Genomic DNA, 56291 nt, shown 5'->3' on the forward strand with positions numbered 1-56291 from the left:
GTCACCCGTCGCGGCTCCGGCGCAGGACGCCGAGCTGAAACGCGCAAAAATTCAGCTGGCCATGCGCCGCGCCGAACTGAAGAAAGCCCAGGCCAGCGCAGCACCCGCCGAACAAATCGAAGCCCTTGAGCGGGCCCTGAGCGAAGCCGAACGCCAGGTGGATGCCCATGCCGCCCCTTGAACCGGTCGACGAGCGCCTGCAACAGACGATGAAACTGGTTCTGCTGGCGACGTTGCCAGGGATGCTGGCGTTATTCTGGTTCTACGGCTGGGGGGTGTTGCTCAACCTGATACTGGCAGGCGTCAGTGCGCTGGCCGCGGAAGCGGCGGTGCTGCGATTGCGCAAGCGAGCACTCAAGCCGACCTTGAGCGACGGCAGCGCCCTGGTCAGTGCCACGCTACTGGCCCTGGCCTTGCCGCCCTACTGTCCCTGGTGGCTGACGGTCAGTGCTGCCGCGCTGGCCATGGTGTTCGGCAAGCACCTGTATGGCGGGGTCGGCAGCAATCCGTTCAATCCGGCGATGCTCGGTTTCGCCTTGGTGATGGTGACGTTTCCGCAACAGATGACCCAATGGCCTGCCTCCCAGGGCATGGACCTGTGGGGTGGTGTGCAGCAAGTATTCGGTGTCGGCCAAAGCCCGGACGCCTGGGTCCGGGCCACGGCACTGGACAGCCTGCGGATCAACAAGAGCCTGACCATGGACGAACTCTTCTCGGCCAATCCGGCCTTTGGGCGTTTCGGCGGTCGCGGTGTGGAATGGGTAAGCCTGGCCTACCTCGCCGGTGGCGCGTTTTTGCTGCAACGCCGAGTGTTCAGCTGGCACGCGCCGGTCGGCATGCTCGCCAGCCTGTTCGTCATCAGCCTGTTGTGCTGGAACGGTTCGGGCTCAGACTCCCATGGTTCGCCGCTGTTTCATCTGCTCACCGGCGCCAGCATGCTGGGCGCATTCTTCATCGTCACTGAACCGGTATCCGGCGCCAAAAGCCCCGGGGCGCGACTGCTGTTTGGTGCAGGGGTCGGGTTGCTGACCTATCTGATTCGCACCTGGGGCGGTTACCCGGACGGCGTGGCCTTTGCCGTGCTGTTGATGAACCTCTGCGTACCGGCGCTGGAGCGGCTGGTCGCAGCCAGGCAGGAGCGGATCGCACCATGAGCCGAGCGTCGAGCGCCGCCATCCTCGCGTTACTCACCGCCCTCGGAGCGGGCCTGACCTATCTCGCGCAACACAGCAGCGCGCCACGGATTGCGGCTGAGCAGCGCCTGATCGACAGTCGTTACCTGCTCGACCTGCTACCGCCTGACAGCTACGACAACCAGCCGCTGGACCAACCGCTCACGCTCGACAACACCGCGCTGGGCAACAGCACGCTGCTGACGGGTTATCGGGCGACCAAGGCCGGCCGAGCCTATGCCGTGCTTTTACGCAGCCAGACCCTGGGCTACGCGAGCACCATCGATTTGCTGATCGCCATCGATCTCGACGGCAGACTGCTGGGGGTCAAAACCCTCAAGCAAACGGAAACCCCGGGGCTCGGCGCACGAATCGCCGACTGGCCCAATACCTGGCTTGCAGCCTTTTCCGGCAGGTCGCGAACCGATCCGGGCGACAATGGTTGGGCCTTGAAAAAGGACCAGGGGCAGTTCGACCAGATTGCGGGAGCGACCATCACCTCAAGAGCGGTGGTCAATGCCACCCATGACGCCTTGCGTTATTTCGATGAGCACCGGCCCTCACTGCTTGGGAGCCCCTCCGATGAGTAATCCATTGCGGTTGCAGAACACCTTGATGCTCGTGCCGCTGATTGGCGCCACCGACTCACTGGTGAATGCCCTGGGCCTGTGGTTGCTGTTCATTGTCGTGATCAGTGGGTTCGGCCTGTGCATGAACGCCTTGCGATCGCGCCTGCTCCCGGCGACCCACTTGTCGGCCAGCGTGCTGCTTGCCGCAACGCTGACCAGTTGCGCAGAACTCGGCGCGCAGGTCTGGTCGCTGCAATGGCACCAGCATGCCGGGATCTATACCGGCTTGATCGCCTTGCAATGTGTCGTACTGGAGCGCTCCGATTTCTTCCAGAGCCCCTGGCGAGAGCGCTGGCGTCTGTGCGGCCTGTTCGGCGCATCGATGGCGGCCATGGGCCTGCTGCGTGAACTCATCGGTTACGGGACACTGGGCAACCACCTACCCTGGCTGGCTGCTGTAACGCACGCGGATTGGCCGGGCTGGGTACTGGCCGCTGACGGTGGCCTGCGCCTGGCCACCCTGGCCCCCGGAGGTTTCATACTGCTGGGATTGCTGATCGCCGCCTGGCAAGCCTGGCACCGCCCGACACGCTCAAACTGACTGCCTTCGAGGAAACGCTTCGCCCATGAATGCCGCAAAACGTCTGGAAATTTTCCGCAGGCTGCATGAAGACAACCCAGAACCGAAGACCGAACTGGCCTATTCCTCACCCTTTGAATTGCTGATTGCGGTGATTCTTTCCGCGCAATCGACCGATGTCGGCGTGAACAAGGCCACGGCAAAACTGTTTCCGGTTGCCAATACTCCGGCGACGATTCATGCCTTGGGGGTCGAAGGATTGTCGGAATACATCAAGACCATCGGCCTGTACAACAGCAAGGCAAAAAACGTGATCGAGACCTGCCGCCTGCTGGTTGAGCGTCATGCAGGCGAAGTGCCGCAAACCCGTGAGGAACTCGAGGCGTTGCCTGGCGTTGGCCGCAAGACCGCCAACGTGGTGCTCAATACTGCATTCCGCCAGTTGACGATGGCCGTGGACACTCACATTTTTCGGGTCAGCAACCGCACCGGCATTGCGCCCGGCAAGAATGTGGTTGAGGTCGAGCATAAATTGATGAAATTTGTGCCAAAGCAGTACCTGCTCGACTCCCATCACTGGCTGATCCTTCACGGACGTTATGTTTGCCTGGCCCGCAAACCTCGCTGCGGCAGCTGCCGGATCGAAGACTTGTGCGAATACAAGCACAAGACCTCGGACGATTGAGCCGCTATTGGGTTTATCAATATATCGATTGAAAAAATCTTTTTTACCCGTCGCAGGATTGTCGATATAAGGAGCCCCAAAGGCCTTCTTCGCCTGGAGTAACTAAATGAGCACTGGCAAAGAGCAATTGGATGTAGATGACGACTTCACCCCCGTAGAGGCTGATGATGCCGAGCCGGTGGTTGAAGTAGCGAAAACCAACCTGAGCAAGCGCCGGACCATCGACAATCTGCTGGAGGAGCGCCGACTGCAAAAGCAATTGGCCGATTACGATTTTGACTTGTAAAACCTAAAAGCCTCCCGAAACGGAGGCTTTTTACCAAGTGCCGAACCGCGATCAACGCTCGCCTGGTGTACTCCGTCAGAGGCAGGCTCATCATGCCAGACCATTACGCTGGGCCAGTTCAATCAGATCGACCAGGGAGCGCGCATTGAGCTTTAACAGTAGTCGGGTCTTGTAGGTACTGACGGTCTTGTTGCTGAGAAACATCCCATCAGCAATCTCTTTGTTAGTCTTGCCCCGGGCCAACTGCTGTAGCACCATCATTTCCCGCCCTGAAAGACGATCCACCATATCGGCTTCACTGGCGTTGCCAAGACTGGCACGCACAGTGTGCAAGGCCTGATTTGGAAAGTAACTGTAGCCTGACAATACCGCCTTTATTGCACTGAGCAACTCCGTGAGGTCCTGTTGTTTACAAACATATCCGGCGGCTCCCGACTGCATGCAGCGCATGGAAAAATGCCCAGGTGACTGGGACGTCAATATCAGCACTTTCATCGGCATCGCAGCCGAGGTCAGTCGTGCAATGACTTCCAGTCCATCGAGCTTAGGTATTCCAATATCCAGGATAACAATGTCCGGCATGTATTCACGGGCTAGTTGTAATGCATCCACACCATTATCTGTTTCTGCAATGACTTCGTAGCCATGACGCTCCATCAGCATTCGTACCGCAAGACGAATGACGGGGTGATCATCCACAATCAGCACTTTATTCATGGGCAAGTCCAATTTCGCTGTTCGAATTTTTAGAGCCCGCACAATAGCCTAGTCGTTTCCCCCCTGGCATGTCGCCTCCCCCAACCACTTGCACCGAGAGACATTCCCTACAAAATTCACAGATTTTTCCTACAAAAAATCGAGTAAATCGTTAGGCAGAAAACTTTTTTTGAAGTCTTGACTTTCCAATTGCGATTACTTTTTTGTATCGACCTGCAACGAAAAAATGAGCGGAGTTTTATTTTCAGACAGCGATCAGACATGTGCCGCCCTACCCAACCGCGCAAAGGTAATTGGGATAATCCAATATCCACACTGACTCCAGAAATATCACACACAACTTATCCACTCGTTCTTACAGCAAAAATCACCCCATCATCGATTATAAGAAAACCGTAAACAAGAAAACGCCTACCCGACATCAAATAAATCAAAAAACAGAAACCATGGATGCCCAACATGCGTTAGATGGATTAAATTCAAACCAATCAAGCAATAGCTATCGAGGAATTGAAAATGGACAGGATTAAAAAAAGAATAAACAACCCCATGACAGTGATTGCCATATTCGCAACACTGTCTGAAACATCAGCTGCGATTTCACTGCCCTTTCTTGATGATGATGATAGAGACATCTACGTCTGGTTCCTGATCAGCTTTCCTTTTTATCTGCTGTTGCTATTCTTTGTCACTCTCAACTTCAACTATCGATCGCTTTACGCCCCCTCCGACTTTGAGAAGGGAAAACATTTCATAAAAGTCATGGACGGTCTCGAGCAATCCGAGAACAAGAAGACTCGAAAGTCCCCGACCAGGGCATCGGGCACTGGCGACCAATCCACTCGCCGCCCATCGAAAGCACAAGACCCACCTTCAGCAACAGTTTCTGCCAACGCCCTTTCGGCGCATCACCACGTACGTCTACCCGAACGATTGAAGGACCTGTATGTGATTGATGCACGCAAGATGACAGACCAGGCCGAGTTCAGCCATTTGTTGGAGAGCATCCAGATCGAACCGGGAAAAGCTGCACGTGCAGTGGTGTTCCTCACCTGTACCGAGTCGGATTCAAAACTGAGGGAAAGCGCAGCCGCTCCTTCAAAACACGTGAAGAAACATTGCCGCACAACGTTCTGTGCTGCCTACAATTTAAATTCACAGGGTTTGACGGTCATTGACCAACATTTGCCCATCGACGCACGGCAACCCGAAGCGTTTGACGATCGATCAGAAGGGAATGATGAGAGGAGTCATAGCAAGGCGGGAAAGAACACTGATACGGGCAGGTAGCAACTCCCCCCCTTTTAAATGTGCGGCCCTGTCGACGACCGGGCCACACATTCCATTACGTCAAAGGTTTCAGAAAAGCTTGCGACCTTTGTTCGCCGCGATGCGCATGCGCAAGGCGTTGAGCTTGATGAAGCCCGCTGCGTCGGCCTGGTTGTAGGCGCCGCCATCTTCTTCGAAAGTCGCAATGTTGGCGTCGAACAACGACTCGTCTGACTTGCGACCGGTGACGATCACGTTGCCCTTGTACAGCTTCAGGCGCACAACGCCATTCACGTGAGCCTGGGACGCATCGATCATCTGTTGCAGCATCAGACGCTCAGGGCTCCACCAGTAACCGGTGTAGATCAGGCTGGCGTACTTGGGCATCAACTCGTCTTTAAGGTGAGCCACTTCGCGGTCCAGGGTGATCGATTCGATCGCACGGTGGGCGCGCAGCATGATGGTACCGCCAGGAGTTTCGTAGCAGCCACGGGACTTCATGCCCACGTAACGGTTCTCGACGATGTCCAGACGGCCGATACCGTGTTCGCCACCGATACGGTTCAGAGTCGCCAGCACGGTGGCCGGGGTCATTTCGACGCCGTCCAGCGCGACGATGTCGCCATTGCGGTAGGTCAGTTCCAGGTACTGCGGCTTGTCGGGAGCCTTCTCCGGGGAGACGGTCCAGCGCCACATGTCTTCTTCGTGCTCGGTCCAGGTGTCTTCCAGCACGCCACCTTCATAGGAGATGTGCAGCAGGTTGGCATCCATCGAGTACGGGGATTTCTTCTTTCCGTGACGCTCGATCGGGATCGCGTGCTTTTCAGCGTAATCCATCAGCTTTTCACGGGACAGCAGGTCCCATTCGCGCCACGGAGCGATCACTTTCACACCTGGCTTCAAGGCGTAGGCGCCCAGTTCGAAACGAACCTGGTCGTTACCCTTGCCGGTGGCGCCGTGGGAAATGGCGTCAGCACCGGTTTCGTTGGCGATTTCGATCAGGCGTTTGGCGATCAACGGGCGAGCGATGGAAGTACCCAGCAGGTACTCGCCTTCGTAAACGGTGTTGGCGCGGAACATCGGGAAAACGAAATCGCGCACGAACTCTTCGCGCAAGTCGTCGATGTAGATCTCTTTCACGCCCATGGCTTGAGCCTTGGCACGTGCAGGTTCGACCTCTTCGCCCTGACCCAGGTCAGCGGTGAAGGTCACCACTTCACAGTTATAAGTATCCTGCAGCCACTTGAGGATCACCGAAGTGTCCAGGCCGCCGGAATACGCCAGAACGACCTTGTTTACGTCCGCCATGCCATCACTCCACGGGGTTCTACGGAAAGCCGTCAAGTCTACCGCCCGCGCAAGATAATTTACAGTGGCGCGACAGCTTATGACGACGAAGCGACAGATTATGTCGAGAGCGCGACGATGACCAAGGGGTCAGGAAGTTGCTGAAGCGGCCGGCTTCGTCGCTTGGGGTGCCACCTGCTCCGCGGGGGCTCCGCGCTCCAGGCGTATCGCTACCCGGCGGTTTTTCGCGCGGTTGGCGTTGCTGATGTTGGGGGCCAGGGGATAACGCTCGCCATGGAAACGCAGGGTGATTTGCGATTCCTGGACGCCATTGGCCTTGAAGAAGTCCATCACCGCCAGCGCCCGACGCCGTGACAGGTCACGGTTGGTCAGGCGGTTGCCGCTGTTATCGGAGTGGCCGTCAAGCTCGATGCGATTGACCGTCGGATCGGCTTTCATGTACTCCAGCATGACTTGCAGCCTGGCCTTGGCGGCCGCATCCAGATCGATACCGCCACCGGGAAAGCCAATCTGGGATTGCTTGACCTGATCGAAGTTCTGCGGCAGCAACTTGGCCACGCAGCCCTGATACTCGGCAAATGCCTTGGTGAACCGGACCGGCAACAAGCGCACCTCCGACACCCGGCCATCGCCCGAGGCGTGGCGGACCACAGGACTGCGTCCGTCGATCAGGCCGCTGATCAAGCGTGCGGCCTGGGCCTGGGAGCTGTTGAAGAGGATGTTGCCGCTGCCGATTCTTACCGTGCCCAGGTTGATATCACCGCGTCCCGGCTGCCAGGGTGCAGCGGCCGCCAGCAAGGTGGCAGAACCACCGCCCATCATTGCGTTGTAGGCATTCAAACGAAACGTCGCCTGTTCCCCGGCGCGCCGCACGAATTCACCCGAGCCGAAATCGGTGATCGGCTGAGTCAGCCGGCATTCGAATTTGTCGCCTTCGACCGTCCACTCGATGCTCTCCAGGCGAGTCTGGAAAGTGAGTGCCATCGCGGGAAGGCTGGCAAACACGCTGAGCAAGGCTAAATAACGCTGGCGCACGGGAGGCTCCACTGGCTTCTACGACAAAAAGACCGACACACAGATGTTCACGGCATACCTGTTGGATATCGGAAGCTTCCCGTAAAACTTGATAGCGAGTGCCTGCAAGAGTCTTTTCCGGTAGCATTCCCTTCAGTTTGACCCGCCTGGAATCCCCTCATGTCCGACCGCCTGACCCTGCTGCGTCCCGACGACTGGCATATTCATCTTCGCGATGGTGCCGTGCTGACCAATACCGTCGCGGATGTCGCGCGCACCTTTGGCCGCGCCATCATCATGCCCAACCTGGTACCACCAGTGCGCAATGCGGCTGAAGCCGACGGCTATCGCCAGCGGATTCTCGCTGCTCGCCCGGCCGGCAGCCCGTTTGAACCGCTGATGGTGCTGTACCTCACCGACCGCACCCAGCCTGAAGAAATTCGCGAGGCCAAGGCCAGCGGTTTCGTTCACGCCGCCAAGCTGTATCCGGCCGGCGCGACCACCAACTCGGACTCGGGCGTCACCAGCATCGACAAGATCTTCCCGGCCCTGGAGGCCATGGCCGAAGTCGGGATGCCTTTGTTGATCCACGGTGAAGTCACCCGCGGCGATGTCGACGTGTTCGACCGCGAAAAAATCTTCATCGATGAGCACATGCGCCGTGTGGTCGAGCGTTTCCCGACCCTCAAGGTGGTGTTCGAACACATCACCACCGCTGACGCCGTGCAGTTCGTCAACTCGGCTTCGGCCAACGTTGGCGCGACCATCACCGCGCATCACTTGCTGTACAACCGCAACCACATGCTGGTGGGCGGGATTCGGCCGCACTTCTACTGCCTGCCGATCCTCAAGCGAAATACCCACCAGGAAGCGCTGCTCGACGCCGCCACCAGCGGCAGCGAAAAGTTCTTCCTCGGCACCGACTCGGCGCCCCACGCCCAGCACGCCAAGGAATCCGCCTGCGGCTGCGCCGGTTGCTACACCGCTTATGCGGCGATCGAGATGTACGCCGAAGCCTTCGAACAGCGCAACGCGCTGGACAAACTCGAAGCCTTCGCCAGCCTCAACGGCCCGCGTTTCTATGGCCTGCCGGCCAACACCGATCGCATTACCCTGGTCCGCGAAGAATGGACCGCCCCGACCAGCCTGCCGTTTGGCGAGCTGACCGTTATCCCGCTGCGCGCCGGTGAAAAACTGCGCTGGCGCCTGCTGGAGGAACACGCGTGAGTGAAGACCATTTCGACGACGAACAGGAAGGTCAAGGCGGTGGCGGCGGTTCCCGTCACCCAATGGCCGCCAGGTTCCGTGGCTACCTGCCGGTTGTCGTCGACGTAGAAACCGGTGGTTTCAACTCGGCCACCGACGCCTTGCTGGAAATCGCCGCGACCACCATCGCCATGGATGAAAAGGGTTTTGTGTACCCGGATCACACCTACTTCTTCCGGGTCGAGCCGTTTGAAGGTGCGAACATCGAAGCGGCCGCCCTGGAGTTCACCGGGATCAAGCTCGATCACCCGCTGCGCATGGCCGTGAGCGAAGAGTCGGCGCTGAACGATATCTTCCGCGGCGTGCGCAAGGCGCTCAAGGCCAACGGTTGCAAACGCGCGATCCTGGTTGGGCACAACAGCAGTTTCGACCTGGGCTTCCTCAATGCCGCGGTCGCGCGCCTGGACATGAAACGCAACCCGTTCCATCCATTCTCCAGTTTCGATACCGCGACGCTCGCCGGCCTGGCCTATGGTCAAACCGTGCTGGCCAAGGCCTGCCAGGCTGCCGATATCGACTTCGACGGGCGCGAGGCGCACTCGGCCCGCTACGACACCGAGAAGACTGCCGAGCTGTTCTGCGGCATCGTCAATCGCTGGAAACAAATGGGCGGCTGGGAAGACTTCGGCGACTGATTCGTTTGTAGGAGCTGGCTTGTCGGGTCGCAGCGATGGCGGCATAACGGCTACCATCGCATCGCCAGCAAGCCGGCTCCTACAGGGTTCCAGACGTTTTTCGCGCATAAAAAAAACCGGCCCTGAGGCCGGTTTTTTTGTACCTGGTGCCTTACAACGCAGCAGCGTGCTCGGTCAGGTAAGCCGCAACGCCTTCTGGCGAAGCGTTCATGCCTTTGTCGCCTTTTTTCCAGTTGGCAGGGCAAACTTCGCCGTGCTCTTCGTGGAATTGCAGGGCGTCGACCAGACGCAGCAGCTCTTCCATGTTACGGCCCAGCGGCAGGTCGTTGATGATCTGCGAACGGACAACGCCTTTGTCGTCGATCAGGAACGCGCCACGGAAAGCAACGCCGTCAGCGGACTGAACGTCGTAGGCCTTCATGATTTCCTGCTTGATGTCGGCAGCCATGGTGTAACGCACTGCGCCGATACCACCATCGTTTACCGGGGTGTTGCGCCATGCGTTGTGGGTGAAGTGCGAGTCGATCGACACAGCGACCACTTCAACGTTGCGTGCCTTGAATTCGGACATGCGGTTGTCCAGAGCGATCAGCTCCGACGGGCAAACGAAGGTGAAGTCCAGTGGGTAGAAGAACACCAGGCCGTATTTGCCTTTGATGGCCGACGACAGGGTGAAGCTGTCCACGATTTCGCCATTGCCGAGTACGGCCGGTACGGTGAAGTCAGGGGCTTGTTTGCCTACGAGTACGCTCATTGGATATCTCCTGGTGTAGAAGCGTTAAGAACAAGGTTTGCGTCAGCCTGCCACCCTCAGGCGACAGCCCTGTGACACGAACCCGTTTCGAAAAGACCGGCCATCATACACTGCGTTTTTGACCTGTCCGTAACGGTTTCTCCCCTGGGCGTAAAAAAGGACGAAGGGTATTTCGGTTGACGGCGCGTCGCTGGTCAACCGTTCGTCAGGCCTGTCAAAAACCCCTTCCAAAGCACTTTGACAATCATTCTCGTTAACATTAAGATCCATCGCATTCGAGACATAAACAGCGACGGTTTTCACTTATGTATGTTTGCCTCTGCACTGGCGTCACCGACGGCCAAATCCGCGATGCGATCTATGAAGGATGCTGCAGCTACAAGGAAGTGCGCCAGGCCACCGGCGTTGCCAGTCAATGCGGCAAATGTGCTTGTCTGGCCAAGGAAGTGGTCCGCGAGACCCTGACCAAATTGCAAACGGCCCAGGCGGCGATCCCTTTTCCTGTTGAATTTACCGCCGCATAAATAACCGATTTCGAAGAACCGGACGCATGTCCGGTTTTTTTATGCCTGAAAATCAACTGCTTAGGCTCTAGACGCAGAACACAAACATTCTTATTCCGATTAATTTTCATATATTATTCAATAACTTAAGTTTGACACTCTTAGTTGTGCGGCTCAAACTCTGCCTTATAGACAGCTAATACAGGGCAGGACCCCATCATGAAAGGCGACGTTACAGTCATCCAGCATCTCAACAAGATCCTTGCCAATGAGCTGGTCGCGATCAATCAATACTTCCTGCATGCACGCATGTACGAAGATTGGGGCCTGAACAAGCTCGGCAAGCACGAGTACCACGAATCCATCGACGAGATGAAGCACGCGGACAAGCTGATCAAGCGCATCCTGTTCCTTGAAGGCCTGCCGAACGTCCAGGACCTGGGCAAGCTGCAGATCGGCGAGCACACTGAGGAAATGATCCAGTGTGACCTGCGTATCGAGAAGACCGGCCATGCCGACCTGAAAGCGGCGATCGCGCATTGCGAAACAGTCGGCGACTTCGGTAGCCGTGACCTGCTTGAAGATATCCTCGAGTCCGAAGAAGAACATATCGACTGGCTGGAAACCCAACTGGGTCTTATCGACAAGATCGGTATCGAGAACTACCTGCAATCGCAGATGGGCGACGACGAGTAAGTTCTACTGCGCCAGTCTTGATGCAAAACAAAGCCCCGCGCTCTTTTAAAGAGACGGGGCTTTTTTGTTTCAGTTTGCAAGGGTCTGCACAGCCCTGGGGATTTTTCCTAAAGCCTGCCCCCGACAAGTCGATAACCTGACATCGAAAGCTGTGGCTGATCCACGGATCGCCTCACCACCTTTTTCCACAGAAGGTTTTTATGTCCTCCACCAAAGCCCGCGCAGATTCACTTTCGCTTCTGCTGTTTACCTTGCGCAGTGGCAAGCTGATGGCGATCAACCTGCTCAAAGTCAGTGAAATCATCCCTTGCCCGCCACTGACCAAACTCCCCGAAGCGCATCCCCACGTCAAAGGCATCGCCACCCTGCGCGGCACCTCGTTGTCGGTGATCGATCTCAGCCGTGCCATTGGTGAGCGCCCGCTGGCAGATCCTGATGGTGGGTGCCTGATCGTCACGGACGTCAGCCGCTCCAAACAAGGTTTGCATGTACAGGCGGTGAGCAAGATCGTGCACTGCCTGACCACCGATATCCGTCCGCCGCCCTTCGGCTCTGGCGGTTCGCGCTCGTACATCACCGGCGTCACCTCGGTGGACGGCACCCTGGTGCAGGTGCTGGACATCGAAAAGGTCATCCATGGCATCGCCCCGGTGCCCATCGACACGGCGCCGACCGAGCTCAGCATGGAAGATGCCGAGACCTTGGGCAGCGCCCGCATCCTGGTGGTCGATGACAGTCAGGTCGCGCTGCAGCAATCGGTGCACACCTTGCGCAACCTGGGCCTGCAGTGCCACACGGCTCGCAGTGCCAAGGAAGCCATCGACTGCCTGCTGGACCTGCAAGGCACGGCCGAGCAGATCAACCTGATCGTCTCCGATATCGAAATGTCCGAAATGGACGGCTACGCCTTCACCCGCACCCTGCGTGAAACCCCGGACTTCGCGCACCTCTACGTGCTGCTGCATACGTCCCTGGACAGTGCGATGAACAGCGAAAAGGCGCGGCTTGCGGGCGCGAATGCGGTGCTGACCAAGTTCTCTTCGCCGGAGCTGACCAAGTGCCTGATCGACGCGGCCAAGGCTGTGGCCGAACAAGGTCATTGAGCCTTGGCCGAGCAATTCTGCTTTCTCATGCGGCGCTGTCTCGCTGACGCTGTGCCCGCCATCACTTGGCCCCAGGAGATCGTCCTGACCGGGTATCGTCCCGAACTTGCAGCAGAAGTTCATCGCTTGATGGCACTGGGTCACGCGCAAGGCGGCGGCCGCGTCCCGGGCCTGGACGTATGGCAACAGCGATTTGAAACCGATCCGGAATATGATCCGACACTGTGCTTCATCGCTCTGGATGCCTTGGGTATCGTTGGCGTCTGTCAGTGCTGGACCAGCGCCTACATCAAGAGTCTGGTGGTGCATCCACGGGCTCAAGGCCGTGGCTTGGGGCGAGCCTTGCTGCTCAATGCCTTCACCGAATTTCAACGGCGGCGCGAAGGCTACGTCGACCTGAAAGTGCTGGAAGGCAACCTTCGCGCACAGCGGTTGTATGAAAGCGCCGGGATGTATGTGGTGCGCCGGGAACCGGTTCCGGTCTGACCCGTCCCTCGCCGAACCGCGCGTTCGCCCCCCAAGCCTTCAGGCATACTCACACCTTGGCCAACCCCGCCCAAGGATCCCTGAACCATGAAAGCTGTCACCCTGACCTTCGCCTGCCTCACTGCCCTCGCCACCCAGGCCCACGCCTCCAGCCCCGAGGCCTGGGCCGCCTTCGACAAGGCCGTGCTCGCCAGTTGCACCAAGGCCAGCGGTCTGGCGAACGCCAAACCCGTCGGCAACGCCGCACAATTCGATGATCGGGTCGGCTACACCGCCCTGCTGCTGCAAGGCCAGTACCCGCAAAAGCACATGAAAGGCCAGCAAGGTACCGAACTGTGCCTCTACAACAAGAAAAGCAAAACGGCTTACGTGACCGAGTGGGACTCCATACGTGCAAACTGACACCGCTGTCAGTTAACAGTCACTTTCCTGACCGGGTCACGGGGCTATAACGTAGAAAGACAAAGCTGCGAACACTTCCATTTCCCGACCCGGCGCCCCTCTCGCATGCGAACCCAGAAAAAATCCGTTCTTCTAGCAGCCTTTCTGATCGTGCTGGTGGCGCTGGGCGCGTGGTACCTGATGAAACCGTCCACGGTTAAAGTCGCCGCACCGACCGCCATTCCGGTGCGCGTGATCAACGTGGTGGAAAAAGACGTGCCCCGCTACGTCACCGGCATCGGCTCGGTGCTGTCGCTGCACAGCGTGGTGGTCCGACCGCAGATCGACGGCATCCTCACCAGGATCCTGGTCAAGGAAGGCCAACTGGTGAGCAAAGGCGACCTGCTGGCCACCATCGACGACCGATCGATCCGCGCCAGCCTGGACCAGGCCAGGGCGCAACTGGGCGAAAGCCAGGCGCAACTGCAAGTGGCCCAGGTCAACCTCAAGCGCTACAAGCTGTTGAGCGTTGACGACGGTGTGTCCAAACAGACCTACGACCAGCAACAAGCGCTGGTCAACCAGCTCAAGGCCACCGCCCAGGGCAACCAGGCGTCGATTGACGCGGCCCAGGTGCAGTTGTCGTACACGCAGATTCGCTCCCCGGTCAGTGGCCGTGTCGGTATTCGCACAGTGGACGAAGGCAACTTCCTGCGCATGACTGACGCCTCAGGACTGTTTACGGTGACCCAGATCGACCCGATCGCCGTGGAATTCTCCCTGCCGCAGCAAATGCTGCCGACCCTGCAAGGCCTGATCAGCGACCCGGAACGGGCCAGGGTCAAGGCCTACATCGGTGCCGACACCGACGGCGAAACCGGCAACCTGCTGGGCGAAGGCCGCCTGACCCTGATCGACAACCAGATCAACGCCAACACCGGCACCATCCGCGCCAAGGCCGAATTCAGCAACGCCGGACAAAAACTCTGGCCCGGCCTGTTGGTGACGGTAAAGATTCAGACAGCGCTGGATAAAGATGCGCTGGTGGTACCCCCCACTGTCGTACAGCGTGGCCTCGATCAGCACTTTGTCTACCGGGTAAACGGCACCAAGGTTGAAACCGTGCCCGTGCAGATGGTTTACCAGGGCAGCGGCCAGAGCATCATCAGGGGGGTGAAACCGGGTGACGTGCTGGTCAGCGACGGTCAATCGCGACTCAAGCCCGGTGCCACGGTGCAAGTGCTGACCGAACCGCCGCAGGTCGTGCAATCGGAGGCGGCGCCATGAAAGGCCACGGCTCGGTATCCGCCTGGTGCATCGACCACCCGGTCGCAACGCTCCTGCTGACGTTTGCCCTGGTGCTGCTGGGGGTCATCGCGTTTCCGCGCCTGCCTATCGCGCCGCTGCCGGAGGCGGAATTTCCGACAATCCAGGTGGCCGCCCAATTGCCCGGTGCCAGCCCGGAAACCATGGCGTCATCGGTGGCCACGCCCCTTGAAGTGCAGTTCAGCGCCATTCCCGGCGTGACGCAAATGACCTCGAGCAGCGCCCTGGGCTCGACCAACCTGACCCTGCAATTCACCCTCGACAAAAGCATCGATACCGCCGCCCAGGAAGTCCAGGCCGCCATCAACACCGCGGCAGGCAAACTGCCCAAGGATATGCCGAACCTGCCGACCTGGCGCAAGGTCAACCCGGCCGACAGCCCGGTGCTGATCCTCAGCGTCAACTCGTCGCTGATGCCTGGCCCTGAACTCAGCGACCTGACGGAAACCCTGTTGTCGCGTCAACTCAGTCAGGTCGACGGTGTCGGCCAGGTGTCCATCACCGGGCAGCAACGCCCGGCGATCCGGGTCCAGGTGTCCGCCGACAAACTCGCCGCCATCGGCCTGACCCTGGCAGACATTCGCCTGGCGATCCAGCAGACCAGCCTCAACCTGGCCAAAGGCGCGCTGTACGGCGAATCGAGCATCTCGACGCTTTCGACCAATGATCAACTGTTCCACCCCGACGAATACAGCCAGTTGATCGTTTCCTACAAGGACGGAGCACCGGTTCACCTCAAGGATGTGGCGAAAGTCGTCAACGGTTCGGAAGATGCCTACGTCCAGGCGTGGGCGGGCTCGCAACCGGGCGTCAACCTGGTGATCTTCCGCCAGCCGGGCGCCAACATCGTCGAGACCGTGGATCGTATTCAGGCCGCACTGCCGGCGTTGCAGGCGATGTTGCCGGCCTCGGTGCAGGTCAAGGTGCTGATCGACCGCACCCAGACCATCCGCGCTTCGCTGCATGAGGTGGAAATCACCTTGATGATCGCCGTGCTGCTGGTGGTGGCGGTGATGGCGCTGTTCCTGCGCCAACTGTCTGCCACCCTGATCGTGTCGGCAGTGCTCGGTGTGTCGCTGATTGCCAGCTTTGCGCTGATGTACGTCATGGGTTTCAGCCTGAACAACCTGACGCTGGTGGCGATCGTGGTGGCCGTGGGCTTTGTGGTCGACGATGCGATCGTGGTGGTGGAGAACATCCACCGCCATCTCGAGGCCGGTGACGGCATGCGCGAGGCCGCGATCAAGGGCGCCGGCGAGATCGGATTTACCGTGGTGTCGATCAGCTTCTCGCTGGTGGCGGCGTTCATTCCGTTACTGTTCATGGGGGGTGTGGTCGGACGCCTGTTCAAGGAGTTCGCCCTGACCGCCACCTCGACCATCATGATTTCGGTGGTGGTGTCACTGACGTTGGCGCCCACCTTGGCAGCGCTGTTCATGCGCGCGCCCGTGCACCACGCCCACGACAAACCGGGCTTCGGCGAGCGCCTGCTGGCGTGGTACGAAAAAGGCCTGCGCCGTGCCCTCGCCCACCAGAAATTGATGATTGGCGTGTTCGGTTTGTCGCTGGTGTTGGCGGTCGCCGGATACATCTTTATTCCTAAAGGCTTCTTCCCGATCCAGGACACAGGCTTCGTTCTCGGTACCACCGAAGCAGCTGCGGATATTTCCTACGGCGACATGGTGAAAAAACACCTGGCGATGGCCGAAATCGTCTCCGCCGATCCTGCGGTTCAAGCGTTCTCTCACTCGGTGGGCGTGTCGGGCAGCAACCAGACCATCGCCAACGGCCGCTTCTGGATCGCCCTGAAAAAACGCGGCGACCGTGATGTGTCAGCCAGCGAGTTCATCGACCGGATTCGCCCGCAATTGATGAAAGTACCGGGCATCGTCCTGTACCTGCGTGCCGGGCAAGACATCAACCTCAGCTCCGGCCCGAGCCGGGCCCAGTACCAGTACGTGCTCAAGAGCAACGACGGTGCCGTCCTGAGCACCTGGACCCAGCGCCTGACGGAAAAACTGCGCGGCAACCCGGCCTTCCGCGACATTTCCAACGACCTGCAACTGGGCGGGAGCATCACCCATATCACCATCGACCGCAGTGCCGCGGCACGCTTTGGCCTGACGGCCAGCGATGTGGATGAAGCGCTGTACGACGCCTTCGGCCAGCGCCAGATCAACGAGTTCCAGACCCAGATCAACCAGTACAACGTGATCCTGGAGCTGGACACCCGGCAACGGGGCAAGGCCGAGAGCCTCAACTATTTCTACCTGCGCTCGCCCCTGAGTGGAGAAATGGTGCCGCTGTCAGCCCTGGCGAAATTCGACGCGCCAACGGTGGGGCCGCTGTCCATCGCCCATGACGGCATGTTCCCCGCCGCCAACCTGTCGTTCAACCTGGCACCCGGTGTGGCGTTGGGCGATGCGGTGATCATGCTCAATCAGGCCAAGGTAGACATCGGCATGCCTACCGCCATCAGCGGTAATTTCCAGGGCGCGGCCCAGGCGTTCCAGAGTTCGCTGGCCAGCCAGCCATGGTTGATTCTGGCGGCGCTGGTGGCGGTTTACATCATTCTCGGCGTGCTCTACGAGAGCTTCGTGCATCCACTGACCATCATCTCGACACTGCCCTCGGCCGGGCTGGGCGCGGTGATCATGCTGTGGATCTGCGGCCAGGACTTTTCGATCATGGCGCTGATCGGGCTGGTGCTGCTGATCGGCATCGTCAAGAAAAACGGCATCCTGATGATCGACTTCGCCCTCGAAGCGCAGCGCAACGGTGGTTTGTCACCGGAAGAGGCGATCTTCAAGGCCTGTATCACGCGGTTCCGGCCAATCATCATGACCACCCTCGCCGCCCTGCTCGGCGCCCTGCCGCTGATGCTCGGCTACGGCACCGGCGCGGAACTGCGCCAGCCCCTGGGGATCGCCGTGGTCGGCGGCTTGCTGGTGAGCCAGGCACTGACGCTGTTCACCACGCCGGTCATATACTTGTGGTTGGAGCGTTTATTTCATAGGCAAACTCTCCCACCAGCAGCTTCGCCAGTGTCAAAGCTGGCGACCACAGACTGAGGCGGGGTCATGCGCGTCCTGATTATCGAAGACGAAGAAAAAACCGCGGATTATCTGCACCGCGGCCTGACGGAACAGGGTTACACCGTGGACCTGGCCCGCGACGGCGTGGAAGGCCTGCACCTGGCGCTGGAAAGCGACTACGCGGTGATCGTCCTCGACGTCATGCTGCCGGGCCTGGACGGATTCGGTGTGTTGCGCGCCCTGCGCGCGCGCAAGCAGACCCCGGTGATCATGCTCACCGCCCGCGAACGGGTCGAAGACCGCATCAAGGGCCTGCGCGACGGTGCCGACGATTACCTGGGCAAACCGTTTTCCTTCCTCGAACTGGTGGCCCGCCTGCAGGCGCTGACCCGACGCAGCGGTGGCCACGAACCGGTGCAAGTGAGCATCGCCGACCTGTGGATAGATCTGATCAGCCGCAAGGCCACCCGCGCCGGTACGCGCCTGGATCTGACCGCCAAGGAGTTCTCGCTGCTCAGCGTGCTGGCCCGTCGCCAGGGTGAAATCCTCTCGAAAACCGCCATCGCCGAAATGGTCTGGGACATCAATTTCGACAGCGACGCCAACGTCGTCGAGGTCGCGATCAAACGCCTGCGGGCCAAGCTCGACGGGCCGTTCGAAGAGAAACTGCTGCACACGATTCGTGGCATGGGTTATGTGCTGGAGAGCCGTGGTGTCCAGTAATTCGATTGCCCTGCGCCTGAGCGGGATGTTCACCCTGGTGGCGCTGCTGGTGTTCCTGTTGATCGGTTGGGCGTTGTACCAACAGGTCGACAAAGGCCTTGGCCTGCTGCCCGAAGCGGAACTCGATGCGCGCTACAGCGTGCTCGAATCCACCGTCGGCCGCTATGGCACGCCCGAGCATTGGGTGAAGATCAACAACAAGCTCAAGCTGCTCGGCGAAGAAGACAAGCGCATCAGTTTCTGGATCGTCAGCGGCGATCCGAACTACGAATACGGCAATCCTACACCGAGCATCCGTGCCTTTGCCGCAGGGCCGCTGGGCATGCGCGACATGCAACTGGCGGATCAGCCCTACCCGCTGAAGGTGCTGGTCAGCCAATTCCCGGCCAAGGACCAGCGCCCGCCCCTGCGCTTCATGATTGGCATCGATACCGAAACGTTTTTCCATACCCAGCACCAGTTGCTGATCGCCCTGGTCAGCCTGGCGGTCATCGGCGTGCTGATGGCCTCGGCGCTGGGTTACTGGGTGGCGCGGATCGGCCTCAAGCCGCTGATCAAACTGTCCCAGGAAGCCCAGCGCCTGGCCCCGCCGTTGCGTTCAGGGCGCTTGCGCCTGTCATCGCTGCCGCCGGAACTGAATCAGTTCGTCGACTCGTTCAACTCGACGCTGGAGCGGGTCGAACAGGCCTACTCGCGACTGGAATCGTTCAACGCCGATGTCGCCCATGAACTGCGCTCGCCGCTGACCAACCTGATCGGCCAGACCCAGGTCGCCCTGACGCGCGGGCGCTCGGCAGAGCATTATTTCGAGGTGCTGCAATCGAACCTTGAAGAGCTCGAGCGACTGCGCTCGATCATCAACGACATGCTGTTCCTGGCCAGCGCCGACCAGGGCAGCAAGGCCACCAAACTGACGTCCACCTCGCTGGCGGAGGAAGTGGCCACGACTCTGGAATACCTGGATTTCATTCTCGAGGATGCCCAGGTACGGGTTCAGGTCAGCGGCGATGCCCTGGTGCGAATCGAGATCGCCCACCTGCGCCGGGCCTTGATCAACCTGCTCAACAACGCCGTGCAGCACACCAGCCCCGGACAAATCATCGAGGTACGGATCGAAGCCGGCGAGCACCAGGTCAGCATCGGCGTGGCGAACCCGGGCGTACCCATTTCCAGCGAGCATCTGCCGCGCCTGTTCGAGCGCTTCTACCGGGTCGATGCCTCACGCGCCAACAGTGGCAACAACCACGGGTTGGGGCTGGCCATCGTCAAGGCGATTGCCCTGATGCATGGCGGGGATGTGTTCGTGCGCAGTAACCATGGGATGAATACCTTTGGTATGCATTTTCCGGTCTGACGGCCGCAATGGATTCTGGCATGACAGAGGATTTGCGGGGTGTGCTGGATTTGTGCTGTGACACCGATCTGTAGGGAGCCGGCTTGCTGGCGATGGCGTCGGTGGGATCGCCATCGCCAGCAAGCCGGCTCCTACAGTGGATCGGGTACAGCCACGACCGATCTTTGCTCTTTGCGTAACAGTCCTTTCATGAATCCGCTCTTTTTCCTTTCCTCCAAGCCCCTTATCTTTGCCCGCACCAAACAGCACTTGCCAAGCAAGAAGGTTTAAAAGATGTCCAACAGTATGGGTATTGCCAGCGCTTTCGTTCTGTCTTCTCTGTTCCTGTCTCCGTTCGCCATGGCCGAAGAGTCGCAGGCCTTCGTCGCGCAAAATGCCGCCCGAGCCGCCGCGTACGAAGAGCACCAGATCGAGATGACCGCCAAAGCCCAGGAGGCCACCCAAGCCCCACAAGCGTCGAGCATTCAGGCCAAGCAGGCTGAAAAAGACAGCTGATTTGCGCGCATCGCTCCAGTTTCCCTCGACACTTTCCATCGGCTCTTCCCAATGAAAAGTTGTCTTCAAAGCCGCTGCCATCAGCGGCTTTTTTTCGTTGTGGTTTTACAACCCGCTGCGTCCTCCCCGCTCCAAAAAAAACCGCTGCAACTGCAAGAACAATGATGTTCCCCCGCTGACCCAGGAGCTTTACCCCCCGTGCGTTTCCCACTCAGTTCCCCTGCGCTGTTCGTTGCAGTCGCTGCAACGATGGCCACAAATACTCACGCTGCCGATGCTGCCCTAGGTTTCACCGAAGACGCCAGCCTCACACTCAACGCACGCAACTACTACATGAACCGCAACCGCCTGCAGCAGGCAGACGACAACATTGAATGGGGCCAGGGTTTTCTCGGCATCTTCGAGTCGGGCTTCACCGAAGGCACGGTCGGGTTCGGCATCGATGCCCATGCCATGCTCGGGCTCAAGCTCGACGGTGGCGGCGGCACGGACAATTCGAGCATCCTGCCGGTCGGCGATGGCAACGGCAAAGCACCGCGCTCGTTTTCCACCGCAGGCGGCACCTTGAAAATGCGCGCCTTCGATACCGAATTGAAGGCCGGCGACCTGTTCCTCACCAACCCGGTGATTGCCGGCGGTGAAACCCGCATGCTGCCCCAGACCTTTCGCGGCGTCAGCCTGAGCAACCACAGCTTTGATGGCTGGCTGATCGAAGGGGGTCAGGCGAGCTTCACCAAACCCTATAACCAAAGCGGCCACATCCGCATCGGCACCTCCTATGGCAGCCTGCCGGAGGGTGACGAGAGCCAGCATCTCAATTGGGCCGGCGTGGCCTGGAGCGGTCTGCCAGGCCTGACCAGCAGCCTGTATGCCGCCGAGCTCAAGGACATCTGGAACCAGTACTACTACGACCTCGATTACACCTATGCGCTCAACGAGGTGGTCAGCCTCAACCCGGGCCTGCACTTCTATCACACGCAAGACACCGGCGATGCGCTGCTCGGCCGCATCGACAACAACACCTACAGCCTGCATTTCACTGTGGGCGTGGGCAATCACAGCGTCACTGCCGCTTACCAGCGGGTCAACGGCAATACGCCGTTCGACTACATCAGCCAGGGCGACAGCGTCTTCCTCGACAACTCCCAGCAATACTCGGACTTCAACGGCCCGAACGAACGCTCATGGAAACTCAAGTATGCCTATGACTTTGTCGGACTCGGCCTGCCGGGACTGACCTCGGCGCTGTCCTGGTCACGGGGCGAACTGGACCTGACCAAGGTCGATCCGGATAGCCCTGGCTATAGCGCGTGGTACAGCGCCGATGGCAAAAATGCCAGGCACTGGGAGCGCGACATCGAACTCAGGTATGTGGTCCAGGCCGGCCAGGCCAGGAACCTGGCACTGCGCCTGCAATGGGCAACCAACCGCGGCGGCAACGGCTATGGGGCACTGGACCAGGACACCGACGAGTACCGGGTGATTTTCGACTACCCGCTCAATGTCTTCTAAGCTTCTATAAACAAAAAGGCCGGCAGGTTTTGCTGGCCTTTTTTTTATCCGGGTGTCCGGGACGCTGCCCGATTCTTGTCAAAGAATGTCCCCGACGTCTAGACAGCAGAAGCCAGAACCATGAGCGAGCGCGCGACCACTCACCCAACAACCCGATCCAGGCAATCCGAGCGGCTGGTGATTCTCGGCAGCGTGTTGCTGGTGCTTGCGATCCTGAGCATCGTCGCGTTTCTGCTGGTGCGTGAACGCGCCAATGCCGAACTGTCAGCCAGCCGCTCCGCCTCCAACATCGTGCAATTGATCGAAGCCGACGTCCTGCGCAACGTCGAGCTCTATGACGTGTCCCTACTCGGCTTGATCGCAGCCTCACGACGTGAAGACCTCATGCAGGTTTCCCCGCAGATCCGTCATCTGGCCTTGTTCGATCGCGCCACCGCGGCCCCCTACAAGGGTGACATTCTGTTGCTCGATCGGGAGGGTAACGTGCTCGCCGACTCGGCTTCACGAGAACCCAGGGCAGGCAACTTTGCCGACCGCGAGTACTTTCAGTCCCACGTGAACAACAGCGACCCGGGCATGTTCATCAGCCGGCCTTTTCGCTCCCGGATGGCCAACAACGAATGGCGCATCAGCTTCAGTCGCCGGATCAGTGGCGCTCAAGGCGAGTTCCTTGGCGTCGCCGAGGCGGCCATGCGCCTGAGCTACTTCGAACAGCTTTTCAACAGCCTGAACATCGGTCCCGACAGCTCGATCAGCCTGATCAACAAGGATGGAATCCTGCTGGCCCAGGTCCCTCGCCTGGGCGAAGACCTGACCGGCACCGACTTCAGTACCCGTCCCAACTTCCAGCGCATCGTCAAGGAAGGCAACGGCAGCTTCAGCAGTGTCTCCAGTCGTTATCAAGACCAGCGGCTGTATACCTTCTCCCAGGTGGGCAATCTGCCGCTGATTGTCATCGTGGCGCTGTCGGGCGCAGAAGTGTTCGATTCGTGGCAACGCACGGCGTTGGTGGTCAGCCTGGCGACCACTGCCCTGTGTGCGTGCCTGCTGTGGCTCACCTGGCTGCTCTGCCGCGAACTGCGCCTGCGCCACCATGCCGAACTGGAACTGGCGCAACTGGCCGCCACCGACGCGCTGACCGGCCTGGCCAATCGCCGGACGCTGGACCAGACGTTGCGCCATGAATGGTTTCGCGCCCAACGTTCCGGCAAGCCATTGTCGTTACTGATGATCGACGCCGATCACTTCAAGGCCTTCAACGACCGCCATGGCCATCAAGCCGGTGACGAGGCCTTGCGCACGGTGGCCCAGGTGTTGCGCAGCCACGTGCGGCGGCCGACCGACCTGGTCGCGCGCTACGGTGGCGAGGAGTTTTCGGTGGTCCTGGCGGAAACCGACATGGCGGGCGCGCAGCTGATCGCCGAGCACATTCGAGAGGCCGTCGAACAGCTTCCATTGATCGACGGCGCCGACTCGCCGATGACCGTGAGCATTGGCATCAGCACCTGGAACGCCTGCAGCGACATCAACCTGGAGGTGCTGATGTTTGCCGCGGACAAGGCGCTGTACCAGGCCAAGGAGACGGGACGCAATCGGGTGGTGGCGCTGTAGCCAGCAGCGAACAATATCCGCACCATAAAAAAAGGCCACCCGAAGGCAGCCCTTAAAAAACTAGAGAGGTTTTTTACTTACACGGCCGCAACAGGGCGCATGTAAGAGATCGGTGCGGTGCTGGCATCTTCGAACGTCACGACTTCCCAGGCATCTGTCTGCTCAATCAACTTGCGCAGCAGCTGGTTGTTCAGTGCGTGGCCGGACTTGAAGCCCTTGAACTCGCCAATCAGGCTATTGCCCAGCAGGTAGAGGTCACCAATTGCATCGAGGATCTTGTGCTTCACGAACTCGTCTTCGTAGCGAAGGCCGTCTTCGTTCAGTACACCATCAGCGTCGACCACAATGGCGTTTTCAACGCTGCCGCCGAGTGCGAGGTTGTGCTTGCGCAGGTACTCGATGTCACTCATGAAACCAAAGGTACGGGCGCGGCTGACTTCTTTTACGAACGAAGTGCTGGAAAAATCCACGCTTGCACTTTGTGTGCGGTCACGGAAAACCGGGTGATCGAAATCGATCTCGAAGCTCACCTTGAAACCTTCGAAAGGGACGAAAGTGGCGCGCTTGTCGCCGTCTTCCACAGTCACTTCGCGCAGGATACGGATAAACTTCTTCGCGGCGTCCTGTTCTTCCAGGCCAGCCGACTGAATCAGGAATACGAAAGGTCCAGCGCTACCATCCATGATTGGCACTTCGGACGCGGAGAGCTCGACGTAGGCGTTATCGATGCCCAGGCCAGCCATGGCCGAGAGCAAGTGCTCCACCGTGTCCACTTTGACGTCACCGTTGACCAGCGTGGTCGACATGGTGGTTTCGCCAACGTTTTCCGCGCGTGCAGGGATCTGCACCACAGGATCGAGGTCGGCACGACAAAACACAATGCCGGTGTCGATCGGCGCAGGCTTGAGGGTCAGGTATACCTTCTCCCCGGAGTGCAGACCTACACCTGTGGCACGGATAATATTTTTCAGTGTGCGTTGTTTAATCATGGCTTGGGCCGCTTCAGCGCAAATTGCGAACTGGTATCAACAAAGGCTGGCGATGATAGCAGACCACGCCTTTGCTGAACACCAATCAACTTCATAGCCCTGATACATTTCATCAATCGGCCTGACGACGCAGGAAGGCCGGGATGTCCAGGTAGTCCAGATCATCTTGCGGATTCATCTTCGCGGCAGTCGCAGCACCGGCCTGGGCCTGGTTGCGCATGACGGTCGGACGGTCCAGGTCACGGTAGTTCACCGCTGGAGCTTCCTGACGAACAGGGGCCTGTTGTTGCGGCTGGGAAGCCATCGACGTGTGCACGGTATTGTCGATGATCTTCACCGGCTTCTCGATTTTAGCGCCCAAACCGGTCGCAACGACAGTCACGTGCAGCTCGTCGCGCATGTCCGGATCGATAACGGTACCGACCTTGACCATGGCGTGCTCGGAAGCGAAGGCTTCGATGATGCTACCCACGTCGGAGTACTCACCCAGGGACAGGTCAGGACCGGCGGTGATGTTCACCAGGATGCCGCGTGCACCTTGCAGGTTCACGTCTTCGAGCAACGGGTTGCGAATGGCCGCTTCGGTGGCCTCGCGTGCACGGTTCGGACCGCTGGCGCAGCCAGTGCCCATCATCGCCATGCCCATTTCGCTCATCACGGTACGCACGTCGGCAAAGTCGACGTTGATCATGCCCGGACGCTTGATGATGTCGGAGATACCGCGAACGGCACCGGCCAGAACATCGTCAGCCTTGGCGAAAGCCGACAAGAGGCTTGCGTCCTTGCCGAGGATGGTCAGCAGCTTCTCGTTGGGAATGGTGATCAACGAGTCGACGCTTTCCGACAGCAGGCGGATGCCTTCATCGGCGATCTGCATGCGCTTGCGGCCTTCGAACGGGAACGGACGAGTCACCACCGCAACGGTGAGGATCCCCATTTCCTTGGCCACTTCGGCAATGATTGGCGCAGCACCGGTACCGGTACCACCGCCCATGCCCGTGGTGATGAACACCATGTTGGTGCCCTGCAGGACTTCGGCAATGCGCTCACGATCTTCGAGAGCGGCCTGACGACCTACTTCAGGGTTGGCGCCAGCGCCCAGACCTTTGGTCACGCCGGTACCCAGTTGCAGGATGGTCCGCGCGCCAATGCTCTTGAGCGCCTGGGCATCAGTGTTGGCGCAGATGAACTCAACGCCTTCAATGTTGCTCTTGACCATGTGATTCACGGCGTTGCCGCCGCCACCGCCAACACCGATAACTTTAATCACCGGGCTTGCGGGGATGTTGTCTACGAGTTCGAACATTTTCCCTCTCCTTTACGTTCTCTAGTTTTTTCGCCTACTGCCTGTATCTACAACGGTGTTGCGGTGTTGCGGTAAATCTTAGAAATTGCCCTGGACCCAGCTCTTGATGCGATCGAGCAAGGCGCCTTTGGGTTCTTCGTTGCTGAAGCTGTCGCGGCTGCCGATACCCGAGAACGAGATGCCGTCGGATTGCTTCTGCAAGCCGTACATCAACAAGCCAACGCCCGTGGAATAAATCGGGTTGCGCACCACGTCATCCAGGCCTTTCACGCCGTGAGGCACGCCCAGGCGCACCGGCATGTGGAAGATTTCCTCGGCCAGCTCGGTGGCGCCTTCCATCTTCGCCGTACCGCCGGTCAGCACGATGCCGGCCGGGATCAGGTCTTCGTAGCCACTGCGACGCAGCTCGGCCTGGATCAGCGTGAACAGCTCGTCGTAACGCGGCTCGACCACTTCGGCCAGGGCTTGGCGGGACAGCTCGCGCGGCGGACGGTCGCCAACACTTGGCACCTTGATGGTTTCACCGGCGCCGGCCAGTTTGGCCAGGGCACAGGCGTAGCGGATCTTGATTTCTTCGGCGTACTGGGTCGGGGTGCGCAACGCCATGGCGATGTCGTTGGTCACCTGGTCGCCCGCGATCGGGATCACCGCGGTGTGACGGATCGCGCCTTCGGTGAAGATCGCGATGTCGGTGGTGCCGCCACCGATGTCCACCAGGCACACGCCCAGTTCTTTCTCATCGTCGGTCAGCACCGAGTACGCGGACGCCAGTTGCTCGAGGATGATGTCGTCGATTTCCAGGCCGCAGCGACGCACGCATTTTTCAATGTTCTGTGCGGCGTTGACGGCGCAGGTGACCACGTGGACCTTGGCTTCCAGGCGCACACCCGACATGCCCAATGGCTCGCGGACGCCTTCCTGGTTATCGATCACGTAATCCTGCGGCAAGGTGTGCAGCACCCGCTGGTCAGCCGGGATCGCCACGGCCTGGGCGGCGTCGAGCACACGCTCGAGGTCGGCCGAGCTGACTTCGCGATCACGAATCGCCACGATGCCGTGGGAGTTCAGGCTGCGGATGTGGTTGCCGGCCACGCCGACAAATGCCGAGTGGATGCGGCAGCCGGCCATCAGCTGCGCTTCTTCGATGGCGCGCTGGATCGACTGCACGGTGGACTCGATGTTCACCACCACGCCCTTCTTCAGGCCACGGGACGGGTGGGTGCCGATCCCGACGATTTCCAGCGTGCCGTCGTCCGCGACCTCGCCGACCAGCGCCACCACCTTGGAGGTGCCGATATCGAGACCGACGATCATTTTGCCGCTTTGCACGTTTGCCATGGTCCTGCCTCTCTTAATTCTTCGCGACAGCGGGTTGGGCTGTCGTAGGCGCTACTGGTTCCCGCCAGCCAACAGCGAGGCCGTTGGCGTAGCGCAGATCGATGCGCGCAATGTTCGTAATCTGTTCTTTGAGCGTCTTGTCATAGATGGCAATGAAACGGCGCATCTTCTCTACCAGGTTGCCGCGTCCCAGCAGCAGTTCGATCCCGGGCCCGGCACTGCCAGGGCCGGTCGTCAGGAACCAGCTGCCTCGTTCGCGCAACTCCAGGCGCGCAATCGAGAAGCCCAATGGCCTGAGCAGCTGGCTCAGTACCTGGTATTGCTGCATCACTTGCTGCTGGGCCCGCTGCGGACCGAACAACTGCGGCAAGTGTTCGTAATTGGCCAGCTCGCGCGGGGTAAACGCCTGCCCCTGGTTGTTCAATAGCGATTCGTCGCCCCAACGGGCCACCGGCAATTGTTCTTCCAGGCGAATCACCACCTGGTCCGGCCACACCCTGCGCACTTCGGCATGGGCAATCCATGGCATGGTTTCAAGCTCGGTGCGCATGCCCGCCAGGTCGATGGTGAAGAAGCTCGACGCCACGAACGGGGCGATTCTCTGCTGCACCGCTTGCTGGCTGATGTAGCTCAGGTCGCCCTGCACCGCGATTTTGGTGATCGGTCGGTCGGCGTACGGCAACAAACGCTGCGCGCCTTCGTAGGTACCGAACCCCAACGCCACCAGCAGCACCGGCCAGAACAAGGCTTTGAGAACACCGAAGTTGGCTTTCGGCAGGCGCGCGGACATCGGCTCTTTGGCCACCATTCGGCTGGCACCCCGCGGCACCGGCTTGCGGCCGGGTGCGGGTGGCTGATGTCTCAACTGTGCGCCTTGCATGGTCTTAACCTCGCGGCTCTTCGGTGCCGGCAGCGGGAATGCTGGCGGCCAGAATGGCCAGAACCAATTGCTGGAAATCCAGGCCGGCAGCGCGGGCCGCCATCGGCACCAGGCTGTGATCGGTCATGCCCGGTGCCGTATTGACTTCCAGGAACCAGAACTGCCCTTCGGCGTCCTGCATCACGTCCGCCCTGCCCCAACCGGCGATACCCAGCGCTTCACAGGCTTTCGCCGTGAGGTCCATGAGTTCCTTTTCCTTGGCGCTGTCCAGGCCGCATGGAATGCGGTACTGGGTATCGTTGGCGATGTACTTGGCGTCGTAGTCGTAGAAACTGTGCGTCGTGCCCAGGGCGATTGGCGGCAACACCTGGTCACGCAGGGTGGCGATGGTGAACTCCGGACCGTGAATCCATTGCTCGACCAACACTTGCGAATCGTAGGTACTGGCCGCTTTCCAGGCGTCGATCAACTCAGACGCGGAACTCACTTTGGCCATCCCGATACTCGAACCTTCATGGGCCGGTTTGACGATCAAAGGGAAGCCCAGTTCCGTCGCCGCCGAAATACAATCGGCTTCGCTGCTCAGCACCGCATGACGTGGCGTCGGAATGCCCAGGCTGTGCCAGACCTGCTTGGTGCGCAGCTTGTCCATGGCCAGCGCCGAGGCGAGGATGCCGCTGCCGGTGTAGGGAATCCCCAGGCACTCGAGCAGGCCCTGCATGCTGCCGTCTTCACCGCCACGGCCGTGGAGGATGATGAAGGCGCGGTCGATCTTTTCGTTCAGCAGACGCTGCAGCAGGTCATCGCCGACGTCGAGGCCGAACGCGTCCACGCCTGCGCTTTGCAGTGCATCCAGAACGGCATTGCCCGACTTCAACGACACTTCGCGTTCGGCACTCTTGCCGCCGAACAGCACGGCGACGCGGCCGAAGTCTTTCGGCGCGACGGTGCTGACGAGGTTGGCGTAGGCAGCAGTCATTTCAACTTCCCCTTCTCCGGCGCAGCAACGGCACCGGCGAACAACTCACTTTTCAACAGTTTCGGTGCAAGACCGCCGATATCGCCGGCGCCCTGGCACAGCAGGATGTCGCCAGCGCGCAGCAGCGGCTTGACCAGCGGCGCGAGGTCGACTCCGCGCTCGATGTAGATCGGGTCGAGCTGGCCGCGCTGGCGGATGCTGTTGCACAGCTTGCGGCTGTCGGCGCCCGGAATCGGTTCTTCACCGGCCGGGTAGACTTCCATCAACAGCAGGACGTTGGCGTCGGCCAGTACATTGACGAAGTCGTCGTACAGGTCGCGGGTACGGCTGTAACGGTGCGGCTGGTAAACCATCACCAGGCGACGTTCCGGCCAGCCACCGCGCACGGCCTTGATCACCGCAGCGACTTCGGTCGGGTGGTGACCGTAGTCGTCCACCAGCATCACGTTGCCGCCGTCCACCGGCAGTTCGCCGTAGACCTGGAAGCGTCGACCAACCCCCTGGAACCCGGACAGGCCCTGGACGATGGCTTCATCGCTGACGCCTTCGTCGGTGGCGATGCAGATGGTCGCCAGCGAGTTCAGCACGTTGTGGTTGCCCGGCATGTTCACCGAAACATCCAGCGGCTCGCGGTCTGGGCGCAGCACGGTGAAGAAGGTCTGCATGCCTTGCTGGCGCACATTGATAGCGCGCACGTCGCAGTCTTCGCCGAAGCCGTAGGTGACGGTCGGACGCTTGACCAGCGGCAGGATTTCACGCACCACCGGATCGTCCAGGCACACCACAGCCAGGCCGTAGAACGGCAGGTTGTGGAGGAACTCGACGAAGGTTTTCTTCAGTTTGTTGAAGTCACCGTCGTAGGTCGCCATGTGGTCGGCGTCGATATTGGTGACCACGGCCACCAGTGGCTGCAGGTGCAGGAAGCTGGCGTCGCTTTCGTCGGCTTCGGCGATCAGGTAGCGGCTGGTGCCGAGCTGGGCATTGGTGCCCGCGGCATTCAGGCGGCCACCAATGACGAACGTCGGGTCCAGGCCACCGGCGGCGAACACCGAGGCGATCAGGCTGGTGGTGGTGGTTTTGCCGTGGGTACCGGCGACGGCGATGCCGTGGCGGTAGCGCATCAGCTCAGCCAGCATTTCTGCACGCGGCACTACTGGAATACGACGCTCCAGCGCGGTGGCGACTTCCGGGTTGGAAACGTTCACGGCACTCGACACCACCAGCACATCGGCGGCGGCAGCGTTCTCGGCGCGGTGACCGATGAAAATCTGCGCACCGAACGATTCCAGGCGCTCGGTGACCGGAGAAGCCTTCAGGTCGGAACCGGACACTTCATAGCCCAGGTTCAGCAACACTTCGGCAATCCCGCACATGCCCACGCCGCCGATCCCGACGAAGTGGATGCGCCGGATGCGGCGCATTTCCGGTTGCGGCATGGCTTTCTGATTCTCAACCATGGGCCACCTCCAGGCAGGTATCGACTACGTTACGGGTGGCATCGGGTTTGGCCAGGCGGCGGGCCGCAGTGGCCATATCGTTGAGTCGTTGTGGTTGCATCAGGACCTCTGTCAGGCGCGCGGCAAGATCCGCTGCACCGGTCGTTCTTTGCGGCATCAGGAAGGCAGCGCCTTCACGGGCCAAATAATCGGCGTTGCGGGTCTGGTGATCGTCGATCGCGTGGGGCAACGGCACCAGCATCGAGGGCAGACCGGCGGCGGCCAGTTCACTGATGGTCAGCGCACCTGCGCGACATACCACCAGGTCGGCCCAGCCATAGGCTTGGGCCATGTCTTTGATGAACGGCTGCACTTGCGCCTCGACGCCAGCCGCGAGGTAGCGCTGCGCAGTCACTTCATCATGGTTTTTACCGGCCTGATGGAACACGTCCGGGCGCAGGTCGACGGCGACTTGCGACAGGGCTTCAGGCAGCAGCTTGTTCAACGGTTCTGCGCCCAGGCTTCCGCCCAGGATCAGCAAACGCGCCTTGCGACCGGCCAGGGCCGGGCGCGGTGTTTCGAGGAACAGCTCGGTGCGCACCGGGTTACCGGTGGTCCGTCGGCTGCTCGACAGGGTAAAGGTGTCGGGGAACGCTTCACAGACTCGGGCGGCCAACGGCACCAGCAACCGATTGGCGGTACCGGCCACGGCGTTCTGTTCGTGAACGATCACCGGCACGCCGGCCAGTTTGGCTGCGACACCACCAGGGCCGGTCACATAACCGCCAAAGCCCACCACGCAAGCCGGCTGCAAACGACGAATGATCGCCCGCGCCTGCCAGACCGATTTGAGCAACATGAACGGCGCCTTGAGCAGCGACAGCTTGCCCTTGCCACGCAAACCGCTGGCGTTGATCCGGTGCAGTTCGATACCGGCCATCGGAACCAATTCGTTCTCGATACCGCGCGGCGTCCCGAGCCAGTGCACGGTGTAACCGCGGGCCTGGAATTCGCGGGCACAGGCCAGTGCCGGGAACACGTGGCCCCCGGTGCCGCCGGCCATGATCAATACGTTAGCGCCCATGGTTCGGCTCCTCGGCGAAGTCGCTCTCATGGAACTCCATCTCTTCGCTGCCCAGGTGGGTTCGACTCTCCCACTCGATGCGCAGCAACAAGCCGAGACAGGCACAGCAGATCACCAACGAACTGCCGCCATAGCTGAGGAACGGCAAAGTCAGGCCCTTGGTCGGCAGCAGGCCGACGTTCACGCCGATGTTGATCAGAAACTGACCGATCCACAGGAACGACAGGCCGTAGGCGACATAGGCGGCGAAAAACTGCTTGGCCTTCTCGGCCCACAAGCCGATGTACATGCCACGAATACAAACGAAGACGAACAGCGCCACCGTGCACAGGGAACCCACGGCACCCAGCTCTTCGGCCAGGACCGAGAACACGAAGTCAGTGTGGGCTTCCGGCAGGTAGAACTGCTTCTGCACGCTGTTGCCCAGGCCAACGCCCAGCCATTCGCCGCGGCCGAAAGCGATCAACGCCTGGGACAGCTGGTAGCCGGCACCGAACTGGTCGGCCCACGGATCGGCAAAGTTGGTCAGACGCGCCATTCGATACGGCTGCATCTGAATCAGCAACACCACCGCCCCGACCGCCAGGACCACCATCAGGGAAAACCGGAACAGCCCGACCCCGCCGAGGAACAGCATCGCCGCCGCCGCACCCATCATCACCACGGTGGCACCGAAGTCCGGCTCCATCAGCAACAGGCCCGCCATCGGCAGCAGCACGATGAACGGCTTGAAGAAACCCATCCAGCTTTCACGCACTTCTTTCTGGCGACGCACCAGATAACCGGCGAGGTAGATCACCACGAACACCTTGGCGATCTCGGAAGGCTGGACGTTGAAAAAGCTGAAGCCGATCCAGCGCATCGAACCGTTCACTTCACGCCCGATCCCGGGAATGATCACCATCACCAGCAAACCGAATGCCCCCAGCAGCATCAACCAGCCCAGGCGTTGCCAGGTGGCGATCGGGATCATCATGGTGACGATGCAGGCAGCAAGGCCCAGCACCACATAGATAAGGTGGCGAATCATGTAGTACAGGGCGCTGCCCGATTGCACCGCCGCCACTTCGGTGGAGGCCGATGCAATCATCACCAGCCCCAGGCCGAGCAGCGTCAGGCAACCGACGAGCATCGGGAAGTCGAGGTCGATGCCGCGCCCGGTGATGAGCGGCGATGGGTACGGCTTGATGATGCCCCGAAGACTCATGCCAGTTCCTCCACGGCTTGGACGAACTGGTGACCACGGTCTTCGTAGTGCTTGAACATGTCGAAACTGGCGCACGCCGGCGACAGCAGCACCACGTCGCCCGGCCGGGCAGCGGCGCGGCATTGCTCGACGGCTTCGAGCAGGGAGCCTGCACGAATCAACGGAACGGCATCGCCGATGGCCTGGCCGATCTTGTCCGAGTCGCGACCCATGAGGACCACGGCGCGGCAGTTGGCCGCCACCGGATCACGCAGGTCCTTGAATTCGGCACCCTTGCCGTCGCCGCCGGCGATCAGCACGATCTTGCCGTCGATGTCCGCACCCAGGCCTTCGATGGCTGCCAGCGCGGCGCCGACGTTAGTGGCTTTGGAGTCGTTGTAGTAACCCACGCCATCCAGGTCGCGGACCCATTGGCAACGATGCTCGAGCCCGGCGAAGGTGCGCAGCGCCGAGAGCATGGCGTCGAACGGCAAGCCGACGGCGTGACCGAGTGCCAATGCCGCCAGGGCGTTGGATTGGTTATGGGCGCCGCGGATTTTCAGTTCGCGCACCGGCATCAGGTTCTGGAATTCGAAGGCCAGGTACTTCTCGCCGCCTTCTTCGCGGATACCGAAGGCCTTGAAATCCGGCTTGGTCAGGCCAAAGGTCCAGCACGGCTGGCCCTCGCCCATCAACGGCCGGCTCAGGGCATCCTGACGGTTGACCACGAACTGTTTGGCCCCCCGGAAGATCCGGTGCTTGGCCAGGTGATAGGCCGGCAGGCCGCTGTAGCGGTCCATGTGGTCTTCGCTGATGTTGAGCACGGTCGCTACTTCGGCGTTGAGCTGATCGGTGGTTTCCAGCTGGAAACTCGACAACTCCATCACGTACAGCTCGACGTCGTCGCTGAGCAGGTCCAGCGCCGGCGTACCGAGGTTGCCGCCTACAGCGACACGTTTGCCCGCCGCCGCCGCCATCTCGCCGACCAGGGTGGTCACGGTGCTCTTCGCGTTGGAACCGCTGATGGCCACGATCGGCGCCTTCGCGTTACGCGCGAACAGTTCGATGTCGCCGGACAGTTTCACGCCACGGGCAGCGGCGGCCTGCAGGGCCGGGGTCGCCAGTGCCAGCCCGGGGCTCACGTAGAGCTCGTCGGCACGGCACAGGAACTCGACGTCCAGCTCGCCGCAACGCACTTCCACCTGCGGGTAGTCACGCTTGAGCGTGGCCAGTTCCGGCGGGTTTTCCCGCGTATCGGCCACTGCAAAGGCCACGCCCCGGTTCGCCAGGAAGCGAACCAGGGACATGCCGCTCTTGCCGAGGCCGACAACGATGCGGAAGTGGTCAGACGCGATCAGGGACACGGGTTTCTACCTCAGTTTCAGGGTGGCAAGACCGATCAGCACGAGAATCACGGTGATGATCCAGAAACGGACAATCACGCGTGGCTCGGGCCAGCCCTTGAGTTCAAAGTGGTGGTGAATCGGTGCCATGCGGAACACACGGCGACCGGTCAGCTTAAAGGACGCAACCTGAATGACGACTGACAGGGTTTCCATCACGAACACGCCGCCCATGATGAACAGGACGATTTCCTGACGGACGATCACGGCGATGGTGCCCAGGGCCGCGCCCAGCGCCAGCGCGCCGACGTCGCCCATGAAGACTTGTGCGGGATAGGTGTTGAACCAAAGGAAGCCCAGGCCGGCACCGATCAGCGCGCCGCAGAACACGATCAGCTCACCCGCGCCCGGTACATAAGGGATCAGCAGGTATTCGGCGAATTTCACGTTACCCGACAGGTAGCAGAAGATGCCAAGGCCACCACCGACCATCACGGTCGGCATGATCGCCAGGCCGTCGAGGCCGTCGGTCAGGTTGACCGCGTTGCTCGAACCGACGATCACGAAATAGGTCAGGACGATGAAGCCTGCGCCCAGCGCAATGCTGTGATCCTTGAGCATCGGCAGGATCAGGGTGGTTTCCACCGGCGTCGCGGCGGTCATATAAAGGAAGATCGCCGCGCCAAGGCCGAACACCGACTGCCAGAAGTACTTCCAGCGGCTTGGCAGGCCACGGGAGTTCTTCTCGATCACCTTGCGGTAGTCATCGACCCAGCCGATGGCACCGAACAACAGGGTCACCAACAGGACGACCCAGACATAACGGTTGGTCAGGTCAGCCCACAGCAGGGTGCTGACACCGATCGACGACAGAATCAGCGCGCCACCCATAGTCGGGGTGCCGGACTTGGACAGGTGCGATTGCGGGCCGTCGTTACGGACGGACTGGCCGATCTGACGGTTCTGCAGAGTACGGATCATCCACGGGCCATAGCACAGCGACAAAACCAGCGCGGTCAGCACACCGAGAATCCCGCGCAGGGTCAGGTACTGGAAGACCGCGAAGCCTTTGTAGAACTGTTGCAGATACTCCGCTAGCAGCAGCAGCATTAATGTTTCTCCAGACTGGTCCCGCACAAAGCGGCAACGATGTTTTCCATCGCAGCGCTGCGCGAGCCCTTGATCAAAATGGTGGTGTTTGTATCCTGCTCGGCCCCCAGGGCCTTGATCAGTTCAGCCTGCGTGCTGAAGTGAAAGGCTTGTGGACCGAAAGCGTCGACGGCGTGAACCATCATCGGCCCGACGGCGTACAGCGCAGAAACCTTGCCACGGGCGTATTCGCCCACGTCGCGGTGCCCCTGCTGCGCCCAGTCGCCCAACTCGCCTATATCCCCGAGCACCAGAACGGTGCGACCGGAAAAGCCGGCCAGTATATCAACGGCGGCGCACATGGAGGTGGGGTTTGCGTTGTAAGTGTCATCTATGACGCGCATGCCATTGCTGGCCAGTTGCGCAACGGTACGACCCTTCACCGGTTGCACCGCGCCGAGGCCGGTGGCGATGCCGAACAGCGACACCCCCAGGGCATGGGCGGCAGCCGCGGCAGCCATGGCGTTGGCGACGTTATGGGTGCCGAGCAGATTCAGTTGAACGCGCTCCACACCTTCAGGACTGTGCAGGTTGAACGCCGGGCAGCCACGGGCATCGGTGGCCAGGTCGCTGGCGTAGAAATCGGCACTGACATTGCTCAGGGCGAAGGTCAGCACCTTGCGCTCGCCAGCGCGGGTCTTCCAGATGTCGAACGCCTTGTCGTCGAGATTGAGCACGGCGACGCCATTGGCATCCAGCCCATCAATGATCTCGCCCTTGGCTTCGACGATTTTTTCCGGCCCGCCGAACTCGCCGACATGGGCGGTTCCGGCATTGTTGAGAATGGCCACATGGGGTTTGGTCAGGCCCACGGTGTAGGCAATTTCACCCAGGCGCGAAGCACCGAGCTCGATCACGGCGGCGGTGTGTTCCGGTGCCAGTTCGAGCAGGGTCAACGGCGCGCCGAGGTCGTTGTTCAGGTTGCCGCGGGTGGCCAGCACAGGACCACGGGTGCGCAGGATGCTCGCGAGCATTTCCTTGACCGTGGTCTTGCCGCTGGAACCGGTGATGGCGGCGACTGGCTGGGTGAATGCCGCACGATTGAGCGCGCCCAGTTGGCCCAGGGCCTGGCGGGTATCGGCCACCAGCAATTGCGGCAGCGTGCTGTCGGCGACTTCGCGCTCGACCAAGGCTGCCACGGCACCTTTGGCCGCGACTTCATTGAGGTAGTCATGGCCATCGAAGCGCGGACCGGCCAGGGCAATGAACAACTGGCCCGGCTTGATGGCGCGACTGTCGATGCTGACGCCGTCGAAGCTCGCATCTGCTGCGATCAAGCGTGCATTCAGCGCGCCGGTCAGTTCGCTCAGTTTCAGGGTTTTAAGCATGGGCCACCTCCCACGCGGTCAAGGCATGATCGGCCTCGACCAGATCGGAAAAGGCATGCCGTTCGCCGTTGATTTCCTGATAGTCCTCGTGACCTTTACCGGCCAGGACAATCACGTCATCAGCCGACGCACCGGCGATCAACTGGGCAATTGCCTGGCCACGGCCAGCCACGAAGGTCACTTTATCCACAGCGGTGAAGCCGGCACGGATGTCGTCGAAAATCACCGATGGATCTTCAGTGCGCGGGTTGTCGTCGGTGACCAGTACGCCATCGGCCAGACGCTCGACCACTTCGGCCATCAGCGGACGCTTGCCGCGATCGCGGTCGCCGCCACAGCCGAACAGGCACAGCAGCCGTCCTTTGACGTGAGGGCGCAGGGCCGTCAGGACTTTTTCCAGGGCGTCCGGGGTGTGGGCGTAATCGACCACCACCAACGGCTGGGTACCGCCGCCCAGGCGTTGCATGCGCCCGGCCGGGCCTTCGAGTTTGGGCAGCACCTTGAGAATTTCGTCCAGGGCATAGTCCAGGCCGAGCAAGGCGCCGACCGCGGCCAGCACGTTGCTCAGGTTGAAACGACCCAGCAGCGTGCTGCGCAGGTGGTGTTCGCCCTGGGGCGTAACCAGCGTGGCGCGCACGCCGTGATCATCGAACTGCGCTTCGCGGCAATAGAGGTAAGCGCTGCTGTCGAGCAGGCTGTAGGTGATCAGACGCGACTCGCGTTTTTCGGCAGCCAGTTGCCGGCCGAAATCATCGTCGAGGTTGACCACGCGGCACTTCAAGTCATTCCAGGCGAACAACCTGGACTTGGCTTCGCCATAGGCCTGCATGGTGCCGTGGTAGTCCAGATGGTCGCGGGACAGGTTGGTCATCACGGCCACATCGAATGCCAGCGCGGTGACCCGGCCCTGATCCAGGCCATGGGACGAGACTTCCATGGCAACCGCCTTGGCACCGGCCTTTTTCAGGTCGCCCAAGGTCGCTTGCACCGCAATCGGGTTTGGCGTGGTGTGCAGGCCGCTTTCCAGCGCGCCATGAAACCCGCTGCCGAGGGTGCCGACAATGCCGCAGTGCTGACCAAGCAGATCCAGTGCCTGGGCTACCAATTGGGTCACGCTGGTCTTGCCGTTGGTGCCAGTCACGCCCACCAGTTTCAGGTGATGGCTCGGCTCGCCATAAAAACGCCCGGCGATGTCCGACAGCTGCGCTGCCAGGCCCTTGACCGGAATCAGCGGCACGTCGGTGATCGGCAGCACGGTAGCGCCTTCCACTTCATAAGCCACGGCCGCAGCGCCTCGCGCAAGCGCATCGGCAATGTGCGCACGGCCATCGAATTTGCCGCCCGGCACCGCGAGGAACAGGTCACCCGCGCGTACGTTGCGACTGTCCAGCGCCAACTCACGGATCAACAGATCGTGGCCGGCGTGGGGGAAAATCTTGTTCAGGCTCAAAGACATCAGCCGCGCCCTCCATTGGCTTTCAGTGGAACGACCGGCGCTGCGTTCGCTTGTTGGGTAGGTGGCAGGTTGTCCGGGGTAACGTTCATCAGGCGCAGGGTGCCGGACATCACGCGGCTGAACACCGGCGCAGACACCAGGCCACCGAAGTAACCGGCCTTGGTCGGCTCGTCGATCACCACCACGATGGCGTAGCGCGGATCGCTCATCGGGCCGAAACCGGCGAACAGCGAGCGGTAGGAGTTCTCGGCGTAGCCTTTGGTGCCGACCGATGTTTTACGCGCAGTACCGGACTTGCCGCCCACGTGATAAGCCGGCACCTGTGCACGGAATACCCCGCGCGGCGCTTCGATCACTTGCTGCAGCATGCCTTGCATGGTTTTCGCGACGGCTTCCGGCAACACCTGGGTGGTCTGCGGCGCCTTGTCGGTTTTGATCAGTGTCAGCGGCGCCAGGCGACCGTTGTTGGCCAGGGCCGAAAAGGCGTGAACCAACTGGATCGCCGTCACGGAAACACCGTAGCCGTAGGACAGGGTGGCGGTTTCAGCCTTGCGCCATTCGCGGTAGTTCGGCAGGTTGCCGACACGTTCGCCCGGGAAGCCGAGGCCGGTATCCTGGCCGAGACCGACTTTCTGCGCCAGGCGGAAAATCGTCTCACCACCGATATCGAAGGCGATCTTGCTCATGCCGACGTTACTGGAATTGATCAGGATACCGGCAAGGTCAAGCACCGGACCTTCGCTCTTGGAGACGTCCTTGATGGTGTACTTGCCGATCTGCAGGGAGCCCGGGTACACCTCGACGGTGTCGCTCGGCTTCCAGCGTCCGGTTTCGATGGCAGCACTCATCGAGATCGCCTTCATGGTCGAACCCGGTTCGAACACGTCGATCATCGCGCGGTTACGCATCATCGCCGGTTGCAGGTTGCGGCGGTTGTTCGGGTTGTAGGTCGGCTGGTTGACCATGGCGAGGATTTCGCCGGTCTTCACGTCCATGATCACCAGGCTGCCGGCCTTGGCGCCGTTCTCGATGATCGCGTTGCGCAATTCGCGGTTGGCCAGGTATTGCAGGCGCAGGTCAATGGACAACGCCAAGGGCTTTCCGGCCTTGGCGTTTTTGGTGACCTGGACATCCTTGATCAACCGACCGCGCCGGTCCTTGATCACTTGCCGTTTGCCGGGGACCCCGGCCAGCCATTCATCGTAGGCGAGCTCGACGCCTTCTCGACCATGGTCGTCGATGTCGGTAAAGCCGACCATATGGGCGGTGACCTCACCGGCCGGGTAGAAGCGGCGGAACTCTTCGATGCCGTAGACACCCGGCACTTTCAGGTCGAGTACGGCCTGGCCCTGCTCAGGCGTCAGCCCGCGCACCAGATAAATGAATTCCTTGTTGGCTTGTGCTTCAAGGCGCTCGGCCAGTGCCTTGGGGTCCTGCCCCAGCGCAGCAGCCAGTGCTGGCCACTTTTCCTTGGCCAGCTGCATTTCCTTGGCATTGGCCCACAAGGTGGTGACCGGGGTGCTGACGGCCAGGGGCTCGCCATTACGATCGGTGATCAGGCCTCGGTGAGCCGGAATCGGAATATGCCGAACGCTGCGCGCGTCGCCCTGGCCTTTGAGAAAGGCACGGTCGACCACTTGCAGGTCAATGATCCGCCAGGCGATCGCCGCCACCATGACGCCAAGCAGACCCAGCACCAGGCGGAAGCGCCATGGAAAAAGAGCGCCTTCGAGTTTCATCATGGCGCCACCATCTGCACTTCGGCGGCGCCGGGAATGCGCATTTTCAGTTGTTCGGTGGCCAGCACTTCGATACGGCTGTGGGCGGTCCAGGTGCTTTGTTCAAGAATCAGGCGACCCCATTCGGCCTGCGCCTTGTCGCGCACGCTCAACTCGCCGTACAGCGTGTTCAGCAACTGGCGGTTCCAGTGGGCGCTGTAGGACACGCCAATGGCCGACACGAGCACGCCCACGAACAACAGCAGCATGAAAAAGCTTCCGCCGGGAAGTGGCTTGGCGAAGAGCTTGCTCACCGCAGCTTCTCCGCCACGCGCATGACAGCACTACGGGAACGTGGGTTGGCCTTCAGCTCGGCGTCGGAGGCCGTCTGCGCTTTGCCATGGATTTTGATTTTCGGTTCGAAAGCGACATGCCGAACCGGCAGGTTGCGTGGCAGGTTGTCGGCTTCGCCTTTGACCAGCTTGCGCATGAACAGCTTGACGATGCGATCTTCCAGCGAATGGAAGCTGATGACCACCAGGCGACCGCCCACTTCCAGGCTCTCCAGCGCGGCTTCGAGACCGGCTTCCAGATCGCCCAGTTCGTTATTGACGTGGATGCGCAACCCCTGGAATGCACGGGTAGCCGGGTTCTTGCCCTTTTCCCACGCAGGGTTGGCGACCTTCAGCACTTCAGCCAGATCGGCGGTGCGCTCGAACGGTTTGATATCGCGACGTTCGGCCACGGCACGGGCCATGCGCCCGGAAAAACGCTCTTCGCCGTATTCCTTGAACACCCGGGCGATTTCTTCCACGGGCGCGGTGTTGACGAATTCGGCAGCGCTGATCCCGCGGGACGGGTCCATGCGCATGTCCAGCGGGCCATCGTTGAGGAAGCTGAAGCCGCGCTCAGGGTCGTCCAGCTGTGGCGAAGAGACGCCCAGGTCAAGCAGCACGCCGCTGACCTTGCCGTTCATGCCGCGTGCGGCAACTTCCGCACCCAGCTCGGCAAAGCTGCGCTGTACAACGACAAAGCGGCCGTCTTCGGCCGCTAGCGTCTGCCCGGTGGCAATCGCTTGAGGGTCTTTGTCGAACCCGAGCAACCGACCATCGGGACCGAGCTGGCTGAGGATCAACCGGCTGTGTCCGCCCCGTCCGAACGTTCCGTCCAGATAGCAGCCATCAGGACGTACGGCGAGAGCCTCGACGGCTTCGTCAAGCAGTACGGTGATGTGGTTAAAGCCGCTATCTATAGTCACAGGATCAATTCACGCAGGTTATCAGGCATCGCGCCCGGTTCTTGAATAGCAGCCAGGTCAGCGGCAGCAACCGCATCCCAGGCATCTTCGTCCCACAATTGGAACTTGTTCAGTTGGCCTACCAGCATCGCGCGCTTATCCAACTTGGCATATTCACGAAGACGCGGTGGAACCAGAAAACGACCACTGCCATCGAGCTCGAGGTCGACGGCATTGCCAATCAGTAAACGTTGCAGACGGCGGTTCGCTTCGTGAAGCGAAGGCAGTGCGCGCAGTTTGGTTTCAATAATTTCCCACTCATCGAGGGGGTAAACACACAGACACGGATCAACGGCATCAATGGTGACGATCAACTGACCGGAACTACGCGAAACCAGCTCGTCGCGGTACCGGCTCGGCATAGCGAGACGGCCCTTTGCATCGAGACTGATTGCGTTGGCTCCGCGAAACACGTCAGCGTTTCTCCAAATTCTAGCGTTTTACGTTCAGAAAACCCACTTTACGCCACTTTCCGCCACTTGCGCACACTATAGGAATGCGCCCACCACACCGTCAAGGCGCGGATTACAGGAAAACCCTTACAGAACTGAGATTTAGGAGCATAAAGAGAGGAGCAATCAGAATCAGACGGATGAAACCGCCCAACAACTTGAATCAGCACAGGAGGCTGCGTTCAGAAGTTAAAGTGATTTATTAAGAGTAAGATTTTTTTGATATTACGAAAGTGATAATGAGGACGAATCTGAAAGGAGGGAAATTGCCATCATCGGACCCCTGCTCAATGATTTAAGCAGAGGGGAGAAAAAAGGTGGAGAGTCGATCTGTAAGCCGGGTTCTGTCTTGAACAGTCATTCGTCTACGATGGCCATCACTGGACATCTTTAGCAACCTACCCGGTCCCAGCGCGGGCCACGCCTTGGGACCCTATTTGGTCTTGCTCCAAGTGGGGTTTACCTAGCCACGAACTGTTGCCAGACGTGCGGTGCGCTCTTACCGCACCTTTTCACCCTTACCGGCGCCGAAGCGCTTAGGCGGTTATTTTCTGTGGCACTTTCCGTAGGCTCACGCCTCCCAGGCATTACCTGGCACTTCGCCCTATGGAGCCCGGACTTTCCTCCCCCCCCTAATTTTCATAGAGGGCAGCGACTGTCCGATCGACTCTCCGCCGCGAAGGTTACCGGCAGAGCGCCCGAAGAACAAGCGTTAAGCGCCGTTGCGCACGCCGGTGCGTCGGGTTTTACTCGCCCTTCTGTTTATCCAGCGCAATCTGATACAGCACATTCTTGCGTTCGCCGGTAATTTGCGCCGCCAACGCCGCGGCACGCTTGAGCGGCATTTCTTCGAGCAACAGATCGAGGATACGCATCGCTTCACTGCTGACCGCGCCCTCCTCCTCGGGGGCCGTCCAACCCGCCACCAACACCACGCACTCGCCGCGCTGTTGATTACTGTCCGACTCGACGAACTCGCGCAACTCGGCCAGCGGCAAGCCCTTGAGCGTTTCGAACGTCTTGGTCAGCTCCCGCGCCAGCAACGCCGGGCGTTCGGCACCGAACACCAGCTCCATGTCCTGCAGGCATTCGAGGATACGGTGCGGCGCCTCGTAGAAAATCAGCGTACGCGGCTCTTCCTTGACGAGCTCAAGACGCGCGCGTCGCCCCACCGCCTTGGCCGGCAGGAAGCCTTCGAAGATGAAACGGTCCGACGGCAAACCCGCCGCCGACAGGGCCGCAATCAACGCACAGGCCCCCGGCACAGGCACAACATTGATGCCCGCCGCACGCGCCTGGCGAACCAGGTGATAACCCGGATCGGAGATCAGCGGCGTACCGGCATCGGAAATCAACGCGACATCGTCACCCGCGAGCAGGCGGGTGATAAAGCGGCTACCTTCATCGCGCTCGTTGTGTTCATGACAGGCAGCCAGGGGCGTGGGAATGCCGAAATGCTGCATCAGGCGCTGGGAGTGGCGGGTGTCTTCAGCGGCAATCAAGGCCACCTCACGCAATATTTTCAGCGCCCGGGCACTGATATCGTCCAGGTTGCCGATGGGCGTCGCCACCACATAAAGCGAGCCAGCAGCGGAATTCAAAGCACCTGGAGCAGTCAAAGCGCACACCTCATGATCGATAAAACGGCCATTGTAGCGCGTAGCGACGTTCGCGATACGGGCAAGCAACACCCGCTTTTGCAGGCTTTTGTAGCGCACGGCAACATTTACACCAGCTAAATTGATCGTTTCTTACCAGCAACATCGCGCCCCGGCCAGTGCTTGGGTACAATTCCACGCTAATTTGATCGAGTATCAGGAACACTACATGATCGCTTGCCTGCGGCTGTTCTCTGCCCTATGCCTCGCTGCCTTGCTGGCGGCTTGCGCCAGCTCGCCCTCCTCCAGCCTTGGCGAACTTCCACGGACCCCGGATGCCAGCATCGAGCAACTGCTCGAAAAGGCCGCCCAAAGCAAAACGCCGGAAGACGCGGCACTGCTACGCCTGAGCGCAGCCGACCTGGCCTATCATCAGGGCAATGCCGGCCAGTCCGCGCAGATCCTGCAACAGGTCCCCGTTGAAACACTCAAGCCTGGCCAACAGATCTTCGCCAACACCCTGGCGGCTGAACTGGCCATGACCCGCAACCAGCCGAAAGCCGCGCTGACCGCCTTGAGCCACCCGAGCTTCCAGCGCCTGGGCGAAATGCCGGAAGAGCAACAGGTCCGCACCGGCACCGTTCGCGCCCGCGCCCTTGAAGCCGATGGCCAGACCCTGGCCGCGGCAAAGGAACGCATTTTTATCGCACCGATGCTGAGCGGTGAAGCGGCGAGCAAAAACCACGAGGCCATCTGGACCCTGATCGCTTCGCTGCCGACCGAGCAATTGCAGCCGACCACCGACGACGATCTTGGCGGCTGGATGGCCCTGGCACTGGCGGTAAAAACCGCTGGCACTCTTGAACAGCAGCAGGCGGCCATCGACAACTGGCGCGCCCAGAACCCGAAACACCCGGCCGCCCGCCAGCTGCCACTGCCATTGACCAACCTCAAGGAGCTAGCCAGTCAGCCCTTGGGTAAAATCGCCCTGTTGCTGCCGCAGGACGGCCAGCTGGCTTCAGTCGGCAAAGCATTGCGCGAAGGCTTCATGGCCGCCCACTACCAGGCACAACAGTCCGGACAGAAACCGCCGGCCATCGAGTTCTACGACAGCTCGCGCCTGACCTCGCTCGACGAGTTCTATCGCAAGGCCCAGGCCGATGGCGTGCAACTGGTGGTAGGCCCGCTGGAAAAACCACTGGTCAAACAGCTCAGCGCCCGCCCGCAACTGCCGATCACCACACTGGCCCTGAACTACAGCGAAGGTGCTCAAGGTCCGGCCCAGCTGTTCCAGTTTGGCCTGGCCGCTGAAGACGAAGCCCGCGAAGTCTCCCGCCGCGCTCGCGCCGACGGCCTGCACCGCGCCGCCATCATGGTGCCGAAAGGCGAATGGGGCGACCGCGTACTCAAGGCGTTCAGCCAGGACTGGCAAGCCAATGGCGGCAGCATCGTCGCCACCGAGCGTGTCGACCAGCCGGTGCAACTGGCCCAGCAGATCGCCGACATGTTCCAGCTGCGCCAGAGCGAAGGTCGCGCCAAGAGCCTGCAAAGCACCGTTGGCTCGCAGGTAGCCGCCCAGCCGTCGCGTCGCCAGGACATCGAGTTCATTTTCCTCGCTGCCACGCCGCAACAGGCCCAGCAGATCAAGCCGACCCTGAACTTCCAGTACGCCGGTGACGTTCCGGTCTACGCCACGTCCCACGTCTTCAGCGCCAGCGGCGACGTCAACCAGTACAACGACATGAATGGCGTGCGCTTCTGCGAAACCCCATGGCTGCTGGACGCCAACGATCCGTTGCGCCGCCAGGTCACCGCGCAATGGCCGCAAGCGGCCGGCAGCCTGGGCCGCCTGTACGCCATGGGCGTGGACGCCTACAGCCTGGCACCCCGCCTGGGCCAGCTCAAGGCCCTGCCGGACAGCCGTATCGAAGGTCAATCGGGCAGCCTGAGCATGACCCAGAACCAGCGCGTAGTGCGCGAGCTGCCGTGGGCGCAGTTCGTCAATGGTCAGGTTCAACGCCTGCCGAACACCCCACGCTGATGCCTGAAAGGTCACGCCAGCAATGCGGTATAGATGCCGAGCGCCATGCGCTCGAGCATCTTCAGCGACAAGGCCTGCAGCTACTGGCGCAGAACTGGTTGTGTAAACGCGGCGAGCTTGATCTGGTCATGCTGGAGGGCGATACAGTAGTATTCGTTGAAGTTCGCTACAGAAAAAACACTCAATGGGGGGGCGCGCTCGATAGCATCGATGAGCGCAAACGGCAAAAACTGATTTTTGCCGCGCAGTATTTTCTTCAGCGTGAGTCGCGCTGGGCCAACGCCCCTTGCCGCTTCGACGTGATTGCGATCGACAGCGACCTCGATCAGTTGAACTGGTTGCAAAATGCCTTCGACAGCTGATTGCCTACGCCCCGAACCGGACACCACCACTCAACAATTTTGCTCTTTGCTTTGCGGGCTGCACATTCACGTGCCGGACAGCCGCGCTCATTAAGGTCACACAGATGGACATGCAATCCCGAATTCGCCAGCTTTTTCAGGCCAGTATCGACACCAAGCAACAGGCGATGGAAGTACTTGCACCGCACATCGAGCAAGCCAGCCAGGTGATGGTCAACGCCTTGCTCAACGAGGGCAAGATGCTTTCCTGCGGCAACGGCGGCTCTGCCGGTGACGCACAGCACTTCTCGTCCGAGCTGCTCAACCGCTTCGAGCGTGAACGCCCGAGCCTGCCAGCCATTGCGCTGACCACCGACAGCTCGACGATCACCTCGATCGCCAACGACTACAGCTACAACGAAATCTTCTCCAAACAGATCCGCGCACTCGGCCAGCCGGGCGACGTACTGCTGGCGATTTCCACCAGCGGCAACTCGGCCAACATAATTCAAGCGATCCAGGCCGCACATGATCGCGAAATGATTGTCGTAGCATTGACCGGTCGCGATGGCGGCGGCATGGCGTCGCTGCTTTTGCCCGAGGACGTCGAGATTCGCGTTCCGGCCAACGTCACCGCACGTATCCAGGAAGTCCACCTGCTGGCGATCCATTGCCTTTGCGATTTGATCGACAGCCAACTGTTCGGGAGTGAAGAATGACCCCTAATCGCCTCGGCCTACTGGCCCTGACCCTATGCCTCGGCATCAGCGGCTGCACCTCGGTGGTCAATGCCAGCCGTGAAGCACCGATTGAAGATGACCGTGGCACCCGCACTTTCGGCAGCAAGATCGACGACTCATTGATCGACACCAAGGTCGGCGTGAACATCGCCAAGGCCGATCCGGCCCTGGACAACGACTCGCACATCGTCGTCACCAGCTTCAACGGCGTCGTACTGCTCGCCGGGCAAACCCCGCGTGCCGACCTCAAGGCCAAGGCCGAACAGGCTGCTGCCGCTGTTCAGCGGGTCAAGACGGTGCATAACGAACTGCAGGTGCTGCCACCTTCCGGTTTCCTTGCCCGCCAGAACGACACCTGGCTGACCTCCAAGATCAAGACCCAGATGCTCACCGACCCGAACATCCCCGGCTCGCGCATCAAGGTGGTGACCGAGAACGGCATCGTTTACCTGCTGGGGTTGTTGACCAAGCAGGAAGCTGCACAGGCGACGAACTTGGTGCAGGGGGTTTCCGGGGTGCAGAAGATTGTGAAGCTGTTTGAGTACATCGACTGATATCTGTTTGTCGGGGATGGCGACGCTGGAACGCCATCGACCTGTAGGAGCCGGCTTGCCGGCGAAGGCGTCATTGAACATTGCGCTGGTCTTTCGACCGCTTTCGCCGGCAAGCCGGCTCCTACAGTGAAATAAAAAGGGCGATCCTTGCGGATCGCCCTTTTTTTATTTCACCACCTTCAAGCTCGGTCGACCGCTTGGCCGCGGCGGCTCGCTGTCCGGAGGCGGGATATCGTCATCCGGCTCGATCTCTTCCTCGTCCTCCAGGGGCGACTCCAGATCGAACACCATGCCCTGACCATTCTCCCGAGCGTAGATGCCCAGGATCGATGCGATAGGCACGTACAGGGTATGCGGCACCCCACCGAAGCGGCCTTCGAAGCTCACCGCCTCGTTGTCCATGTGCAAATGACGCACGGCCTGGGGCGATACGTTCAGGACGATCTGGCCATCACTGGCAAAACCTTGCGGCACCTGCACCGAGGGATACTCGGAATTGACCAGCATGTGCGGGGTGCAATCGTTATCAACAATCCACTCGTAGAGCGCACGGACCAGATAAGGTCGACTGGAGTTCATAGCGGCTCCTTAAGCCTTAGCGCATGTCGCGTTCGACACCAGACAGACTCGCCTGGAAAGCCTCACGCGCAAACTGGCGCTCCATGTAATCAAGCAGCGGCTTGGCTGGCCGCGGCAGTTCTATACCCAGAATCGGCAATCGCCAGAGTATTGGCAATAGGCAGCAATCCACCAGGCTTTGTTCCTCACTGAGGAAAAATGGCTTGTCGGCAAACAGCGGCGACACGCCTGTCAGGCTTTCACGCAGCTCTTTACGCGCCACGGCGCGCGCTGCTTCCTTGGTCCGCGAATCCAGGATCAGATCCACCAGACCACACCAGTCACGCTGAATACGATGAATCAGCAAACGACTGTTGGCACGCGCCACCGGATAGACCGGCAACAGCGGCGGATGTGGGTAACGCTCATCCAGATATTCCATCACCACCGTAGACTCCCACAACGCCAGGTCACGATCGACCAGCGTCGGCAAGCTGCCGTAAGGGTTCACTTCGATCAGTTTAGGCGGCTGGCGACCAGCCTCAACGTAAATGATCTCAGCGCTGACACCCTTCTCTGCCAGTACGATTCGCACCCGGTGGGAATAGTGGTCGGCGGGGTCGGAGTAACAGGCCAACCGATTGGTCACGCCCATGGCGATCCTCCTCGCTTGTTGAAATTATCGGAAGCGGAAAAACGAGCGCGCCCAGAGGGCGCCTCCCGTAACACCTGGTTCACCAGGCTCGTTACACCTTCAGAGGCGCCCTTGGGCGCGCGCGATTAACAGCAATTGCTTGAAGCTTTATCAGTGCACATCTTTCCAGTATTCGCGCTTGAGCAGATAAGCGAATACGAAGAAGAACGCCAGGTACAGCAATACGTACGTACCGATGCGCTGATGTTGCAACTTAACCGGGTTAGCCGAGTAAGCCAGGAAGGTTACCAGATTCTTGACCTTCTCATCGAACTGCTCTTCGGTCAGGGCGCCACTCTTCGGCACGATGGTCAGCTGATCGCATGCTTCATGGGTCAGCGGCGTACCGGTCAGCGGATCATATTGCTTCTTGCCGTCCTCGACGATCTGCACCTGCTTGCAACCGACGACCTGACGACCCTGCAGGCCGACCAGTACGTTAGGCATGCCCACGTTCGGGAAGACCTTGTTGTTCACACCCCAAGGGCGCGACGGGTCTTCATAGAACGACTTCAGGTAACCGTAGAGCCAATCGGTGCCACGAACACGAGCGACCAGGGTCAGGTCGGGCGGCGCCGCACCGAACCAGGTCTTGGCGTCAGCCGGCTGCATGCCGATGTTCATGTGATCGCCAATCTTGGCGCCGGTGAACACCAGCTTGTCGAGCATCAACTCGTGCGGAATGCCAAGGTCATCAGCAACACGCTCGTAACGCTGGAACTTGGCGCTGTGGCAGCCCATGCAATAGTTGGCGAACGTACGCGCGCCATCCTGCATCGCCGCCTTGTCAGCCACGTCGATGTCGACTTTTTCCAGCTCGGGACCGCCGTGTGGCGCCGCGAAGGACAACGCCGGCAGGGCAGCAAGCATCAATACAGCAAATAGTTTTTTCATCAGCCAGTCACCCTTTCCGGAACCGGTTTGGTCTTCTCGAGCCTGGTGTAGAACGGCATCAGAATGAAGTAGGCAAAGTACAGGAAGGTACATACCTGCGACAGCAGCGTACGGCCCGGAGTCGGCGCCAGGACACCCAGCACGCCCAGGATCACGAACGAAATGCAGAATACCCAGAGCCAGATCTTGCTCATCCAGCCCTTGTAGCGCATCGACTTGACCGGGCTACGGTCCAGCCACGGCAGGACGAACAGCACGGCGATGGCCGCACCCATGGCGATTACACCCAGGAGCTTGTCCGGAACCGCACGCAAGATCGCGTAGAAGGGCGTGAAGTACCAGACCGGAGCGATGTGCTCTGGGGTCTTGAACGCGTTCGCCACTTCGAAGTTCGGCTTCTCGAGGAAGTAGCCGCCCATTTCCGGGAAGAAGAACACGATCGAGCAGAAGATGAACAGGAACACCACCACGCCGACGATATCTTTCACGGTGTAGTAAGGGTGGAACGCGATACCGTCCAGCGGCACGCCGTTTTCATCCTTGTATTTCTTGATGTCGACGCCGTCCGGGTTGTTCGAACCGACTTCGTGCAAGGCCAGGACGTGCAGCACCACCAGGCCGAGAATCACGATCGGCAAGGCCACCACGTGCAGGGCGAAGAAGCGGTTCAGGGTGATCCCGGAAATCAGGTAGTCACCACGGATCCACTGGGTCAGGTCGTTGCCGATGACCGGGATCGCACCGAACAGCGAGATGATCACCTGGGCGCCCCAGTAGGACATCTGGCCCCACGGCAGCAGGTAGCCCATGAAGGCCTCGGCCATCAGCGCCAGGTAGATCAGCATGCCGAACACCCACACCAGCTCGCGCGGCTTCTGGTACGAACCGTAGAGCAAGCCACGGAACATGTGCAGATAGACCACGATGAAGAACGCCGAAGCGCCGGTGGAGTGCAGCAGGCGCAGGATCGAGCCGTACTCGACGTCGCGCATGATGTACTCGACGGAAGCAAAGGCCTCTTCCGCCGAAGGGGTGTAGCTCATGGTCAGCCAGACACCGGTAACGATCTGGTTGACCAGGACGAGCAGCGCCAGGGAGCCAAAGAAATAGAAGAAGTTGAAGTTTTTCGGAGCGTAATACTTGCTGAGATGGTCTTCCCACATCTTGGTGGCGGGAAAGCGCGCATCAACCCAATCCATGAACTTGCTCATCACGCTTTCTCCGTATCGACGCCAACGACGATGATGTCATCGGTCTCATAGGAATGCGGGGGAACTGGCAGGTTCAAAGGCGCAGGTTGCGACTTGTAGACGCGGCCAGCCAGGTCGTAGTGGGAGCCGTGGCAAGGACAGAAATAGCCACCTACCCAGTCCTTGCCCAAGTCGGCGGGAGCGACTTCGGGACGGAAGGTCGGCGAGCAACCCAGGTGCGTGCAGATACCGATCAGCAGCAGGACCTCAGGCTTGATCGAACGGGTTTCCGGATCAACATAGGTTGGTTGAGTCGAGTTCTTGGAGGTCGGGTCAGACAACTGACCCTCGATCTTCTTCAGATTCCCCAGGATTTCCGGCGTACGGCGGACGATGAATACCGGCTGGCCGCGCCACTCAGCAATCATCTGCTGGCCTGGCTCGATCTTGCTGACATTCACTTTCACCGGTGCACCTGCGGCTTTCGCCTTGGCACTGGGAAACCATGACCCCACGAACGGGACCGCAGCCCCCACCGCTCCTGCAGCACCCACCACGGATGTGGCTGCTACCAAGAAGCGACGCCGGCCTGCATTCACGCCGTCATTGCTCATTCAGTCCTCTCCCATCAGCTTTGTGGCCTGTTAAATCAGGCATCTACTAAGTAAAACTCTGTACTTATAAAAATTTTGCCGAATGGTAATGAAAAGCCCCAATTCTGACAAGGTAATTACCCCGAGGCACCACTGCCAAGCCTTGGAGTATAGGGGCTCTGCTGATGTGGCAAGTTGTCACAGCGCAATTCTTTGAGAAAATCACAGGCACAAAAAAACGCCCAGCTCCGTGAGGAAACTGGGCGTTCTTTTTTGAACGTGGAAGCGAATTAACGCTTCGAGTACTGCGGACGCTTACGCGCTTTACGCAGACCAACTTTCTTACGTTCAACTTCACGTGCATCGCGGGTTACGAAGCCGGCTTTACGCAGAGCGCTGCGCAGAGTTTCGTCGTAGTCCATCAGAGCGCGGGTGATGCCGTGGCGGATTGCGCCAGCTTGACCACTCACACCACCGCCGATCACGGTGACGTAGATGTCGAACTTCTCGACAGTCTCAGTCAATTCCAGCGGCTGACGAACTACCATGCGGGCAGTTTCGCGGCCGAAGAAATTATCCAGCGAACGGTTGTTGATGGAGATGTTACCAGTACCCGGACGCAGGAAAACGCGTGCGGTTGCGGTCTTGCGACGGCCAGTGCCGTAATTTTGAGTCGCCGACATAATGAACTATTCCGTTAAATCTTCAGTTCTTGGGGCTGCTGAGCAGTATGAGGGTGTGCAGCGCCCGCATAGACTTTCAGCTTACGGTACATGTCGCGACCCAGCGGGTTCTTAGGCAGCATGCCTTTGACCGCGGTCTCGATCACGCGCTCAGGGGCCTTGGCGATCAGCTTTTCAAAGTTGATCGACTTGATGCCGCCCGGGAAACCGGAGTGGGAGTAGTACATTTTGTCAGTGGTTTTAGCGCCGGTAACACGGATCTGCTCGGCGTTGATTACGACGATGTAGTCGCCAGTGTCAACGTGAGGAGTGTACTCAGGCTTGTGCTTGCCACGCAGACGGCTCGCGATTTCGGTGGCCAGACGACCCAGGGTCTGACCAGCAGCGTCGACGACAAACCAGTCGCGCTTTACTGTTTCCGGTTTAGCAGTAAAAGTTTTCATTCTTTATAGCCTCAGGGGCCGCCCTGTAAATTAGACGGCGGATCTTACTGAATAGTGCGTACTTTGACAAGTCAAAGGCAGCCGGATACAGACGCTTTCGGGGGCTCGGGTCGGCGCGTCCGTTCAACGGCAAGATTCTTCGGCGGCGGCGCATCACTTCCACTGCAGAAAGAGGTGCGCAATTATGCAGATTGCGAAAAATAATTCAACCTGCTTTTATGATTGTTTTGCCCAGGGGAGCACCCGATGGACTATCGCCAGCTAGGCCGAACCAACCTGAACGTGAGCGCAATCTGCCTCGGCACCATGACCTGGGGCGAGCAGAACACCGAGGCAGACGCCTTCGCCCAAATCGAGCGAGCCAAAGGTGCGGGGATCAACTTCATCGATACCGCCGAAATGTACCCGGTGCCGCCCAAGGCCGAAACCTATGCCACCACCGAGCGCTACATCGGCAATTACTTCAAAAGTCGCGGTGACCGTGCCGACTGGATCCTCGCCAGCAAGATCGCCGGCCCGGGCAACACCATCGACTACATCCGCGACAAAAACCTGCGACACAATCGCCAGCACATCACCGAGGCCGTGGATGCCAGCCTCCAGCGCCTGCAGACCGACTACATCGACCTGTACCAGCTGCACTGGCCGGAGCGCAGCACCAATTTCTTCGGGCAGTTGGGCTACAAGCACCAGACCGAAGCCAACCTGACGCCCCTGGAGGACACCCTCGAGGCGCTGGACGAACAGGTCCGGGCCGGCAAGATCCGCCACATCGGCCTGTCCAACGAAACGCCGTGGGGCACCATGCGGTTCCTGGCCCTGGCCGAGCAACGCGGCTGGCCGCGCGCGGTGTCGATCCAGAACCCCTACAACCTGCTCAACCGCAGCTTCGAGGTCGGCCTGGCGGAAATCGCCATCCGCGAACAGTGCGGCCTGCTCGCCTATTCGCCGCTGGCGTTCGGTTTCCTGTCAGGCAAGTACGAAGGTGGGGCGCGCCCGCCAAAAGGCCGCCTGAGCCTCTACAGCCGCTTCAGCCGCTATTTCAACCCGCAGTCGGAAGCGGCCTGCAGCCGTTACGTCGCTCTGGCCCGTGAGCACGGCCTGGACCCGGCGCAAATGGCCCTGGCATTTGTGACGCAACAGCCGTTCGTGACCAGCAACATCATCGGCGCCACGACACTGGAGCAACTGGACAGCAACATTGCAAGTTTTGATCTGAAACTCTCGGAGGAAGTACTGGAAGGGATCGAGGCGATCCACAAGGATCACCCGAATCCTGCGCCATAACCCGCACCTGTAGGAGCGAGCTTGCTCGCGAAAAACCTGAGCACACCGCAGGGTGTCAGGCTTTCAGCGTTATCGTTGACGCCCATCGCGAGCAAGCTCGCTCCTACAATGACCTGGCAATTATCTCCTTCATGATTTCATTGGTCCCCGCATAAATCCGCTGCACCCGCGCATCCGCCCACGCCCGGGCGATCGGGTACTCCCACATGAATCCGTAACCACCATGCAACTGCACGCACTCGTCGAGCACCTTGCATTGCAGGTCCGTGCCCCAATACTTGGCCATCGCCGCCGTCGGCACATCGAGCTTGCCTTGCAGGTGCAACTCCAGGCAGCGGTCGACAAAGACCCGGCCGATCTGGATCTCGGTCGCCATCTCGGCGAGCTTGAACCGGGTGTTCTGGAAGTCGGCAATCGCCTTGCCGAACGCCTTGCGCTCGCGGGTGTAGTCCAGTGTCCATTGCAACGCCGCCTCGGCTGAAGCCAGGCCGCCGATGGCGACGGTGAGGCGTTCCTGCGGCAACTCCTGCATCAAATACGCGAAGCCCATCCCGGCCTGACCCAGCAGGTTTTCCTTGGGCACCCGCACATCCTGGAAGAACAGCTCAGAGGTGTCCTGGGCTTTCATGCCGACCTTTTCCAGGCGCTTGCCCTTGTCGAAGCCGGGCGTATCGGCCTCCACCAGGAACAGGCTGGTGCCTTTCGCCCCCGCCTTCGGATCGGTCTTGGCGACGACGATCACCAGGTCGGCGAGGAAGCCGTTGGTGATGAAGGTCTTCGAGCCGTTGATCACATACTCGTCGCCATCGAGCACGGCGGTGGTCTTCACCCCCTGCAAGTCGGAACCGGCGCCGGGCTCGGTCATGGCGATGGCACTGACCATCTCGCCAGACACCAGTTTCGGCAGGTATTTGTGTTTCAGCGTTTCACTGCCGTAATGCAGGATGTAGGGCGCAACGATGTCCGAATGCAGGGAGAAACCGATACCGGTCAGCCCCAGGCGCCCCACCTCCTCGATGACCACCGCGCTGTACAGGAAGTCTGCCCCCAGCCCGCCGTACTGCTCCGGCAGATGCGAGCACAACATCCCCGCCTCCCCTGCCTTGTTCCAGAGTTGACGATCGATATAGCCCTGTTTTTCCCATTGTCCGTGGTACGGCACTGCTTCTTTTTCGAGGAACGTTCGCACACTGTCGCGAAAAAGTTCGTGCTCGGAACTGAACAAGGTTCTGGGAATCATGCGGCACCCTTTTCTTTGTTTTTAGAAGGATTGGACCTTCAGAGACTATGCCTCGTGTCCGATACAGGACACTGGACACATCCGACAAAAAATAAGACGATCCAGCCGTCTGGTGACCACTTTCCCCTATAAGAATAAAGTTGAATTATGTCTAACCAAGCCTCCACGCCTCTACGGCGCGTCAGCATCCTGGCCATTGACCGGGTTTTCGCTTCCACCCTCATGCAGGCCAAGGATTTCTTCCACCTCGCCAGCCTGCGCTACGGCAAACAACTGGGCCACGGCCTGACTCCCGCGTTCGAAACCCGACTGGTCAGCCCCGACGGCAAACCGGTCAACACCTTCAGCGACGTGATGATCCCGGTGGATGGCGGCCTGGAAAATGCCGACATCATCGTCATCCCCGCGTTCTGGGACGATTTCGATACCCTGAGCAAACGTTATCCACAGGTCCTGCCCTGGCTGCGCCAGCAACATGCGCGGGGCGCCGTACTGTGCGGCGAGGCCACCGGCGTGTTCTGGCTCGCCGAAGCCGGCCTGCTCAATGGCAAGGAGGCGACCACCTACTGGCGCTTCTTCAATGCCTTTGCAGAGCGTTTCCCGAAGGTCCAGCTCAATCAGGACAAGCACCTGACCGACGCCGACAACCTGTATTGCGCGGGCGGCACCACCTCGGCATGCGACCTGTACATCTACCTGATCGAACGCTTCTGCGGCGCCAACGTGTCCCAGGCCGTGGCGCGCGACATCCTCTATGAAGTGCAGCGCAGCTACTCGCCGGGAAGAATCGGCTTCGGCGGGCAAAAGCTGCACCAGGACGTGATCATCCTGCAGATCCAGCACTGGCTCGAGGAACACTTCGCCGACAAATTCCGCTTCGAAGACGTCGCCCGCGAACACGGCATGAGCATCCGCAACTTCATGCGTCGCTTTCAGACCGCAACCGGCGACAAGCCGCTGCACTACCTGCAGCGACTGCGCATCGAAACCGCCAAAGGCCTGCTGTCCGGCAGCCGCAAGAGCATCAAGACCATCAGTTACGAAGTCGGCTACGACGACGCGAGTTTCTTCGCACGCCTGTTCCGCCAGCACACGGAGTTGTCGCCGAACCAGTATCGGCAGCAGTTTCAGCAAGCAGCTTGAGCCAATGTAGGAGCTGCCGCAGGCTGCGATCTTTTGATTTTCAAGATCAAAGATCGCAGCCTGCGGCAGCTCCTACAGAGGGATCTTCAGTGCATTAAAAGGCCTGCATTTGCAGGCCTTTTCAATTTTACGAATCGCCTTACGGCTTGTGTGCGCGCGCGAGGAATTCGTGGGATTGCATTTCCAGCAGGCGGCTCAGGGTTCGCTGGAACTCGAAGTTCAGGCGGCCGCCGGTGTAGAGATCCTTGAGTTCGACTTCGGCAGAAATGATCAGCTTGACGTTGCGATCGTAGAACTCGTCGACCATGTTGATGAAGCGTCGGGCGATGTCGTCGGTGGTGACGCTCATCTGCTCGACACCGCTGAGCAACACGGCGTGGAAGATCTTGCCCAGTTCGATGTAGTCGTTCTGGCTGCGCGGGCCGTCGCACAGTTCGCGGAAGTCGAACCAGGCCACGTCGTCACAAGTGCGCAGGGCACGGATTTCGCGGTTTTCGATCATCAGCACGTCGTTTTCGATCGCTGCCGTGCATTCCGGCGTCAGTGCGCGGAAGCTCTTGCGCAGGCTTTCGTGGGACGCTTCGTCGAGCGGGAAGTGGAACAGTTCCGCCTGCTCGAGGTGACGCAGGCGATAGTCGACGCCGCTGTCGACGTTGACGATCTCGGTGTTCTGCTTGATCAGGGCGATGGCTGGCAGGAAGCGCGCACGTTGCAGGCCATCCTTGTACAGGCCATCCGGCACGATGTTCGACGTGGCAACCAGGGTCACGCCGTTCTTGAACAGCTCTTCCATCAAGGTGCCGAGAATCATGGCGTCGGTGATGTCGGAGACGAAGAACTCATCGAAGCAGATCACCCGGGCTTCGGTAGA

At 60.2% G+C, this 56291-nt stretch carries 57 protein-coding genes and 1 other RNA gene (2 of these 58 cut by a window edge); 27 read left to right on the forward strand and 31 right to left on the reverse strand.

Annotation, left to right across the window (positions count from 1 at the left end; translation table 11 throughout):
- From rsxB to DKB71_RS27985, 6 genes are all read left to right on the forward strand, one after another.
- A protein-coding gene (gene rsxB / locus DKB71_RS27960; RefSeq protein ID WP_408598767.1) for an electron transport complex subunit RsxB crosses the window boundary here: on the forward strand, positions 1–181 show its 3' portion. Its footprint begins 830 nt before the window's first position; 181 of the gene's 1011 nt are visible here — the last part of the coding sequence; the start codon falls outside the window, past its left edge; its stop codon occupies positions 179–181.
- Complete coding sequence (locus DKB71_RS27965; protein WP_408598769.1) at positions 168–1154, forward strand: RnfABCDGE type electron transport complex subunit D; 987 nt, start codon at positions 168–170, stop codon at positions 1152–1154. The genes rsxB and DKB71_RS27965 overlap by 14 nt, the downstream gene beginning before the upstream one ends.
- Positions 1151–1762 (forward strand): RnfABCDGE type electron transport complex subunit G, encoded by a 612-nt coding sequence (locus DKB71_RS27970; protein ID WP_408598771.1) that lies wholly within the window; start codon positions 1151–1153, stop codon positions 1760–1762. Before DKB71_RS27965 ends, DKB71_RS27970 begins: the two co-directional genes overlap by 4 nt.
- Positions 1755–2342, forward strand: coding sequence for an Rnf-Nqr domain containing protein (locus DKB71_RS27975; protein WP_408598773.1), 588 nt, complete (start codon positions 1755–1757; stop codon positions 2340–2342). The genes DKB71_RS27970 and DKB71_RS27975 overlap by 8 nt, the downstream gene beginning before the upstream one ends.
- A 25-nt stretch (positions 2343–2367) precedes the next feature.
- Complete coding sequence (gene nth, locus DKB71_RS27980; protein ID WP_408598775.1) at positions 2368–3006, forward strand: endonuclease III; 639 nt, start codon at positions 2368–2370, stop codon at positions 3004–3006.
- 106 nt (positions 3007–3112) lie between these two features.
- The gene (locus DKB71_RS27985; protein ID WP_046819033.1) at positions 3113–3292 is read left to right on the forward strand and encodes a PA3496 family putative envelope integrity protein; all 180 of its coding nucleotides are present in this window, start codon (positions 3113–3115) and stop codon (positions 3290–3292) included.
- A gap of 90 nt (positions 3293–3382) precedes the next feature.
- Here DKB71_RS27985 and DKB71_RS27990 read toward each other — a convergent pair whose 3' ends face one another.
- Positions 3383–4009, reverse strand: coding sequence for a response regulator transcription factor (locus DKB71_RS27990; protein WP_008057539.1), 627 nt, complete (start codon positions 4007–4009; stop codon positions 3383–3385).
- A 516-nt stretch (positions 4010–4525) separates the two neighbouring features.
- Here DKB71_RS27990 and DKB71_RS27995 point away from each other — a divergent pair.
- Entirely contained in the window at positions 4526–5299 is a 774-nt protein-coding gene (locus DKB71_RS27995; RefSeq protein ID WP_408598779.1) for a hypothetical protein, read from the forward strand.
- Positions 5300–5368: 69 nt separating this feature from the next.
- Here DKB71_RS27995 and DKB71_RS28000 read toward each other — a convergent pair whose 3' ends face one another.
- Positions 5369–6586 carry an argininosuccinate synthase gene (locus DKB71_RS28000; RefSeq protein ID WP_020799894.1) on the reverse strand — a complete coding sequence of 406 codons (1218 nt, stop codon included), beginning with the start codon at positions 6584–6586 and terminating at the stop codon, positions 5369–5371.
- Between the two features lie 129 nt (positions 6587–6715).
- Positions 6716–7621, reverse strand: coding sequence for an OmpA family protein (locus DKB71_RS28005; protein WP_323628758.1), 906 nt, complete (start codon positions 7619–7621; stop codon positions 6716–6718).
- Between the two features lie 159 nt (positions 7622–7780).
- On the opposite strand from DKB71_RS28005, the gene pyrC reads away from it, so the two are divergent.
- Entirely contained in the window at positions 7781–8827 is a 1047-nt protein-coding gene (gene pyrC / locus DKB71_RS28010) for a dihydroorotase (protein WP_408598782.1), read from the forward strand.
- A complete protein-coding gene (gene rnt / locus DKB71_RS28015) occupies positions 8824–9501 on the forward strand; it encodes a ribonuclease T (protein WP_274074222.1) in 678 nt (225 codons plus the stop codon). Before pyrC ends, rnt begins: the two co-directional genes overlap by 4 nt.
- Before the next feature lie 151 nt (positions 9502–9652).
- Here the strand turns inward: rnt and DKB71_RS28020 are convergent, their stop codons facing one another.
- Positions 9653–10255 carry a peroxiredoxin gene (locus tag DKB71_RS28020; protein WP_008057532.1) on the reverse strand — a complete coding sequence of 201 codons (603 nt, stop codon included), beginning with the start codon at positions 10253–10255 and terminating at the stop codon, positions 9653–9655.
- Positions 10256–10560: 305 nt separating this feature from the next.
- Here DKB71_RS28020 and DKB71_RS28025 point away from each other — a divergent pair, with 305 nt between their 5' ends.
- From DKB71_RS28025 to DKB71_RS28080, 12 genes are all read left to right on the forward strand, one after another.
- Entirely contained in the window at positions 10561–10779 is a 219-nt protein-coding gene (locus DKB71_RS28025) for a bacterioferritin-associated ferredoxin (RefSeq protein ID WP_008057530.1), read from the forward strand.
- A gap of 198 nt (positions 10780–10977) precedes the next feature.
- Positions 10978–11454 (forward strand): bacterioferritin, encoded by a 477-nt coding sequence (bfr, locus tag DKB71_RS28030; RefSeq protein ID WP_274074221.1) that lies wholly within the window; start codon positions 10978–10980, stop codon positions 11452–11454.
- A gap of 200 nt (positions 11455–11654) precedes the next feature.
- Positions 11655–12557 carry a chemotaxis protein CheV gene (locus DKB71_RS28035; RefSeq protein ID WP_408598785.1) on the forward strand — a complete coding sequence of 301 codons (903 nt, stop codon included), beginning with the start codon at positions 11655–11657 and terminating at the stop codon, positions 12555–12557.
- A gap of 27 nt (positions 12558–12584) precedes the next feature.
- Positions 12585–13043: a GNAT family N-acetyltransferase gene (locus DKB71_RS28040; protein ID WP_408601166.1), complete on the forward strand. Its 459-nt coding sequence runs from the start codon at positions 12585–12587 to the stop codon at positions 13041–13043.
- 87 nt (positions 13044–13130) lie between these two features.
- Positions 13131–13445, forward strand: a complete 315-nt coding sequence (locus DKB71_RS28045; RefSeq protein ID WP_046819024.1) for a hypothetical protein — start codon at positions 13131–13133, stop codon at positions 13443–13445.
- Positions 13446–13550: 105 nt separating this feature from the next.
- Entirely contained in the window at positions 13551–14711 is a 1161-nt protein-coding gene (locus DKB71_RS28050; protein ID WP_408598787.1) for an efflux RND transporter periplasmic adaptor subunit, read from the forward strand.
- Positions 14708–17821 (forward strand): multidrug efflux RND transporter permease subunit, encoded by a 3114-nt coding sequence (locus tag DKB71_RS28055; RefSeq protein WP_408598789.1) that lies wholly within the window; start codon positions 14708–14710, stop codon positions 17819–17821. The genes DKB71_RS28050 and DKB71_RS28055 overlap by 4 nt, the downstream gene beginning before the upstream one ends.
- 9 nt (positions 17822–17830) lie before the next feature.
- Positions 17831–18508: a heavy metal response regulator transcription factor gene (locus tag DKB71_RS28060; protein WP_033056445.1), complete on the forward strand. Its 678-nt coding sequence runs from the start codon at positions 17831–17833 to the stop codon at positions 18506–18508.
- Complete coding sequence (locus tag DKB71_RS28065; RefSeq protein WP_408598792.1) at positions 18498–19862, forward strand: heavy metal sensor histidine kinase; 1365 nt, start codon at positions 18498–18500, stop codon at positions 19860–19862. The genes DKB71_RS28060 and DKB71_RS28065 overlap by 11 nt, the downstream gene beginning before the upstream one ends.
- Before the next feature lie 273 nt (positions 19863–20135).
- On the forward strand, positions 20136–20357 hold the full coding sequence (locus DKB71_RS28070; protein WP_323627047.1) for a hypothetical protein: 222 nt from the start codon (positions 20136–20138) through the stop codon (positions 20355–20357).
- A 249-nt stretch (positions 20358–20606) separates the two neighbouring features.
- Positions 20607–21869 (forward strand): OprD family porin, encoded by a 1263-nt coding sequence (locus DKB71_RS28075; RefSeq protein ID WP_408601167.1) that lies wholly within the window; start codon positions 20607–20609, stop codon positions 21867–21869.
- Positions 21870–21989: 120 nt separating this feature from the next.
- Positions 21990–23480: a diguanylate cyclase gene (locus DKB71_RS28080; RefSeq protein ID WP_408598794.1), complete on the forward strand. Its 1491-nt coding sequence runs from the start codon at positions 21990–21992 to the stop codon at positions 23478–23480.
- Between the two features lie 77 nt (positions 23481–23557).
- Here the strand turns inward: DKB71_RS28080 and lpxC are convergent, their stop codons facing one another.
- The 18 genes from lpxC to rsmI all read right to left on the reverse strand — a co-directional run bounded on the left by lpxC (position 23558) and on the right by rsmI (position 43040).
- Entirely contained in the window at positions 23558–24469 is a 912-nt protein-coding gene (lpxC, locus tag DKB71_RS28085; RefSeq protein ID WP_008060300.1) for a UDP-3-O-acyl-N-acetylglucosamine deacetylase, read from the reverse strand.
- Positions 24470–24581: 112 nt separating this feature from the next.
- The gene (gene ftsZ / locus DKB71_RS28090) at positions 24582–25775 is read right to left on the reverse strand and encodes a cell division protein FtsZ (RefSeq protein WP_046819017.1); all 1194 of its coding nucleotides are present in this window, start codon (positions 25773–25775) and stop codon (positions 24582–24584) included.
- Between the two features lie 78 nt (positions 25776–25853).
- On the reverse strand, positions 25854–27113 hold the full coding sequence (ftsA, locus tag DKB71_RS28095) for a cell division protein FtsA (protein WP_008060298.1): 1260 nt from the start codon (positions 27111–27113) through the stop codon (positions 25854–25856).
- 13 nt (positions 27114–27126) lie between these two features.
- Positions 27127–27993 carry a cell division protein FtsQ/DivIB gene (locus DKB71_RS28100; protein WP_323606942.1) on the reverse strand — a complete coding sequence of 289 codons (867 nt, stop codon included), beginning with the start codon at positions 27991–27993 and terminating at the stop codon, positions 27127–27129.
- Between the two features lie 4 nt (positions 27994–27997).
- The gene (locus DKB71_RS28105) at positions 27998–28972 is read right to left on the reverse strand and encodes a D-alanine--D-alanine ligase (protein WP_323606943.1); all 975 of its coding nucleotides are present in this window, start codon (positions 28970–28972) and stop codon (positions 27998–28000) included.
- The gene (gene murC, locus DKB71_RS28110) at positions 28969–30429 is read right to left on the reverse strand and encodes a UDP-N-acetylmuramate--L-alanine ligase (protein WP_323627052.1); all 1461 of its coding nucleotides are present in this window, start codon (positions 30427–30429) and stop codon (positions 28969–28971) included. The genes DKB71_RS28105 and murC overlap by 4 nt, the downstream gene beginning before the upstream one ends.
- The gene (gene murG, locus DKB71_RS28115) at positions 30422–31492 is read right to left on the reverse strand and encodes an undecaprenyldiphospho-muramoylpentapeptide beta-N-acetylglucosaminyltransferase (protein ID WP_408598799.1); all 1071 of its coding nucleotides are present in this window, start codon (positions 31490–31492) and stop codon (positions 30422–30424) included. The genes murC and murG overlap by 8 nt, the downstream gene beginning before the upstream one ends.
- Entirely contained in the window at positions 31482–32699 is a 1218-nt protein-coding gene (gene ftsW, locus DKB71_RS28120) for a putative lipid II flippase FtsW (protein WP_274074208.1), read from the reverse strand. Before ftsW ends, murG begins: the two co-directional genes overlap by 11 nt.
- On the reverse strand, positions 32696–34042 hold the full coding sequence (murD, locus tag DKB71_RS28125; protein ID WP_408598801.1) for a UDP-N-acetylmuramoyl-L-alanine--D-glutamate ligase: 1347 nt from the start codon (positions 34040–34042) through the stop codon (positions 32696–32698). Before murD ends, ftsW begins: the two co-directional genes overlap by 4 nt.
- Before the next feature lie 6 nt (positions 34043–34048).
- Positions 34049–35131 carry a phospho-N-acetylmuramoyl-pentapeptide-transferase gene (gene mraY, locus DKB71_RS28130; RefSeq protein ID WP_008060275.1) on the reverse strand — a complete coding sequence of 361 codons (1083 nt, stop codon included), beginning with the start codon at positions 35129–35131 and terminating at the stop codon, positions 34049–34051.
- Complete coding sequence (gene murF, locus DKB71_RS28135; protein ID WP_408598804.1) at positions 35131–36498, reverse strand: UDP-N-acetylmuramoyl-tripeptide--D-alanyl-D-alanine ligase; 1368 nt, start codon at positions 36496–36498, stop codon at positions 35131–35133. The genes mraY and murF overlap by 1 nt, the downstream gene beginning before the upstream one ends.
- Positions 36491–37954 (reverse strand): UDP-N-acetylmuramoyl-L-alanyl-D-glutamate--2,6-diaminopimelate ligase, encoded by a 1464-nt coding sequence (locus DKB71_RS28140; protein ID WP_274074205.1) that lies wholly within the window; start codon positions 37952–37954, stop codon positions 36491–36493. Before DKB71_RS28140 ends, murF begins: the two co-directional genes overlap by 8 nt.
- Entirely contained in the window at positions 37954–39693 is a 1740-nt protein-coding gene (locus tag DKB71_RS28145) for a penicillin-binding protein 2 (protein ID WP_178134366.1), read from the reverse strand. Before DKB71_RS28145 ends, DKB71_RS28140 begins: the two co-directional genes overlap by 1 nt.
- Positions 39693–39986: a cell division protein FtsL gene (gene ftsL, locus DKB71_RS28150; RefSeq protein ID WP_032834661.1), complete on the reverse strand. Its 294-nt coding sequence runs from the start codon at positions 39984–39986 to the stop codon at positions 39693–39695. Before ftsL ends, DKB71_RS28145 begins: the two co-directional genes overlap by 1 nt.
- On the reverse strand, positions 39983–40930 hold the full coding sequence (gene rsmH, locus DKB71_RS28155; protein WP_046819006.1) for a 16S rRNA (cytosine(1402)-N(4))-methyltransferase RsmH: 948 nt from the start codon (positions 40928–40930) through the stop codon (positions 39983–39985). The genes ftsL and rsmH overlap by 4 nt, the downstream gene beginning before the upstream one ends.
- Positions 40927–41382, reverse strand: a complete 456-nt coding sequence (gene mraZ, locus DKB71_RS28160; RefSeq protein WP_274074204.1) for a division/cell wall cluster transcriptional repressor MraZ — start codon at positions 41380–41382, stop codon at positions 40927–40929. Before mraZ ends, rsmH begins: the two co-directional genes overlap by 4 nt.
- Before the next feature lie 356 nt (positions 41383–41738).
- Positions 41739–42092: RNase P RNA component class A (gene rnpB / locus DKB71_RS28165), an RNA gene on the reverse strand.
- Between the two features lie 75 nt (positions 42093–42167).
- Positions 42168–43040 carry a 16S rRNA (cytidine(1402)-2'-O)-methyltransferase gene (rsmI, locus tag DKB71_RS28170; RefSeq protein WP_274643041.1) on the reverse strand — a complete coding sequence of 291 codons (873 nt, stop codon included), beginning with the start codon at positions 43038–43040 and terminating at the stop codon, positions 42168–42170.
- Positions 43041–43248: 208 nt separating this feature from the next.
- Between rsmI and DKB71_RS28175 the strand changes: the two genes are divergently transcribed.
- The 4 genes from DKB71_RS28175 to DKB71_RS28190 all read left to right on the forward strand — a co-directional run bounded on the left by DKB71_RS28175 (position 43249) and on the right by DKB71_RS28190 (position 46695).
- Positions 43249–45060 (forward strand): penicillin-binding protein activator, encoded by a 1812-nt coding sequence (locus DKB71_RS28175; RefSeq protein WP_408598808.1) that lies wholly within the window; start codon positions 43249–43251, stop codon positions 45058–45060.
- Positions 45060–45422 carry a YraN family protein gene (locus DKB71_RS28180; protein ID WP_408601168.1) on the forward strand — a complete coding sequence of 121 codons (363 nt, stop codon included), beginning with the start codon at positions 45060–45062 and terminating at the stop codon, positions 45420–45422. The genes DKB71_RS28175 and DKB71_RS28180 overlap by 1 nt, the downstream gene beginning before the upstream one ends.
- A 104-nt stretch (positions 45423–45526) precedes the next feature.
- Entirely contained in the window at positions 45527–46120 is a 594-nt protein-coding gene (locus DKB71_RS28185; protein ID WP_007972584.1) for a phosphoheptose isomerase, read from the forward strand.
- The gene (locus DKB71_RS28190; RefSeq protein WP_008147477.1) at positions 46117–46695 is read left to right on the forward strand and encodes a BON domain-containing protein; all 579 of its coding nucleotides are present in this window, start codon (positions 46117–46119) and stop codon (positions 46693–46695) included. The genes DKB71_RS28185 and DKB71_RS28190 overlap by 4 nt, the downstream gene beginning before the upstream one ends.
- Positions 46696–46860: 165 nt before the next feature.
- On the opposite strand, the gene DKB71_RS28195 is transcribed toward DKB71_RS28190, so the two are convergent.
- From DKB71_RS28195 to rplM, 7 genes are all read right to left on the reverse strand, one after another.
- A complete protein-coding gene (locus DKB71_RS28195) occupies positions 46861–47274 on the reverse strand; it encodes a ClpXP protease specificity-enhancing factor (RefSeq protein ID WP_046819002.1) in 414 nt (137 codons plus the stop codon).
- 16 nt (positions 47275–47290) lie between these two features.
- The gene (locus tag DKB71_RS28200; protein ID WP_007972581.1) at positions 47291–47908 is read right to left on the reverse strand and encodes a glutathione S-transferase N-terminal domain-containing protein; all 618 of its coding nucleotides are present in this window, start codon (positions 47906–47908) and stop codon (positions 47291–47293) included.
- A 150-nt stretch (positions 47909–48058) separates the two neighbouring features.
- Positions 48059–48841 carry a cytochrome c1 gene (locus tag DKB71_RS28205; RefSeq protein WP_323627056.1) on the reverse strand — a complete coding sequence of 261 codons (783 nt, stop codon included), beginning with the start codon at positions 48839–48841 and terminating at the stop codon, positions 48059–48061.
- Positions 48841–50052, reverse strand: coding sequence for a cytochrome bc complex cytochrome b subunit (locus DKB71_RS28210; RefSeq protein ID WP_008060256.1), 1212 nt, complete (start codon positions 50050–50052; stop codon positions 48841–48843). Before DKB71_RS28210 ends, DKB71_RS28205 begins: the two co-directional genes overlap by 1 nt.
- On the reverse strand, positions 50052–50645 hold the full coding sequence (gene petA / locus DKB71_RS28215; RefSeq protein ID WP_274074201.1) for a ubiquinol-cytochrome c reductase iron-sulfur subunit: 594 nt from the start codon (positions 50643–50645) through the stop codon (positions 50052–50054). The genes DKB71_RS28210 and petA overlap by 1 nt, the downstream gene beginning before the upstream one ends.
- 269 nt (positions 50646–50914) lie before the next feature.
- A complete protein-coding gene (gene rpsI, locus DKB71_RS28220) occupies positions 50915–51307 on the reverse strand; it encodes a 30S ribosomal protein S9 (RefSeq protein ID WP_003228056.1) in 393 nt (130 codons plus the stop codon).
- 14 nt (positions 51308–51321) lie between these two features.
- Entirely contained in the window at positions 51322–51750 is a 429-nt protein-coding gene (gene rplM / locus DKB71_RS28225) for a 50S ribosomal protein L13 (protein WP_003228062.1), read from the reverse strand.
- A 246-nt stretch (positions 51751–51996) separates the two neighbouring features.
- On the opposite strand from rplM, the gene DKB71_RS28230 reads away from it, so the two are divergent.
- Positions 51997–53037: an NADP(H)-dependent aldo-keto reductase gene (locus tag DKB71_RS28230; protein WP_408598812.1), complete on the forward strand. Its 1041-nt coding sequence runs from the start codon at positions 51997–51999 to the stop codon at positions 53035–53037.
- Positions 53038–53140: 103 nt separating this feature from the next.
- Here the strand turns inward: DKB71_RS28230 and DKB71_RS28235 are convergent, their stop codons facing one another.
- A complete protein-coding gene (locus DKB71_RS28235) occupies positions 53141–54277 on the reverse strand; it encodes an acyl-CoA dehydrogenase family protein (RefSeq protein ID WP_274074199.1) in 1137 nt (378 codons plus the stop codon).
- Between the two features lie 222 nt (positions 54278–54499).
- Here DKB71_RS28235 and DKB71_RS28240 point away from each other — a divergent pair, with 222 nt between their 5' ends.
- Positions 54500–55420 carry a GlxA family transcriptional regulator gene (locus DKB71_RS28240; protein WP_274074376.1) on the forward strand — a complete coding sequence of 307 codons (921 nt, stop codon included), beginning with the start codon at positions 54500–54502 and terminating at the stop codon, positions 55418–55420.
- Positions 55421–55559: 139 nt separating this feature from the next.
- On the opposite strand, the gene zapE is transcribed toward DKB71_RS28240, so the two are convergent.
- A protein-coding gene (zapE, locus tag DKB71_RS28245; protein ID WP_274074198.1) for a cell division protein ZapE crosses the window boundary here: on the reverse strand, positions 55560–56291 show its 3' portion. The gene runs 363 nt beyond the window's last position; the window shows 732 of its 1095 coding nt (coding positions 364–1095); the start codon falls outside the window, past its right edge; the stop codon is at positions 55560–55562.

This window comes from Pseudomonas sp. PLMAX, from assembly GCF_046042685.1.
GTDB classification, from domain to species: Bacteria; Pseudomonadota; Gammaproteobacteria; order Pseudomonadales; family Pseudomonadaceae; genus Aquipseudomonas; species Aquipseudomonas putida_AE.

Excerpts from the sequence above, each read along its gene's own strand:
- DKB71_RS27965 (WP_408598769.1), top strand. The coding sequence starts at position 168 with ATGCCGCCCCTTGAACCGGTCGACGAGCGCCTGCAACAGACGATGAAA.
- DKB71_RS27970 (WP_408598771.1), top strand. The coding sequence starts at position 1,151 with ATGAGCCGAGCGTCGAGCGCCGCCATCCTCGCGTTACTCACCGCCCTC.
- DKB71_RS27975 (WP_408598773.1), top strand. The coding sequence starts at position 1,755 with ATGAGTAATCCATTGCGGTTGCAGAACACCTTGATGCTCGTGCCGCTG.
- nth (WP_408598775.1), top strand. The coding sequence starts at position 2,368 with ATGAATGCCGCAAAACGTCTGGAAATTTTCCGCAGGCTGCATGAAGAC.
- DKB71_RS27985 (WP_046819033.1), top strand. The coding sequence starts at position 3,113 with ATGAGCACTGGCAAAGAGCAATTGGATGTAGATGACGACTTCACCCCC.
- DKB71_RS27990 (WP_008057539.1), bottom strand. The coding sequence starts at position 4,009 with ATGAATAAAGTGCTGATTGTGGATGATCACCCCGTCATTCGTCTTGCG.
- DKB71_RS27995 (WP_408598779.1), top strand. The coding sequence starts at position 4,526 with ATGGACAGGATTAAAAAAAGAATAAACAACCCCATGACAGTGATTGCC.
- DKB71_RS28000 (WP_020799894.1), bottom strand. The coding sequence starts at position 6,586 with ATGGCGGACGTAAACAAGGTCGTTCTGGCGTATTCCGGCGGCCTGGAC.
- pyrC (WP_408598782.1), top strand. The coding sequence starts at position 7,781 with ATGTCCGACCGCCTGACCCTGCTGCGTCCCGACGACTGGCATATTCAT.
- DKB71_RS28020 (WP_008057532.1), bottom strand. The coding sequence starts at position 10,255 with ATGAGCGTACTCGTAGGCAAACAAGCCCCTGACTTCACCGTACCGGCC.
- DKB71_RS28025 (WP_008057530.1), top strand. The coding sequence starts at position 10,561 with ATGTATGTTTGCCTCTGCACTGGCGTCACCGACGGCCAAATCCGCGAT.
- bfr (WP_274074221.1), top strand. The coding sequence starts at position 10,978 with ATGAAAGGCGACGTTACAGTCATCCAGCATCTCAACAAGATCCTTGCC.
- DKB71_RS28035 (WP_408598785.1), top strand. The coding sequence starts at position 11,655 with ATGTCCTCCACCAAAGCCCGCGCAGATTCACTTTCGCTTCTGCTGTTT.
- DKB71_RS28040 (WP_408601166.1), top strand. The coding sequence starts at position 12,585 with ATGCGGCGCTGTCTCGCTGACGCTGTGCCCGCCATCACTTGGCCCCAG.
- DKB71_RS28045 (WP_046819024.1), top strand. The coding sequence starts at position 13,131 with ATGAAAGCTGTCACCCTGACCTTCGCCTGCCTCACTGCCCTCGCCACC.
- DKB71_RS28050 (WP_408598787.1), top strand. The coding sequence starts at position 13,551 with ATGCGAACCCAGAAAAAATCCGTTCTTCTAGCAGCCTTTCTGATCGTG.
- DKB71_RS28055 (WP_408598789.1), top strand. The coding sequence starts at position 14,708 with ATGAAAGGCCACGGCTCGGTATCCGCCTGGTGCATCGACCACCCGGTC.
- DKB71_RS28060 (WP_033056445.1), top strand. The coding sequence starts at position 17,831 with ATGCGCGTCCTGATTATCGAAGACGAAGAAAAAACCGCGGATTATCTG.
- DKB71_RS28070 (WP_323627047.1), top strand. The coding sequence starts at position 20,136 with ATGTCCAACAGTATGGGTATTGCCAGCGCTTTCGTTCTGTCTTCTCTG.
- DKB71_RS28075 (WP_408601167.1), top strand. The coding sequence starts at position 20,607 with ATGGCCACAAATACTCACGCTGCCGATGCTGCCCTAGGTTTCACCGAA.
- DKB71_RS28080 (WP_408598794.1), top strand. The coding sequence starts at position 21,990 with ATGAGCGAGCGCGCGACCACTCACCCAACAACCCGATCCAGGCAATCC.
- lpxC (WP_008060300.1), bottom strand. The coding sequence starts at position 24,469 with ATGATTAAACAACGCACACTGAAAAATATTATCCGTGCCACAGGTGTA.
- ftsZ (WP_046819017.1), bottom strand. The coding sequence starts at position 25,775 with ATGTTCGAACTCGTAGACAACATCCCCGCAAGCCCGGTGATTAAAGTT.
- ftsA (WP_008060298.1), bottom strand. The coding sequence starts at position 27,113 with ATGGCAAACGTGCAAAGCGGCAAAATGATCGTCGGTCTCGATATCGGC.
- DKB71_RS28100 (WP_323606942.1), bottom strand. The coding sequence starts at position 27,993 with ATGCAAGGCGCACAGTTGAGACATCAGCCACCCGCACCCGGCCGCAAG.
- DKB71_RS28105 (WP_323606943.1), bottom strand. The coding sequence starts at position 28,972 with ATGACTGCTGCCTACGCCAACCTCGTCAGCACCGTCGCGCCGAAAGAC.
- murC (WP_323627052.1), bottom strand. The coding sequence starts at position 30,429 with ATGGTTGAGAATCAGAAAGCCATGCCGCAACCGGAAATGCGCCGCATC.
- murG (WP_408598799.1), bottom strand. The coding sequence starts at position 31,492 with ATGGGCGCTAACGTATTGATCATGGCCGGCGGCACCGGGGGCCACGTG.
- ftsW (WP_274074208.1), bottom strand. The coding sequence starts at position 32,699 with ATGAGTCTTCGGGGCATCATCAAGCCGTACCCATCGCCGCTCATCACC.
- mraY (WP_008060275.1), bottom strand. The coding sequence starts at position 35,131 with ATGCTGCTGCTGCTAGCGGAGTATCTGCAACAGTTCTACAAAGGCTTC.
- murF (WP_408598804.1), bottom strand. The coding sequence starts at position 36,498 with ATGCTTAAAACCCTGAAACTGAGCGAACTGACCGGCGCGCTGAATGCA.
- DKB71_RS28140 (WP_274074205.1), bottom strand. The coding sequence starts at position 37,954 with ATGTCTTTGAGCCTGAACAAGATTTTCCCCCACGCCGGCCACGATCTG.
- DKB71_RS28145 (WP_178134366.1), bottom strand. The coding sequence starts at position 39,693 with ATGAAACTCGAAGGCGCTCTTTTTCCATGGCGCTTCCGCCTGGTGCTG.
- DKB71_RS28175 (WP_408598808.1), top strand. The coding sequence starts at position 43,249 with ATGATCGCTTGCCTGCGGCTGTTCTCTGCCCTATGCCTCGCTGCCTTG.
- DKB71_RS28180 (WP_408601168.1), top strand. The coding sequence starts at position 45,060 with ATGCCTGAAAGGTCACGCCAGCAATGCGGTATAGATGCCGAGCGCCAT.
- DKB71_RS28185 (WP_007972584.1), top strand. The coding sequence starts at position 45,527 with ATGGACATGCAATCCCGAATTCGCCAGCTTTTTCAGGCCAGTATCGAC.
- DKB71_RS28190 (WP_008147477.1), top strand. The coding sequence starts at position 46,117 with ATGACCCCTAATCGCCTCGGCCTACTGGCCCTGACCCTATGCCTCGGC.
- DKB71_RS28195 (WP_046819002.1), bottom strand. The coding sequence starts at position 47,274 with ATGAACTCCAGTCGACCTTATCTGGTCCGTGCGCTCTACGAGTGGATT.
- DKB71_RS28200 (WP_007972581.1), bottom strand. The coding sequence starts at position 47,908 with ATGGGCGTGACCAATCGGTTGGCCTGTTACTCCGACCCCGCCGACCAC.
- DKB71_RS28205 (WP_323627056.1), bottom strand. The coding sequence starts at position 48,841 with ATGAAAAAACTATTTGCTGTATTGATGCTTGCTGCCCTGCCGGCGTTG.
- DKB71_RS28210 (WP_008060256.1), bottom strand. The coding sequence starts at position 50,052 with ATGAGCAAGTTCATGGATTGGGTTGATGCGCGCTTTCCCGCCACCAAG.
- petA (WP_274074201.1), bottom strand. The coding sequence starts at position 50,645 with ATGAGCAATGACGGCGTGAATGCAGGCCGGCGTCGCTTCTTGGTAGCA.
- rpsI (WP_003228056.1), bottom strand. The coding sequence starts at position 51,307 with ATGTCGGCGACTCAAAATTACGGCACTGGCCGTCGCAAGACCGCAACC.
- rplM (WP_003228062.1), bottom strand. The coding sequence starts at position 51,750 with ATGAAAACTTTTACTGCTAAACCGGAAACAGTAAAGCGCGACTGGTTT.
- DKB71_RS28230 (WP_408598812.1), top strand. The coding sequence starts at position 51,997 with ATGGACTATCGCCAGCTAGGCCGAACCAACCTGAACGTGAGCGCAATC.
- DKB71_RS28235 (WP_274074199.1), bottom strand. The coding sequence starts at position 54,277 with ATGATTCCCAGAACCTTGTTCAGTTCCGAGCACGAACTTTTTCGCGAC.
- DKB71_RS28240 (WP_274074376.1), top strand. The coding sequence starts at position 54,500 with ATGCAGGCCAAGGATTTCTTCCACCTCGCCAGCCTGCGCTACGGCAAA.